Source organism: Rhodoferax sp. PAMC 29310 (genome assembly GCF_017948265.1).
GTDB lineage: Bacteria > Pseudomonadota > Gammaproteobacteria > Burkholderiales > Burkholderiaceae_C > Rhodoferax.
This window is the reverse complement of sequence record NZ_CP072852.1, coordinates 2,121,778-2,178,808: the sequence shown is the minus strand read 5'-3', so window position 1 is coordinate 2,178,808 and position 57,031 is coordinate 2,121,778. Positions and strand designations below refer to the sequence as shown.

Genomic DNA, 57,031 nt, shown 5'->3' with positions numbered 1-57,031 from the left:
ATAGGCCCCACGGTGACGCCGTGCCCACTGGTGACCTTAAGCACATTGAACAAAATGTTGGCCGCGTCCAGGTTGGGGCAGATCAGGATGTTGGCTTCACCGTGCAGCTTGGTGTCCATGAGGGCAGCGTGGCGCATGTCTTCCGACAAGGCGGCGTCGCCATGCAACTCGCCGTCGCATTCCACGTCAGGCGCCATTTTGCAGAACAGCTCGTGCGCCAGGCGCATCTTGACCGCTGATTTGCGCTTGGAGGTGCCATACATGGAGTGAGACAGGAAGGCGACCTTGGGTGGCAGACCAAAACTGCGCACCTCGTCGGCCGCCATCATCGCGATATTGGCCAGTTGCTCGGCGTCCGGGTCTTCGTTGACGAAGGTGTCGGCAATGAAGAGCGTGCGCTTTTCCAGCATCAAGGCGTTCAGGGTGGCCAGTCCAGTCGCGCCGGCCTTGACGCCAATGATGTCGCGAATATGGTCCAGGTGCGTGTCATAGCGACCGACCAGGCCACACAACAAGGCATCGGCATCACCGAGCTTGACCATCAACGCGGCAATGGTGGTGTTGGAGCGGCGTACCGCCACCTTGGCAGCTTCCACCGAGACACCCCGGCGACCCATGAGCTGGTGGTAAGTCTCCCAGTACTGCCGGAAACGTGAGTCGTCTTCCGGGTTGACACAATCCACGTCGTGGCCGAGCTTGATGCGCAGGCCTGCCTTTGCCAGTCGCGCCTCGATGACCGCTGGGCGTCCAATCAGAATCGGGTGCGCCAGCCCTTCATCTACGGCCACTTGGGCGGCGCGCAACACGCGCTCATCTTCCCCGTTGGAGAAGGCCACACGTTTGCTTTCCTTGGCAATGGCCTTGGCCGCTGTGAAAACCGGGCGCATGAACATGCCGGTTTGGTACACAAAGCGGGACAGTTGCTGGCGGTAAGCCTCAAAGTCCTTGATTGGGCGCTCGGCCACGCCGGACTCTTCGGCGGCCTTGGCCACCGCAGGCGCAATGCGCAAAATCAGGCGCGAATCAAACGGGGTGGGGATCAGGTAGTCGGGCCCAAACACCAGCTCCTTGCCGGCATAGGCGGTGGCCACTTCTTCGCTGATGTCGGCCTTGGCCAGGTCGGCAATCTGGCGCACGCAGGCCAGCTTCATTTCCTCGGTAATCTTGGTGGCGCCGCAATCCAGCGCACCCCGGAAGATATAGGGGAAACACAGCACGTTGTTGACCTGGTTCGGGTAGTCCGAACGCCCGGTGGCAATGATGCAGTCCGGCCGCACCGCCTTGGCCAATTCGGGGCGAATTTCCGGTTCCGGGTTGGCCAGCGCCAAAATGATGGGCGCCTTGGCCATGGTCATGACCATGGCTTCTGTTAATACGCCGGGGGCTGAGCAGCCCAGAAAGACGTCGGCCTGATTGACTACGTCTGCCAGGGTGCGCAGCTCGGTTTTCTGGGCAAAGCGCGCTTTGGATTCGTCAAAACCACCGGGGCGGCCTTCGTAAATCACACCTTTGGAATCGCAGACATAAATGTTCTTGGTGAGAACGCCCAGGCCCACCATCACGTCCAGGCAAGCCAGTGCGGCGGCGCCTGCACCAGAGACCGCAATTTTGACTTCTTCAATGCGCTTGCCCACCAGCTCCAGGCCATTTAACAGGGCAGCGCTTGAGATGATGGCCGTGCCGTGCTGGTCGTCATGAAACACGGGAATGTTCATACGCTCGCGCAGCTTCTTCTCAATGTAAAAGCACTCGGGCGCCTTGATGTCTTCCAGGTTGACGCCGCCCAGCGTGGGCTCCATGGCGGCAATGATGTCAACCAGCTTGTCGGGGTCGCGCTCGGCCAACTCAATGTCAAACACGTCAATGCCGGCAAACTTCTTGAACAGGCAGCCTTTGCCTTCCATGACTGGTTTGGCCGCCAGCGGTCCAATGTCGCCCAAGCCGAGAACGGCGGTGCCGTTGGTGATCACACCAACCAGGTTGCCACGCGAGGTGTACTCGGCAGCCAATGAGGGGTCGGCTTCAATGTCAAGGCAGGGGTAGGCCACGCCGGGCGAGTAAGCCAGTGACAGGTCGCGCTGGTTGGAGAGGGGCTTGGTGGGGGTGACAGAGATCTTGCCGCGGGTGGGGGAGCGGTGGTATTCGCGGGCTGCATCGCGCAGAGCGCTTTCGGCTGGTGATAGTTCTTTTTCCATGAATGTCTCCATATTTTTTTAAAAGAATAGAAAGAGATTACCCGATGACGCGCCCCTTCCTATGGCTGTCATTATGCGCAGTGTGGGTCACGTTGGCGACCAGGCCGTCGCGCAAACGAAATTCAATTTGGGTGAGTTCAGCCCCTGGCCAGGTCGGGCGGCGGGGCAGCGTGAGCAGCCCGCTCAAAGGTCAGTACTGGCCTTCGGTCAAGGTGTCGAGCTGGAATTGCCCGCTCTTGTGCCACAGCCAGGTGTCGGTGTAGGTCACATGGCCCATGCGAGCGGGAATCGGGTAAGGCGCGGCTTGGCGGACGGTGCGCTCAATCTCGGCCATGACCTCGGGCGCATGACTGGGCGCGCGCATCCAGCGGGTGGCGGTGACCCGGCCCCGACCATCCACATCCACCTGCAACACACCAATGGCGTACAGCAGCGGCGGCATCTTGCCTTTGAAAATCCGGTTGGTGTTCTGGCCGTAAAGGTGGTCAGCGGCGTCCCGCCGGTAGTCGCGCGGATTGGCGGCGCCGGACGTCCGGCCGCCGGTGGTTTCATACAGAGGCGATGGTGCCGTGGCTGGGACGGCCATCGGCGCATCCGGCAAGCGCTGCGGTGCAGAAGGGCCAGGTCCAGCAGGAGGTGAGGCACAGCCGCCCAGGTAAGCCACCAACAGGCCGGTGGCGGTTGTCCGAAGCAAGGCGTGGCGCGATGATGTGATGTTCATGAGTCAGGGCTGGATCGATGGTTCGAGTGGGGAATTGGCTGGCGCCAAAACCGAGGTGCATACTGTGCCCGAAAAATACCACGCCCTGCGGGGTTCATCACGAAAGAAAGTAGTGCTTTGTGACTGCATTTGATGATTTAGCAAAACGATTGACCGAGGAAGACGCTCTGCTGGTGTCGGTGCTGGCCTCGCGGGGTTCAGTTCCCCGAAAAAAAGGCGCCTGGATGGCGGTGTTCCAGCGGGGCATGGTCGGCACCATTGGCGGCGGGCACCTCGAGTTTCAGGCGCTGGCCGAAGCCCGCAAGCGACTGGCCGGCGCCCCGGGCGAGGCTGTGATTCGTTATGCCCTGGGGCCGTCGCTGGGCCAGTGCTGTGGTGGTGACGTGCAGTTGCAGTTTGAACGGGTCAGCGCGCCCGATCTGGCAAGCCTCAAGCACCGGCTGGATTTACCCGGCGCCCCGGTGGCCCTGTTTGGCGGGGGCCATGTGGGCCACGCGCTGGTCAGGGTGTTCGGCCAATTGCCGGTGGCCGTGCATTGGATTGACAGCCGCGACGAGGTCTTTCCTGAGCAGGTACCCGCCAACGTGGTGTGTGAGCATTCTGATCCGGTACAGAGTGCCACCGCGTCGCTAGCGCCGGGGTCTCAGGTGCTCATCATGAGTTTTAGCCACGCCGAAGACCTCGAAGTGGTGGCGGCTTGTCTACTGCGCCAACGAGAGCGGGGTGATTTGCCCTACATCGGTTTGATTGGCAGCCGCACCAAGTGGGCCGCGTTTCGGCACCGGTTGGCAGAGCGAGGGTTCTCGGAATCGGAGCTGGCGCATGTCACCTGCCCTATTGGTGTGCCCGGCATCGCCGGCAAAGCACCCGAGGTCATCGCCGTGGCGGTGGCGGCACAGATCTTGCAAAACCTGCCCGTGCAGCCCGGTGATTGATGCTGATCAATCGAAACTGAATACACTTTGACCCGACGTCGCAGCGGAGCGGGGCTTGCCTGGCAAGTCCATGTTCGCGACGCTTTGCTTGCTTACAGCGCCCGCAGTGGTGAGCAAGCTGATGAACTCTGGCGCCCCAAGCGGGTGCCTACAAGGCTGATATTGATGGAAAGCTACTACCTCGACTGGGCCAACCTGCTGCTGCGCTGGGTGCATGTCATCACCGCCATTGCCTGGATTGGCTCTTCTTTTTACTTCGTCTTTTTGGACAGCAGCCTCACCCCGCCGGTGGATGATGACTTGAAGAGGCAGGGCGTCAGCGGCGAACTGTGGGCCGTGCACGGCGGCGGGTTCTACCACCCGGTCAAGTTCAACGTCTCGCCGCCCAAGCTCCCCTCGCACCTGCACTGGTTTTACTGGGAAAGTTACAGCACCTGGCTGTCCGGCTTCGCTCTGTTCACCGTGTCCTACCTCTGGAGTGCCAGCACCTATTTGATCGACAAGTCACGCATGGACTGGGCGCCCGCCACTGCCATCGCCGTGGCTTTGTCCTTTTTGGTGGTGTTCTGGGTGCTGTACGACGTGATTTGCCGCGTCTTTGGCCAGCGCAAGAACGGCGACGCCATCGTCGGTGGTCTGGTGTTTCTGCTGGTGTGTCTGGCGTCCTGGCTGGCTTGCCAATGGTTTGCGGGCCGGGCAGCCTTTTTGCTGGTGGGTGCCATGCTGGCCACCAGCATGAGCGCCAGCGTGTTTTTCTGGATCATTCCGGGGCAGAAAAAAGTGGTGGCCGCCATCAAGGCAGGCCAGCCGGTGGACCCCATTCACGGCAAGCGCGGCAAGCAGCGCAGCGTGCACAACACCTACTTCACTCTGCCCGTGCTGTTCGCCATGCTCAGCGGTCATTACAGCTTTACCTACAGTCACCCGCAAAACTGGCTGGTGCTGATTTTGATGATGTTTGCAGGCGCCTCGATTCGCCAGTTTTTTGTCATGCGCCATGGCTACAAGCTGGGTCGCAATGGCAACCCGCTGCCCTACGCCCTGGTCGGTGTGTTGACCATCGTCGCCGTTATCGTCTGGCTCAAGCCTGAAGCGCCTGTCAATACCGTGGTAAATGCTACTGATTCAGTAGCTGCTCCTGCAGTGAATTCAGGGGGCACAGCTCAAAATGACTATCAAAAGGTACAGGCAGTGTTGGCCCAGCGCTGTTACCAGTGCCATGGCGAGCAGTTGCAAATGAAGAATGTTCGCTTGGACACCCCGCAGGGCGTCAGCACCCACGCCCAAAACATTTACCAGCAGGTTGTTGTCACCCGCCAAATGCCAATGAACAACGCCACGGGCATCACAGACGCCGAGCGCCAACTGATCAAGCAGTGGTTTGAGGCCGGCGCCAAGGTCGAATAACGCGGGGAAACGCTCTTGAGATCGCCGCCTGTTGGGGCGCCCAAAAGAAAGCCGCAGATGTATTTCATGCGGCTTTTTTCACTGAGGCTCTGGCTTAGGCTGGCTCGGCCGCCTTGTCCGCTTCGGTGACAAAGGCGTCCGCAAAGAACTCATGCTCTGGCAAGCCGCCTTGACCAAGGTAGTCGGCCTGGGCCGAATCCACCACGATGGGTGCGCCGCAGGCGTAAACCTGATAGCCGGAGAGGTCAGGCGTGTCTTCCAACACGGCTTGATGCACAAAACCGGTGCGTCCGGTCCAGCCGTCTTCAGGTAGAGCGTTGGACACCACGGGCACATAGGTGAGGTTGGGCAGCTCGGCCAGCAGGGATTTGACCCAAGCGTCCATGTACAAGTCGGCCGGGCGCCGTCCGCCCCAATACAGTGCAACCGGGCGGGTGATGCCTTTGTGTTGAATTTGCTCCAGCACGGCCTTGATCGGCGCAAACCCGGTTCCCGATGCCAGCAGCACAACGGGTTTGTCCGAGTCTTCACGCAAAAAGAAGCTGCCATAAGGGCCTTCAATGCGCAAAATCTCTTTCTCTTTCATGGCACCAAACACATGGTCGGTGAACTTGCCGCCCGGCATGTGCCGAATGTGCAGTTCAATTCCGCCGACCTGCGGCATCGTGTGGGGTGCGTTCGCCATGGAGTAGCTGCGGCGCGCGCCATCGCGCAAAATGAATTCCACGTACTGCCCGGCGTGGAAGGTAAACGTGTCATTGGCCGGCAGTTGCAGCTTGACCAGCATCACATCATCTGATTGCTTCTCCATCAGGCTCACACGGGTGGGCATTCTCTTGATCGGAAACGCCCCTTCAGCCGTTACCTGGCGGGACTCCAGCACCACATCACTTTGTGCCACGGCGCAGCAGGTCAGAATGAGGCCGTTTGCTTCTTCCTCTTGGCTCAAGGCCTTGCTTTGGTGCGGGCCGTGGGTCACGCTGCCTTCTATTTTTTTGCACTTGCAAGAGCCGCAAGCCCCATCCTTGCAGCCGTAAGGCAAGCCAATGCCTTGGCGAATGGCTGCTGCCAGCAGGGTTTCATCCGCTTGGCTGGAAAAGGCCCGTCCACTGGGTTGAATCGAGATCTGAAACCCCTGTGCTGCGCTGTCGGTGCTCGTCATGTTTTCTGTATCCTTGGGGCTTGTAACGCTTGGAAGCCCTCGATTTTGCCTTCAATTCAAAGCCCCCATCCCCATCTGTACGCCACGCGGCCCGGCGCACTGCCTGCCCGCTTTCGCCGGCAGCGCATTCTGATCGTCGGTTGTGGCGATGTGGGCCTGCGCGTGGCGGCTCGTCTGAAGGGGCGAGTGCAACTGCTCGCGCTGACCAGCAGTGCCGACCGCACCAACGCCCTGCGCGCAGCGGGCATCACCCCGTTGCTTGGTAATCTGGATGAATCAGCCACCCTGCGTCGGCTCGCCGGGCTTGCCCACCGTGTGGTGCATCTGGCGCCGCCTCCCAGCGAAGGCTGGGGCGACCCCCGCACCTTGGCGCTCACCCGCCTGCTTCGTCTGCGCAGCCTGCCCGTCGCCCTGGTGTATGGGTCCACCAGCGGTGTCTATGGCGATTGCCAGGGTGATTTTGCTATTGAAACAAGAGCTACTTGCGCAGATACACCAAGGGCCAAGCGACGAATTGATGCTGAAAACTCCGTGCGATTTTTCGGCCGGGCCAGCGGCGTGCGTAGCAGCATCTTGCGCATTCCCGGCATCTACGCCCGCGACCGCGTTGGCGGCACCCCGCATGCCCGCCTGCTCAAGGGCACGCCTGTGTTGCAGGCTGAGGATGACGTGTACACCAACCACATCCACGCCGCCGACCTAGCAAGGGCCTGCATCGCAGCGCTGTGGCGCGCCAAGCCTCAGCGCATCTACAACGTCAACGACGACACCTGTCTGAAAATGGGCGACTACTTTGATCTGGCTGCCGATAAATACGGTTTGCCCCGCCCCCCGCGCGTTCCCAGAAGCACGGCCTCGCAGCACTTGTCCTTGATGCTGCTAAGTTTCATGAGCGAGTCCCGCCGCATGGACAGCACCCGCATGAAGCGCGAACTGCGCTTGAAATTGGCTTACCCGACGGTGAACGAAGGGCTGTAAGCGCACAAGAAAAAAGCCGCATTGTTCTTCAACAATGCGGCTTTATCTTTGGTGTAAGTCTTGACTCGAGTAATCTAAGAAAACCTGCAGGAGTGCTAGGTAGTTTCCGTTTCAACTGAGTCAATACCTGTCAAGTCCCGCCTGTTCATAAACTCGCTTGGCAAACAAATCAGGTTTTCCTGCGCGCCATTTCTGCAAAGCTTGAATAGGTGTTTGGTGCTTCAAAGCCCGCTGCGGGATATGGTGGTTGTAGGTCTTTAAATAGAGCGTCAGAGTCGCCTCCAGCTCAGCCGCTGATGCGAAACGTGTTTGCTTAACCAAGTCGCTGATGCGCCCATTGAAGCGCTCCACCATGCCATTGGTTTGCGGATGGCGTGGGGGCGACAGGCGATGCACGATACCCATCTCGGCACAGCTGATGTCGAACGTATGCTTGCCCGTGGCTTGTTTGCTCTTGGCTGTAAAACGGTCGGTAAATTGACTTCCGTTGTCAGTCAGAATCTTTTGAATTCTCATGGGCGAGACTTTTCTCAACCGGCACAAAAAATCGGTACTGCTGACGTCAGTCTGGTCGTTGTAAATGTGGAAATAGACCCACCGTGTCGCTCGATCAATGGCCACAAAGAGGTAGCGCCTCTTCGTCTCATCAGGCATCTGCGGCAGGTACTTGATGTCAATGTGTATGAATCCAGGCTCGTAGTCCTTGAAGGTTTTCAGTGGCGCAGGCTCCCCCTCAACTTGTGGCAGCAGGCCTTTCAGATCGGAGACGCCATGGCGGCGCAAACAACGGTCCAAGCCTGAGCGTGAAACAGCGGCATTGATGAACTCGCGGGTGATCGCCAGCAGGTCGTCCAGGGGCAGTAGAACTGTGCGCCGAAGCTCGACAACAAGTTGCTCCTGCGCTGGACTGAGCGTCGTCTTCAACGTACGCGGGCGGTGGGAGCGATCCTCTGAATCTTCGCGCTCTTTCCACTTGCGAGCGGTGGCGGGCGTGATGTTGTATCGGTCGGCCAGCGCACTGGCACCAGCGGGCGAGGTCCTTATCTCAGCGCGTGTGCGAGGGGTGGTTCGGGCGCAGGGATGGACTTGACTCATGACGTCTTCTCTCCTTGTAAGGACGCAATCACGCCCCGCATCAACTGGCGAGCTTTGAATAAGGGCCAGCTGCGGACGGGAACATGATCACACGGGACGCGAAAAATACCATCAATTGGTTTGGTGTCTCCCTTTTAATGCAGTTTGAATGTGGAGTGTCTGACCTCCCGCTAGATGAGTGCCATTTGACGATTTAACCACTGGAGTGGATTATTGCTCCGCGTCGGAAGCCGTGCGGTGCTCAGGGTCGAACCCAATCAGATATTTTTGATTACATCGAGGGTTTTTAAAATCGATTCCGCAAGCACAGTCACCTAGATCAACTGAGCCCGCTGGCGTTCGAGCAGCTTCGAACTGGAAGCTTAAATTTGTCTACGAAAGCGAGTGACGACCACCACCAGTTCAGTGGTCATCGTCGCGATTAGGCCGATCACATACATTCGAGCTTGACGCCTGTGCGTTCGCGAGAGCTTCAACCAGTCATTCGCGGAGCTAGACCTCAAGCGAACGCTCGGCCCCCAAGACCAGTCACTCGACCGAGGCCCGCCAGACTAGATCGCGGGAACGACTGCACACGCCAAGGATGAAATAGTGCTCGCGACCCGGGTAGTAAATTCGCCCAGCCCAGCAGAACACAGGTTCAAATCATCGTCGCCAATTGTTCGCGCAACAATCGTTTCATTAGTTTGCCATTGGCATTGCGCGGCAGCGGCGTATCGCACCAGGTGATGGTCTCCGGAACCTTGTAATCGGCCAGACGGGTCGCAATGAAGGCACATAACGCTGCGTCGTTCTTGTCTGCCGATGGTCCATGGATGAAAGCATGGACGCGTTCGCCAAGAACCGGACAGGGACGACCGACGATCGCCGCCTCCACCATGCCGGGCCAGGCCATCAGCACATTCTCGACCTCGACCGAATAGATCTTGAAGCCGCCGCGATTGAGCATGTCCTTCTTGCGGTCGAAGATCCGTACATACCCCGCGCCGTCAATGGAGCCCAGGTCGCCCGAATGCCAGTAGCCGGCGGTAAACGAGGCGGCTGTGGCCTCAGGGTTGTTCCAGTAGCCGGGGACGATCATCGGCCCTGCGATCCACAACTCGCCGGTTTCTCCGGCCGGCAATTCGCGGCCGGCATCGTCCATCACCCGGATGTCGGCGGCTGGCAGGACGACGCCCACACTGTCGGCGTGATCGCGGGTCTGGCCGGCCGGCATCATCGTCGCCGGTGAGGTGGCCTCGGTCGAGCCATATGCATTGAGCAGCGTGAGCCGGGGCAGCCGCTCGGTCAGCGCATCGATGGTTGCCACCGGCATCGGCGCACCGCCGTAGCCTCCGATGCGCCAGGCGCTGAGATCGGCACTGGCGAAGCTCGGGTGCAGCAGGCACAGGTTGTAGATGGCCGGAACCATCAAAGTATGGGTAACACGTTCGGCTGCCAGCGTGGCGATGAAGGTTTCGGCCTTGAACGGTGGCGTGATGATGATTGCGCCACCGACCTTCAACATGGAGGCGATGGAGGCGAGCAAGCCGGTGACGTGGCTGGCCGGCACGGCGAGCGCGGAGCGGTCACTTGCCTGCAACCGCATGCAGGCCTCATAGTGCAGGCACGAATGCACGATGTTGAGATGGGTCAGCATCGCGCCTTTCGGATGGCCCGTCGTACCTGAGGTGTAGAGAATCACCGCCGTAGCGGTTTCGGCGACTTCGGCTGCGGGCAAGTCATCCCCGGCTTCTTCTGCACTGAGCAAATTCACCATCGAGATCTCGTCGGCCCCGTCGCCAATCACCAGACGCACCATCGCGGCGGACGCTGCAGCTGCGCTTGTGTGCAGCGCGCTCTGGCCCGGCTCGGGCAAACGCGCCTCCAGGGCGGCATCAACCACCACCGCTGCCGCGCCGCATTGGCCGATGATGTATTCAAGTCCCGGCCGCTGCTCGCGCGCCCCCACCGGTACGGCAATCGCCCCCAGTCTTTGCACGGTCAGCAGCGTGACGATGAATTCGGGCCGGTTGTCGATCAGCATCACGACCCGATCGCCGCGTTGCACGCCGAGCGCAGCGAGCCGCCCAGCCAGAAGCCGGGTCGCCCGCTCACATTGGGCGTAGCTCCAGCGCTGGCCGTCGTAAACGATGGCCTCGGCATCCGGCGCACGCGCGACCGAAGCCTCGAACATCGCGAACAGGCTAATCGGTCTCTCGACAAAACAGCGCACCAATCGGTCACCATACAGCGCCTCAAGGTGCATCGGTGGCACCGGATAGCCCAGCCAGTGGTTCATAGTATTTTCTTCAGACGCTGGCCGGCGCGACATTGGCGCCGCGTTCGATGACAAATTCGGCATCCACCAGACGACGCGAATGGTTGAGGTCGCTTTGCGCGATCAACACCGAGATTTCACTGCCTTTCATGCCGGCGATGACTTCGCCCAGGCGTTTCGAGAGTGCGGGTGCAACCCCTTCGAAAGGTTCGTCGAGCAACAGCAAACGCGTGCCAATCGCCATCGCGCGGGCCAGTGCAACCAGCTTCTGCTGTCCGCCAGAGAGCAACAGCGCACGCCGCTCCCGCATTTCGATGAGTTCGGGCAGGACGCGGTAGACCAGCGCCAGACGCTCTTCGATATTCAAGGTCTTGTTGACCCAGACCGGGACCAGGATGTTTTCCTCAACCGTCAGTTCGGGCACCAGGCCACGGTCTTCTGGCATGTATCCGATGCCCAGACCGGCCCGGCTGTGCGGCGGCAGCTGGCCGAGGTCCTGGCCGTTGAAGGTGATCGAGCCCTCGCTCGGTTTGAGCTGGCCCATCACCGTGCGCAACAGCGTCGTCTTGCCAGCGCCGTTGCGGCCAATCAGGCCCACCATGGTGCCGTCACCCACTTCCATCGACAGGCCGCGCAAAGCCACGACCGACTGGATGGCGACGTGGAGGCCTTCAATTTTCAGCATGAGAATCCTTCGGGGGGAGGCATCGCTTCTTCACTCCTGCAGCAGTTCGCCGGTCACGTAGCGGCGTACGTCATCGGCTTTCAGTGCGATGGACGGTATATCGTCGGCAATGATGCGCCCGGCATAAAAGGCCACCACGCGGCTGGCGTGGCGCTCGACGATGTCCATGTCGTGTTCGACGAACAGCACCGTGGTTTCTGCCTCGTGGCCGAGTGCGTCCATGATCGTCTGCATCATCGGAAACTTTTCTTCGGCAGAGACCCCGCTGGTCGGCTCGTCGAGCAGCAGCAGCTTGGGTCGGCCCGTCATGGCCATGGCGATATCGAGCAGCTTGCGCACGCCACCGGGCAATTCGGCGACACGGCGGTCGCGGTGTTCGCCGAGGCGGAAGCGTTCGAGCAGGGTTTCCGCCCGCGCAATGGCTTCCGGACGCCGCGCCGGCTGCCAGAAGCTGAGTTTGTCGTCGTGACAGGCGTTGGCAACCAGCATGTTGTCGAGCACGCTCAAATCGCCGTACAGCTGCGGAATCTGGAACGAACGCGCCACGCCCAGGCGGGTGATGATGCGGGGTGCCAGCGGGGTGATGTCGTGACCGGCGAGCGTGATGCGGCCGGTATCCGGCTTCAGGTAGCCGGTAATCATATTGACGAAGGTCGTCTTTCCGGCGCCGTTGCTGCCGATCAGGCTAACCCGTTCGCCGCTGGCGATGCGGATATTGATGTCCTCAGCGGCCACCACGGCGCCGAACCGCTTGTTGACACCGTGGGCTTCGAGAAGTGTGGTCATTTGCGTTTTCTTCCCATCCACAAGGAACCGATGCCACCCGGCAGAAAACGGATCACCAGCAGCAGGAAAATGCCCAGCACCAGCTGCCAAGTATTCGGGAAATAGGCGCTCGAAAAGGAACGCACCACTTCAAGCAACGTGCTGGCGATGAAGACCGCAGCCACGCTCTGCCAACCGGCGAGGATGGCGACGAAGACAAATTCACCCGAGGTGGTCCAGAAGCTGAAGTTCGGTTCGATGTGGCCTAGCGCCATCACCGCGAGTGCGCCACCAATGCCGCCGCAGAAGGCTGCGAGGATGAAATTGATGGTCATGGCCTGGCGCACCGAACCGCCGAGGTACTCGACCCGGAGTTCGTTCTCCTTGACGGCCAGCGTAACCAGTCCGCGTGTGCTGTCGAAGAAGATCCGCGCCAGCAGTGCCATCGTGGTAGCCAGAACTATCGCCAGTACATACAAGGTGTAGACGACGCGGCCATCGGCCAGTTCCTGGCCGAACAAGGTCGGCCGCCCGACATTGAAGCCGTCCGAGCCGCCGAGCATGTCGAGCTTCATCAGCAAACCGTAGGTCACCATCGACAAGGCCAGGGTCAGCATCGCGAAGAAGATGCCGCGGTAGCGCGACAACAGCGGCGCGAACGGCGAGGCAATCAGCGCTGCCGCCACGCCTCCGATCAAAGCCATGCCGAGTGCATCGGTAAAGCCCAGGTGGTTGTAGGCCAGCGCTGCAGCGTATCCCCCGGCGGCCAGCATCATGCCCTGGCCGAACGGAACAACCCCACCGCGCATCAGGCCGACGATGCCCAGGGAGACCAGGCCGTTGGCTGCAGACATGATCAGCAGGAAACTGAGCCAGCGCGGCATCAACAGGCCGGCCAGCGAGAGCACGACGCAGGTGACGGCGGCGATCAGGATAAGCCGTCCATGACCTGCCCCAGGCGCAGTCTTCGACGCAGGAAGAATGGCCGTCATGTCAGATCTTCCGGGCCTGAATGCGCTGGAACAAGCCCTCAGGCCGGAACATCAGCACCACCGCCATAACGACATATATCGAGAACAGTTCAGCCACTGGTGCGATGTGCACGGCCAGCGAACGCGCCAGGCCGACGAGCAGCGCACCGATGGCTGCACCTTGGATGCTGCCCAGCCCGCCGATGATCACGACCGCGAAGGAGACGATGACCACGCCAACCGACACGCCCGGCTGTACAGAGATCATCGGTGCGGTGAAGGCGCCGCCCAGAGCCGCGAGGAAAATGCCGATTGAAAACGACACCATGTAAACCCGCGAGACGTTGACGCCCATACTCGACGCCACCTCCGGACTGTGGATCACGGCCAGCACGATCTTGCCCTGGCGGGTGCGGTTCAGTCCCCACCAGACGGCGAGGCCGACGACCGCGGCAAGGCCGATCAACGCGAACTCGTAGCCGACGTAACTCTGCACGCCGACATCGACGTTGCCGAACAGCGAATAGGGTTCGGACACGTAATAGGGATTGGCGCCCCAGACCAGCTTGGTCACGTCCTCCAGAATCAGGAACATGGCATAGGTCACCAGCACCAGCAGGACCTCATCGCGGCCATAGAAGAAGCGCAGCAGTCCACGCTCGATCAGTGGCGCGACGATGACGGCCACCGCAACAGCAGCCAGCAGCATCGCCAACAATGACCAGACGGGGGCCCAGTTCATGCTGGCGCTCCAGCCGACAAAGCTGGCCGCTGTATAGGCTCCGAGGGCGTAGAAACTGCCGTGCGCGATGTTCAGGATCTTCAGCACGCCGAACACCAGCGTGAGCCCGAGTGCGACGATGAACAGCCATGACGCGTAGGTCAGGCCGTCAATCAGGATGGTTGAGATGGCGGGCATGGTGTGCGGTCCGGGTGGGGCATGTCGAGAGTCAGACGCGCTTCGAGGCTCAGCTCAAATCGCGCCTGAAGGCGCTTACAGGGTCAAGGGCAGCCTTTGGCGCCAGGGAAACCTGCCTTGATCCAGTCCTCCGACTTCATGTCGGACGGCGGATTGACACATTCGGCCGGGAAACGGACGATGTCGTCGATCATCACCATTTTCTTGGCGGCGTCATATCGCGTCTTGCCGATCGCGGTTTCCTGGATGGCCTGATGGCCATCGGCCAGGGCCATGCTGATCTTGCCGGCCGGAGAGGCCCATTCCGAGCCCTTCAGCGCGGCGGCCAACTGCTCCGAATTCGGCTTTTTGCCGCCGTTGGCCGCAGTGGCTTTTTCGACCGCCAGCTTCAGGCCGAGCAATGCCTGCGCCATCCGGTACGGAGCCTGCACGGGATAGACGCCGTTGGCCTTGGAGTACAGATCCCACCACCAGTCATTGAGCGCCGATTTAGGCGACATCAGGCCATATGCGCCGCGGGCACCGAGAATGGTGCCGTCAGGCATCTTGTCGCCCAGGCCTGGCAGCACGTGATCACCGGCCGACAACAGGACTTGCGTGCGCTTGAACAATCCGCGCGGACCGGCTTGCAGAATGAAAGCTTGCAGGTCACCGCCCCAGAGGCTGGAGTGGGTCACGTCGGCCGTCTTGCTCATCAGCGACGAGATTTCAGTACCGTATTGTCCTGCGCCGAATTTCGGCAACTGGTCCTGGCCTGCCTTGGCGTCCGGGAACAGCTTTTCCATCGACAGTGCAAAGTCCTTCTTCGAATCCTGACCCCAGGCATAGTCCTGGTTGATCATGTTGAAGCTGTTGACCTTGATGTTCTTGGCTTTCAGATAACGGGCCAGCGCCACATTGTCCATGGTTGCGTGTGAGGCGGTGCGGAACACATAGTTGAATTTGCCGTCCTCGAAGACACGCGGGGTTCCGCAGTCATAGAGGATCAGAAAGCGCTTCATCTCCTCGGCCACCGGTGCAACCGCCAGGCAGTCACCGGAGCTGACATAACCGACCACGGCATCGACTTTCTCGCGGTCGTAGAGGTTGCGAAGCTCCTGCACCTGTTTGGTCGCACCACCCGCCTCGTCAATGTAGACGGCCTCCAGCTTCATGCCGCCGAAACCTGTCTTGTTGTAGGGTGCAGGCGCCTGCCCTTTGTTGAAAGCCTCCACCAGCGCCTTTGCACCGTTGACCGCCGGGATACCGAAACTTTCGGCCGCCTGACCGGACAAGAAGCTGACCACGCCGATCTTGAAGGTTTCTTGGGCATGCAAAGTACCCGCGGCAAACAATGCCACGCTGGCAGCTAGAACACGCAGGCCCATGCGCTGCGGCGGGAATGTCGTCTGTCCGAAATGTCTTGCCATTATCGCGTCTCCAGTTGTGCGCCCTTGTCGGGCAGGGTGGGTCTTTCGACCCTATTGCAACTTGACGAGGGTCGCGCTCATGTCGAGCCCGGCCAGCGCGAAGTCGCGTTGAAAATCGAATGTGTGTTTTTGGGGCCATTGCGCGGCGATCTCGCTATGGCAGCACTGCAAAGTCTTCGATAGGTTCCGATGTAAAGCGGCTTCGCCTTCAAAGCCCCGTGAAATGAAAACGAACAAGCGCCTGCTTTTGCGCCGTTGCAGCGAGCGTTCTTGTCCGACCTGGCTGGCGGATTCGCGAGTGGCGAAGCGCATGACATCGAAGCGCTCGAAGAAGTCGTTTTCAGTGTGCCGCGCAGCATCAGGCGGTATTTCTCCCTCGGCGATCACCCACTCGATGATCACAGGTTGGAAAGTACCCGTAGGCGTCACATATTCCACCAGAGCCTCCTTCACCAAAAAGAATGAATGACCGAATGGAAGTCATTCTTGTCGTTCAAACCGATCGCATGCATAGGGCAAACCCTTGAGGGTGTCCGATTGGCGACTGACTGGCGGGCCTGTAGGGCATTCCGGGATGCGCCATTCAGCCGTTTCGAGGTCAATCTCGATCCATTCTGCTTTGCGAAGTTCGCCGGAGCGCACAAACAGCAGTGGGGGGCAGTTTGAGCGCCGCCACGGTGTAAGGGTGGCCGTTGTAATCGAAGATGGAGCGCATCAATTCACCGGCCTGTTTGGGCTCGGTGATGGCTGAAAAATGGGTGGGGGTTGCTGTCGTCAATGCTCCTTTGAGGTCTTGTGTCACGTCGCGTTCTGCACTGCCCGTTGCTACGGCATCCAATGCCCCCGACCTTCCATGACGCGCAAAGCGCCCAGCACGTCACGCGGTCCGATTTTGGAAATGGGCATGGCTCCGATAAACGGGAAGACATCTTTTTCGAGCCATGTTTTTCGTTTGAGTTGGGTGCCTGCATTGCGTTCTGCAGCGGTCTTCTCCATCCACTCCAGGGCAACTGATTCAAAAGTGTTTGCCACTACTGCAGCGTTGGCCACTTTTGCTTCCTGCTTGGCAACATTCGGGTCAAGGCCTTCTGCCAGGAGTTCGCGCGCCTTGTCTCGCCGTTGTCTGGCCTTTTCTAGCGAAACTGCCGGGAATACGCCCAGCGCCAGCGTTTTACGCTTTTCACAAAAGCGGTAATCCATACGCCAATACTTGCCGCTGGCCTTGACCAACAGGTACATGCCGCCGCCGTCAGTGTGCTTGTCACCCGCAGGGGCTCCAGAGTGCTTGGTGCTGTTCTTTATATAGGTGGCGTTGAGTGCCATATTGCCCCCGTCTGACGGTATCTCGGTTGGCGGTATTTCGACATACCGTCAAATATGCCGTCTCTAAGACGGTATGCCTGCTATCCCGTGAGATCGCTTGAGACAAGAAAAAACCCGCTCTCCAATGACGGAGGCGGGTTTTAAGAGCTTCTGATACTTTATGAAAGCATTAGATGGTGCCGGGGCCGCACACGCAGACCGGTCGCTAACCCGCATGAATGCTAGTCCTTGGTCGTATGATGGCGAAATATGCCCCCATTTGTGCCCCCAGACTGCGAAGGATACCTCCATGCCATTGACTGACGCGCAACTGCGCAACCTGACCGAACCCGGCAAACACTCGGACGGCTTCGGGCTTTATTTGGAACTGACCAAGGCCGGGGGCCGGTACTGGCGTATGAAGTACCGCTATGGCGGCAAAGAAAAACGACTTGCCTTCGGGGTCTATCCCGGCGTGAGCCTGAAGGATGCCCGCGAATTGGCGACCAAGGCCCGGCAATCTCTGAAAGATGGCAGCGACCCCGGCGAACTTCGCAGGGTCGACAAAGCGAAAACCGCTTTCGAGACCGTCAACACCTTTGAGGCGGTGGCCCGCGACTGGATGAAGCACCAGGCCGCACGCTGGGATACTGAAACGGCGGGGCGTATCCGTGCCACGCTGGAAAACGACATTTTCAAAACACTGGGTTCGAGGCCGCTTGCAGCCATCAAACCCGGCGAAATCATGGCAGCGGTGAAAAAGATCGAAGCCCGGGGGGCGGCTGACCAAGCCGGGCGGGTGTTACAGCGGGTCAAGGCGGTTTATCGGTGGGCTGTGATTCATGAACGGATCGAGGCAAATCCCATGCTTGACCTAGTGCCGTCTGAGGTGCTGAAGCCACGCACTGTGCAGCACCGGGCCGCGATGACTGATAAGGAGTTGCCCGAATTCCTTCCCAAGCTGGCCGCATACGAAGGCGACCCCACGACCGTTCACGGGTTGCGCTTCATGATTCTTACCGCAACCCGACCAGGTGAAACACGCGGGGCACTGTGGACAGAATTCGACCTTGATGCGGCGCTGTGGGTCATACCTGCGGAGCGCATGAAGATGCGCACTGAACACCGGGTTCCACTGTCAGCACAAGCGGTGGAGATTTTGCAATTCATGAAACCGCTGAGCGGCGATTGTGCTTTGGTGTTCCCTAGCCCCGTCTATCGAAGCAAGCCTCTGAGCGAGAACACCTTCAATTCAGCCCTGGCACGCATGGGCTACAAATACACGGCGACCGCCCACGGGTTCCGGGCGTTGTTCTCCACGGTGGCCAATGAATGCGGCTGGAATCCTGATGTGATCGAAAGGCAACTCGCCCACAAAGAAGCGAACGAAATCCGGGCCGCCTATCACCGATCCACGTACCTGAAGGATCGTGAACGCTTGATGCAGTGGTGGGCTGATTACCTAGACGGGAGAAAGGCCGGAAACGTGATCAAGATGCCCCAGCGGGCCGCCTGATCGTCAACCCAGCCCCGGCAAACCGCCCCACGGCAACGAAGGGCGGTTTTTTTGCGCCCATTTGTTTAGGTGTTGAAGCCTGAACCCGGTTGCTACTGCCTGAAAACACTGGGCACTGAGGGCAAACCGCAAGAACCTAGCAACGATGCGGGTTTGCGGTCGATTGGGAGTGATGACAAAGTGAGGGCAATCTGAGAACAAAGTGAGAGCACTTTCATATGATGAAAATGAAATCTCTCTTTTCTCATTCAGCTACTCCTTGTCCGCCATTCATACCCGGCCTTCTTTGCGCTTTGTTGGCAGACCATGCACCTATCTGGAATTCGGCGCGAGAGGGGTTCTCTTGGGTACAACCCCCCCCGGCGAAAAAACGGAGCTTTGAAAATGACTGCGCCTACTTTAAACCGGGTTTTCCTGCACTGTTGGCCCAACCTTCGTAATACGAGAGTTTGACATTTCTTATTGGACGGGTGTCAACGGCCGATGGGCAGCAAAGTGGGCGGAAGCGGTCATAGGGTCTACGACTGCCAATGTCTCCTCCCGACCTTGGATTCAACCGGTCGACGCAACACCTTAAATTCTGCGTGAGCAGAAGGAGTGTTGCAGATGAAACAAAGACCCAGGATTTACTACTCTGAGAGCCAGAAGGCTCTGATGTGGGAGCGTTGGAAGAAGGGTGAATCCCTTCAACAAATCGCCCAGTTATTTGATCGAAACCACTCATCTGTCAGTGGCGTCCTGGCGGAAACTGGTGGCATACGTCCGCCGCAGCGTTGTCGTTCCCCAATTGCGCTAACCCTATCTGAACGCGAAGAGATATCACGCGCCTTGGCAGCGGGACAGTCGATCCGGTCAATTGCTTGCCAGCTTGGATGCGCTCCATCCACCATCAGTCGCGAGATCCAGCGCAACGGTGGTCAAGGCTGCTACCGTGCGACCCAGGCCGAGCAGGCGGCTTGGGATCGGGCGTGTCGCCCCAAGACTTGCAAACTGGTGGAGAAGCGAAGGCTGGCCAACATCGTGGCACGCAAGCTCCAATACCAGTGGGCACCCCAGCAAATCGCAGGATGGCTCAAGCATACTTACCCGTGCGACAAGGACTACCACGTGCCACACGAAACCATTTACCGCAGCCTATTCATTCAAGCCCGTGGTGCATTGAAGAAAGAGCTACTGCAACATCTGAGACGCACGAGAGTCATGCGCCGTTCGCGTCACCACACGCAAAAGACAGGCAACCACGGCAAGATCACCAACACCGTATCGATCAGTGAGCGCCCAGCCTCAGTGGAAGACCGTGCCGTACCAGGCCATTGGGAAGGCGACTTGCTTTTTGGGAGTCTCAATAATCAGATTGCGACACTGGTGGAGCGCCAGACGCGTTACGTCATGCTGGTGAAGGTGGCACGCAGTGATACCGAGACGGTCATCAATGCACTCATCAAAAACGCACGCAAGCGGCCTCAGGAGCTCTACAAGTCGCTAACCTGGGATCGGGGTCATGAAATGGCCGACCACAAGCGTTTTACATTGGCCACCGATATCAGTGTTTACTTCTGTGATCCCCATAGTCCTTGGCAGCGTGGGAGCAATGAAAATACAAACGGACTGTTACGGCAGTATTTCCCCAAGGGGATTGATATCTCGCATTACTCACAGGCACAGCTCAATGCCATTGCGAGAAAGCTCAATGAACGTCCAAGGAAAACTCTAGACTACGAAACGCCTGCTGAACGATTCAGCCAACTTGTTGCGTCGACCGGTTGAATCCAAGGCCAGGTCCAGACGTTGGCGGTTGTCTGCTTTCGAGACGTCCACTAAGTCGCGCCAGCCCATTCAACGAGATCAGTTCACCGTACAACACCGCAGTCCACCCACGGTTCTTCGCGAAGCCTTGGCGCCGTTGCGATGATTTTCACGGACTGAGGTTGTCCTGATTGGCATTAGACCGCATGCCGGACTCGCAAAATTCTGATGGATGTCTGTTGCCCAGCAGAGACAATATGGCATGACCCAACCAGAAAACCCCCCGGCGGCCAGGCCTGACCCATTCTTCAGCATTCCTGTCGACAGAACATGGAACGCGTGTATTGGGCCGCAGGGGGACGAAGAGAACTACGTCGATGGATTCATCGACGCGGCACTCGCGCTAGCGAATCTAATCCTTGAGAAGGAAATGTTTGTTGCCAGGGATACGCTTGTTCTTCCGATCCTTTACAACGCGCGCCATGGGGTCGAGCTTTCGTTGAAATTCGCGATGACTCGACTGCTGGCGGCTGGAATTCTTAAAGTGAGCCACGCTGTCAACCATGACATCGCGTCGCACTGGCAGCACCTTCAACAGGCGAGCATTGGCGATGAGGCGATTCGGAGACACCTAAGTGAACTGCAGCCTTACATCATGAGCCTGGCGTCGATTGACGACGATGGCCAGCAACTGCGATTTGCCACAGATGTCGAAGGGAATCCGAGCCTAGAAGACAAGCCTTTAGCCAATATCCAAGTCATTCGAAATAGCTTGGTCGTTCTTCAAAAAGTGCTTAGAGACTTGAAAAATCATTTGCTGAGACTATGCGCCGAAAACACGTTGGGATCGCATACAGATGAGTGTTCTCGGATGGACCTAATGAGCATCGCAAGGATGCTTCCACCACGGACGGAGTGGAGTTCAGCCTCCTTCACAACGGCTAAACAGTCTGTTCAGGAACGATACAAACTGAGCGGAAAGAAGTTCTGCACCGCTCTTGATGCGATCCAGGCTAATCGGGAGATGAGCGCGCAGCTAGGCGTAGAGACAATACTGACGCACCTCACAGATGCAAGCGCTCGCATGCTCATAGACCAGTGGTCAACGGTTCACCCCGTCCGCCCAAGAGCAGACGAAAAACTTGGCGTGGACTATTTTGGAAAACGAGATTGGGAAGACACTCGCTTGTACTTCGAACGAAAGACCGCTGCACGCAATGTGATCCTGCAGACGCTATCGCCGGAAGAAATCGCCGACGCAGATACCATCTATTACTTGGGGCGTGACGGCAATCTTCCGGAGCAATATGACGGCCTTTTGGCCCAGGAAAAAAATAACCATGCGGAGGCCGATGGCCTGCGTCTGAGCGTGGATAATCTACTCTCAAAAACCAACCTACTGAAGTCCCTTGTAAGAGGACTTCGCAGGCTGGGTAAGACGACTCTTGCGTCCACTCTTGAGTCAATGCGTCCCGACATGCTTTAGGTCGTATGGCCGGCCTAGTTCTTGGCTGGGATCTATGCGTGTTCCAACTTCCGTCCTCAGGACAAGCGAGTGACCATGGCCAAATCAGTTCCCATCAGTTTGCCCAACGGCCGAAGCTGGTCCAAGAAGGGCAACGCCGTTGACCATTTCAAGACGATGCTCGCGCGCTATGCCGACGGGGACCGAGTGCGAGACGCTTCAGACAATGCCGACCTGGAAGCGTTACTCGCGGTCTATGACTCTGTCATTCCTGCAGGGCAACCAACCAAGATCGGCCCAGGAGTTTCGCACTTCGAGAAGCGTATGGATCGTGACCACCCAGGTCACACGTCATGCTTCTTTGTCGTTCGAACTGACGGGTCTAGCATTGACTTCAGCACCCGGCGCGCGCTGGATGTCGCAGGCGCTCAACCTCGCTGAAGCAGTATTTTTCCTCTCGTCGATCCGGCGAGCCTGTTTGCGACGAGGCACAAGCTCTCAGTCAGTCTCGGGAAGCCTACGAGAGGCGCTGAATGACTTTGCCTTCCCATCGGATGAGCTTGAAGTCGAGGCCGGCAGTCGCTTCGAGGAACACCGACTCATTCTCGTCAAACGAGGCTGCAACGATTGACTGCAAGCCCGTTGCGCCGCTCAGTAACTGCAGCAACGCGTGTTGGCTGCTGGAGCGCATTGAGTGTTGACCGGGTTCATCCATGAGGAGGAACCCGGGGTGATGTCCTTCAAACCCTCGCATCGTCGACGTCTGGTAAAGCGCGAGCAGGTAGCTCCAAATTAGGCGCACGAAGTCGCTGGCGCTCGAGTCCGCTGTAAGGCTGGTTTGGACCTTGGACCTGATTTCCCGCAGCTCAAGTTCAGAGAGGATGGGGGTCAGCGTGTCTAGGCTAATGCGGATGTCCGCAATCTCAGCACTCTCGTAGCCGAACGAGCTCGCATTGCCGCGAAAGTTCTTCTCAAAGAGAGTAATTCTGGAACGGTCTTCCGGACTGTATGCATCCTTGGGAAGACCTCTTCGAGCGGCTTGGTTGGTTGCGAGCCGTTTGGCGACCTCACCAAGAGCTTCAAGTAGGGTCCCAGCCTGGGTTTCGAATGCCTGGAGATTTGACAGTTCCAGCTCAATCTGAATTTGGCGACGCACGATGGCTCGTGATTCTGTCGCGCCAGTGCTCACATCGCCGCGCAACGAGGTGCGATAGTCATGCTTGGCCGCGAGGCGACCGGCTACGTCCATCACTGCAATCTCTGATTGACGAATCTCTTCCTGCGCGCCGTTAATTTGACGCTGTAGCATGCGACGTTGGCTTTCGAGGTACTCAACGTTGGTGCTCAGGTCCATCTGAGGGCCAGAAACGATGCCGAACAACAGCGTATCGTCGACGGACTGATGGCACGTCGGGCAATGGTCAGACGCTACCTCCACTTCCATCTGCGCGCCAAGGACTCGTAGCTTGAGCGCGGTCTTGTTGCGATCCAAGTCCTCGTTGGCTTCCGCGAGCAGATTACGCAACTCGACCAACGACGCTCTCTGCAGCGTGAGGTTGGTGGTAGCCCGCTCATGCAAGACACTCAGTAGTTGAAGCTCCGCAGTCGCGGACTCGAGCTCTTGGAGGGCTTCTGCGCCGGATGCCTTGCCATATGCTGCAGCCTTCGCGCCGAGTTCTGCATGCTCCAACCATATTTGACTGACGTGCTCAATAAGTGATGTTTGCGACTTACCGTTCGACTTCACGAACAGGACCGTCACTGCATCAAGCAAAGCGGTCGGAGTCCCAGACAGGCCTTCGATGACAAGGCCATTGGTTGTAGCGGCTTGCCGCAGGGTGTCGTACGCTCGACGCCAATCCGAGTCGATTGCCATGGATTCCGCATCCAGCTCTGAGCGCTTGGCCTGACGCTCAAACACGCTGAGCCCGAGTAAGAACTCGGTGACTCGAATTCGCGCATCACGTATCCCAAAGAACGGGATGTTGGCGATGTAGTCGGTCCACCCCCGCTTCTGCTCTACCGCCAGCGCCGCAAAGACTGTCTGCAGATAAAGCTTGGCCACCCCGCCGGACGTCGTAGCAACCTGTGGAAGATGGTAGCCCATGAAATTCTCAAGGAACTGATGGAACCCTTCCTGCTTCTGCGCACTTCCTGAGTCGAAGAGGTACGTCGGCTTTGGGGTGCCAAGCGCAGTCCCTGCCGTCAAGTGAGCGACATCGAAGACTTCGACAAGCTTTGGGTTTCGGACGGTGTCGCGGATCGCCCGCCTCAGCGTGATGCTTTCACCAGCAGAATTCTCGAGCTCGATGAACACCTCGGACGCAACAACCTCGACGCGCACGTCGCCTTGGAGGAAGTAGTCTTTGACGGCATACGGCAAGGCCTTTTCGCCTCTGCCGCCAACGAGTTCTTCCATACCCAGGCCGTACATGAGGCAGTTGAATAGAGTGCTCTTGCCGCTGGAATTGTTAGCGCGAATGACTGTCAATCCACGACTGAATACAAATTGGAAACCGAAGTCTCCGGTTTCGGTAGCTAGCCGTAGCTTAATGGCCAATATGTTCATGCCGATTCCCATCCCCTCGCAACTGTTTCAACCATGTTCTCAGTGATGTCCTTGCCAATTTCCTTCAGGAACGTTCGCTCAGTGGAGAACGCGCCAGGATCCTTCAGCACCTCAATGATGAGGGACAGGCCCTTTTCGGTGATTTGGTAGCCGGTGGATGTCGTCTGAAGAAGCTCTTCAGCTATGGCAAAGCGAATTGCAATGGCAACGGCCGGGTCGAAGCCCCATGCGGTAATGTGCAGCACCTTCGCCTTTGCTGCACCTACCAACTTCTGAATTCGGTCGGCGCGCTTTAGCGCCCAGTTGAACAGATGCAACCGCGGCAGCGTGGACTTGCCGCCTCGTGACGATAGATGGAGGACAAGGATGAGTTGGCAAATCTTGTACAGCGGACGATGCTCGACCAGAACCGGCGAGGGGCGGCGTTCAAAACGAAGGTGACCCCGTTCTGCGATGAGCTCAGCCATAGTCGAGCTCACACACGGCAATCCATCTCGCGACCATGAGCCGAGCAATATGGGCAGCTTCGGTCTCGTCAATGTGCGGCGCGAGTTCCTTCGTAATACGCGCGGCCAGGCCTTCTCGAATCTTTTCAGTGAGCTGCTGAGGCGCACCCTCCCACGTCTCACAGGTCTCTACGACGTGGGCTTCAAATCCATTAATAAGCCTTACCAGGCGCGAGTGAACAGTTGGTGCCTGCTCGTTGATGCGCCGGAAGTGCGCATCATGTTCAAGGAACTCTCGCAACGTGCGCTGGTGCAGTCCGGCAACCTTCTCGGCGAGCTTCATCGTATCAACGCGACCTTTAAGCCTTGCCTTTGTCTTCCGTAAGACGTTTTCTTCGTACACCTCTGGGTCACTGCCAAGCGGAGGCAGGGCCGTCGAAAGCCCCCCAAAGTCCATGGCTTGGCCCAAGGCTAGTTGAAGGTCTTGGATTTCCTCGGCGTAGTGGTCGCCATCGTGCACGAGCACCTCGAAGTCTGGCGCCAGGATCGAGAGACCCCACTGTCTTACCTCTGCCTCCTTCGTTCGTGCATGCGTAAGGAGGTCATTTTTCGCGACGGTCGGCGTCACGAAGTACCACCGACGTAACCTCGTCGAACCCAGGAAGCCTCTCAACGCTGTTTCGTAGGTTTTTAGCTTTTTTAGGTCACGCGTTATCTTGTCGCGCTGCTTGTCGTGGAGGTCCTTGACCGGATGGAGTTTGTCCGGGCAGTAACACTGAAAACCACAGCCTGTGGTTGTTGTGAATCCTTCAAGGCCGAAGTCGCCGGGTGTAGCAACGATGTGCTGGTATCCGTCGACCGCAAACTTCTTCTTAAATACCTGCTGGCAGAGACGCTCCCAGCTGTCGCCATCGAAAGGGCCATAGGGAGTGTTGTACACGGTGGCGTCGAAGTCCGTGATTACCGTGCAGTCAGAAGCGAGGAAGCCCAGACCACCAGATCCTTGCGAACCGGTGATTTTGTCTTTCGGCTAGTGCTGTGATAGGCGTGCAGTCCAAAGCGCATGCGTTGCTCCCGTTTTGTCACCGCTCCAGGTGCTGCACCTTTGAACCTTGCGGTGTTTGCTATTTAAAGACTCATGTATAGTAACTTGTCAAAGCGAGGCGCCAACCGGGTATTGGGTGATGATCGAAATGTTCCGAAGGAGAGGCATACGGAACACTTCACGAAAATGAAGCACCATTCGGTATGCACTTCTGTTTCGAGGGCACACGCATTCAGCAAGTTCTAAATGCTAAGCGAACACTGGCTCGTTCACAACGTCGGGCATGCACGGTCAACTGACCACGCTGCCGGCATTTACACCGACGCATTGGATCGGATGCTTCCGGCGAAGTAATGAGGTTCTTTCTCCAAAATCCAAAGCAATGCGCTGTATCCGCTTCCGGGTGGGCAGCTTGAGCTTGTCAAAGCGGATTTGGGTCGGGTGCGGCTTGGGGCCAGGTACGGATATTTTTTGACACGCAACTTCCGCTGCAATTCAGCTGTCCGTCCACTGGGTAGACGTCGGCCAGCCAATGTCGGCTTCGGGGCATAGAATTCGTACCGCTCAAATTCGGCTTTGGGCACAGACCGGCCGTTTGGTCGGTGTCTATGAGCACCCGCTTTGGGCCTTTTGGAGTCGGTCAATTTTCTCGGAAGCCGCCCGTCAAGACTGAAAATCAGGTAGGCCTGTTGTTGAAGGGTTTGGACGGGTTCATCGCCCTAAACGACACGGCTCGCTTGATGGATGGCCTCATCCGTGCTGTTGAAAAGCCTGTTTTCCGGCGAACTCAATTGTTTCCAGTCCAGCCGCCAATCACAATTGGAATTGTGGGTGAACAAAGACTTACTGTGATGAGTTAAAACCTCTGGAAACCCGCATGACCATTGGGTTTCCAGCTTTCATTGGGCCAACAGCGTAGTAAAACTCTATAAACCAATGGTTCTTGAATGCCGATGCCCCACTAAAAGATATTGCCGGGATGCTCACAACGCTCGATGATCGAGGGGCTATTCCCAATGAAATGAGGAACGCCATTCAGAAACATGCTGACAGCGGACTGGAGACATTGCCCGCCAATATTGCCGCGGTATCGGGGGCAAGGGCTACGGCGCTTTTCGGGGACATGGGTTTAGAGTGCGGTGACGCAGCGAAGGCAGCTTGGAGCATTTCTACACTGTCTGACCAAATGGCCGTTATGTATTCCCTATCGCTTCAATTTGCACCGAGATCGACTGTTTTTGCCACGCCTACCCCGCGCCTGATCCGGAAGGGGAAAAAGCGGGAGTCCTTCACCCGCCTGGCGTTGGCTCCGAATGAAGGTAGCACCTGAAGGTCTGCGAATGCAAAACACAAAGACGAACTTACCGCTGCTCCCCGACGGATACATACTAGTCAAGGCCGGTGGTCGGCCTAAAAAAGAAGCGCGGGATGCGGCGGTTTTTCTTGCTAGGTTCTGGCGAATGAACTCGCGCGGCGAGTCCGCAACCAAGGCCGAACAGTGGATTGTTGACACATGGGAACAAGCCGGTAAAGATGCCAGCAGAGGAATCAGCGAAACGGCGCATGTCCGCGCTGCAATCATGCGATCCCGCGAACGTGGACTTAGTCAAAGTCTTTTATCGATTTCCTCTCCCTCTGGGCTTTGCACTGCTGTGGAATGTAAAAAGCATGGCGACACCCCAGTTCTCAAAGACGGCGCGAGGTCCTGGCACTGGGTGTCTGGTATGACGGAGGCATTGCAGGGCGAAGTAAAGAACGTAGAGGTAACGGTGCATCAAGAAATCATGCATCCGTCGCCTATTGCGGTGGCAGTCAATCTCTTGGCGAGGCGCACAAGTTAGCGTGTACTCACGGCAAGAAACCGTTTCTTGCCTAGATGACGGGAGTCAGTCGATAAATCATCGGTTCTTTACCTAAGGAACCCATGAACATCCAAACAAATCCAACGGCATCCAATCCGGAACGGTTGCTAAGACTCCCTGAAGTTGAATCTCGCGTGGGGCTACGCAAGTCCAGCATTTACGAGATGCTGGGGCGCAACCCGCCTGCATTTCCCCGCCCTTTGAAGTTGTCCCGCCGGGCCGTGTGCTGGCCGGCTTCCGAGATTGACGCTTGGATTCAAGTGCGCATCAAGGCAGGAGCACAAAAATGACCCCCGGCCCACAATTCATCAAAGATCAAGCCTTAAAGGCCGCAGTTCAACGGCTGCGACTGGCTGCCGCCTTCACTAAGGTAAACATCAAAAAACCCTTGTTTCAAAAGCGCATGGGTAAGGGTGAAAGCGCGGTTGTGGTGCGGTTCGAATGGCCTGGCCGCTTGAGTGTTTATGACGCGATGACCGGCGAAGAGTTGGCAGCGTCTGAGCTGGGAAGTCCTGACGTTTTGCATGCTGAGTTTGTTCCCTACGTGCCCGCGTTGCAAGACAAAGAGCCCGGCCGCTACTCAACAGGGGCCCGCTGACTGTGGCCATACAAACTACTATCATCCCCGAGCTGATCCGCTCTGCCCTGCAATACGTGCCCGCCAACGTTGCCCGCGATGATTGGGCGCGGGTGGGAATGGCGATTAAGTCAGAGTTTGCAGACTCTACTGGCTTTGATTTGTTCGATGAATGGAGCCAAACGGCCGAGGGCTACGACCCCAAGGCCACGCGCTCGACCTGGCACAGCATCAAGCCGGGGGGCGGTGTTGGCATTGGCACGCTATTACACCTTGCCAAAGAAAACGGCTACAGGCTGCCCAAGTCACCCCAAGTGCCCAACGTACCAGACCCCGAAATAAGCGCTCGCTTGGCACGTGAGCGGGCAGAACGCGACCAGGCCGCCCAAGTCCAACAAAAGGCCGCCCAAGACCGCGCAGCGAGTGAGGCCGCGTTACTGTGGCAGCAGGCAGGCGAAACTGGCACCAGTGCCTATTTGACCCGCAAGGGAATTCAACCCCACGGCGTGCGCTTTGCGACTGATGATTGCGTGTTGGTTCCCCTTTGCGACGCAAGCGGTGAACTGTGGAACCTGCAACGCATTGCCCCCAGCAAGCCGGCCAACGGCGGCACCGATAAACTGTTTTTGAAGAACGGCCGCAAGTCCGGCCTTTGCCATTGGTTGGGGCTGGTGCCCGGCCTAGTTGCTACCAGTGACACCAGTCCCGCGCCTGCGGTGCTGCTGGTTGCGGAAGGCTACGCTACGGCCGCAAGTGTGTTTGAGGCCACGGGCCGCCCGGTGGCAGTTGCGTTTGATGCGGGAAATCTGGCCCATGTGGTCAAAGCCATACACCAGGCGCACCCGGCCGCGTTGATCGTCATTGCTGGCGATGATGACCAAGCCACACACGCCAAGACAGGTCATAACCCGGGCCGCGACAAAGCCACTGCGGCCGCCCGTGCAGTGGGTGGCGTGGCTGTCTTTCCTGAGGGTTTGCCCGCTGGGGCGAGTGACTTCAACGACCTGCACCAGGCGAGCGGGTTAGAGTTGGTGCGGTGCCTTGTAGAGGCCGCCATTGATGCACACCAAGCGAGCAAAGTGGCAGCCCACGCGGCGCAAACCGATAAGGCCAAGAAGCCCAGCCCAAGCAAGCGGCGCAAGGCCAGCGGGCCCGAAAGCGCCGACCCTGTCCGCATTTATGACCCGTTCACAGTGGATGAATCAGGCGTGTGGTTCACTGGGGCGGATCAAGATGGCAAAGCCAAGCCGCCTGACTGGATTTGCAGCCCTTTGAATGTTGAAGCGCACACCCGCGACCAAGACGGCAGCGGCTGGGGGTATTACGTGGCCTTTGCTGACCTGTTGAAGGTTGAAAAGCGTTGGGCCATGCCCGCCCGAATGCTTTCTGCTGACGGTGGCGAGTACCGTGCGGCGCTGCTGAATATGGGCCTTCGCATATCGACTACGCCCCGTGCTCGAAACCTTTTGACCCAGTACATACAGACCCGGGCCCCCGAAGAATTTGCCAGTTGCACCGACCGTATTGGCTGGCACGGGGTGGCCTTTGTGCTGCCTCGTGAAACCATTGGGGATGATGCCGAACGCATTGTTTTTCAAAGTGATAACGCGGTTGAAAACACGTTCAAAACCAAAGGCACCGCTGAGCAATGGCGCGACCGTGTGGGGGCCTTGTGTGTCGGTAATTCCCGCATGGTGTTCGCTGTGGCGTGTGCGTTTGCCGGACCATTGTTGCGGCCTATGGGCATGGAGTCGGGCGGGTTCCACTACCGGGGCGATTCATCCAGCGGCAAGACCACGGCCCTAAAGTTGGCGGCAAGCGTGAACGGTGGCGCGAGCTACCTGCAACGCTGGCGAGCGACTGATAACGCGCTGGAAGCCATTGCAGCCCAGCACAGCGACTGCCTACTGATCTTGGATGAGCTGGCACAGATTGACCCCAAGACGGCTGGGGAGTGTGCCTACATGTTGGCCAACGAACAGGGCAAAGCCCGCGCAACACGTACCGGCACCCCACGCACCCGGCAAGCCTGGCGACTACTGTTTTTGAGTGCTGGTGAATTGGGCCTGGCTGACCACATGGCAGAAGGGCAGAAGCGCACCCGCACCGGGCAGGAAGTCAGAATGGCAGACATTCCGGCCGATGCTGGAGCCGGGCTGGGGGCTTTTGAAAATCTGCACGGCTACGCGGGCGGTGCTGCGTTTGCGAAACACATTACCGGAGCAGCTCAAGCGGTTTACGGTGCCCCCGGCCGTGCCTGGCTTGAATGGTTGACCACTCACGCGGGCAGTATCAAGGCCACCATTCGCACCAGCTCTAACGCTTTGACTGCGCATTTGATTCCCAAAGATTCAAGCGGGCAAGTCGAACGGGTGGGCGCACGCTTTGCGCTGGTGGGTGCTGCGGGTGAAATGGCCACGGCGGCGGGCCTGACCGGCTGGCCGGTGGGCGAGAGCGAGCGGGCGGCCGCAGCTTGTTTCAATGCCTGGCTAGCTGCGCGTGGTGGCAACGGGAATGGCGAAGTCGTGGCCATGCTGCGGGCTGTCCGGCGCTTTCTTGAAACGCATGGTGAAGGCCGTTTTTCAATGTGGCACCGCAGTGCCGACGATCATGCGCCCAAGACGTTGCAACGGGCTGGCATGCGGCGCATGTTGAATGCGGAGGGGGAGCCCATCAAAACCGATGCCTCACACCAGCGTGAGTATGGTGAGCGAATGCCCGCCACGTTGGGTGAAAACGTGAGCTTTGAATATTTTATATTGGCTGAAACCTTCAGAGCTGAAGTTTGCCAAGGCTTTGACTACCAGGCGGTTTGCCGTGTTTTGTTGGATCACGGGTGCCTAGCCCCTGACGGCGGCCGCCCGTTCGACTGTAGGCCGCGTTTGCCTGGCGTGGGGCCTGCGACGTGCTACCGGATCACACCTGAGATTTTCAATCTTGAGCTGTGACCGCCTGGCATGGCTGCCCATGATGCGCCTCGTGTTTGCCCTGATGCATGGCAAGGGTGATCCTGTGCCGGGCCGCCGGTGGGCGGTGGGCGCAAGGGCATCACCCGCGCTGAATATCCCGGTATTCATGGCACCAATTGCCAAAATCAAGCCCCGCCCGACTTTCCCGGACTACCCCGGAAAGATTTGCCCTCACTTGTCGCAGTGCTCGTGCAGGCACTGAAGGCAAGCAAACCCTTTGTTTATGCGGTTGTCGCAGTGCCCTCACTTGTCGCAGTCAAAAAAACATCACCGCGATACAACAAGCGCGGCCGGCACCACGGAAACCGCCGGGCATGTAGCTTCAATGGGATCAAACACGACGCCCCTACCCCCTCCGTCATGGGTCCTTCCCTAGGTAATCCGTGCACGGGTCAAAAAGATCGCGAATGCAAACTGTTGCATGGTGTTGCTAAGGCGGTTGTATTGTGCTTATTCGCCTTGACGCCCCCCAAGGGTGAAGGGGCTGGCTGCACCAGGCGCAAGGCCTCGACCGTGGCCAGCCCGCGTGCCGGATCGTTGCCCGTGGTGGTGGTGCCTGGCCCGGACCGGGTGCGGCTTGTGTGCTGCCTATCGCTCTGATTTTCCAAGGTACTCCCTGGCGGCTTCACTTGCGGGTGAATTCTGCGTTGAGCGCTGGCTAGTTTCCGTGCGTTGCTAAGGGGGTGATATTCCTTGGCGTCTTACTCAGCTATGGGTTGAATCACCACAATTAATAGCGTGTGCCCCCATTTTCCGAATTCGTGCCCCCAAAAGTGCCCCCGCCTATCGCTGGAACGTGGCAAACTCCCCCGCACGCTAGCGCACGACAAGAATCAGCTTTTCATAGGGAAAAAGAAAAAGACCGCACGTCTTTGGAACTGTGCGGTCTTGTCTATGGTGCCCGGGGCCGGACTCGAACCGGCACGCCTTGCGGCGGGGGATTTTGAGTCCCCTGAGTCTACCAATTTCACCACCCGGGCAGTTATTAGGGCAGACCGAAATTATGGCACAGTATGGGCTATGAAATACCCCACTATTGAAGATTCCATCGGAAAAACACCGCTCGTTAGGTTGCAACGCATCGGTGCAGACGACAACAAGGCCCGAGGAAACGTCATTTTGGGCAAGTTGGAGGGCAACAACCCTGCCGGTTCGGTGAAAGACCGCCCGGCGCTGTCCATGATCAAGCGCGCGGAAGAGCGCGGCGACATCAAACCCGGCGACACTTTGATTGAGGCGACCTCCGGCAACACCGGCATTGCCCTGGCCATGGCGGCTGCCATCAAGGGCTACCGCATGATTTTGATCATGCCGGAGGATTTGTCCATTGAGCGGGCTCAGACTATGAAGGCCTTTGGGGCGGAGTTGATTCTGACACCCAAAAGCGGCGGCATTGAGTATTCGCGTGATCTGGCAGAGCAGATGCAGCGCGACGGCAAGGGCCGCGTGCTCGATCAGTTTTCCAACGCCGACAACCCGCGCATTCACTACGAAACAACTGGCCCCGAAATCTGGAAAGCCACCAAGGGAAAGATCACCCATTTTGTGAGCGCCATGGGCACCACCGGCACCATCACTGGGGTGTCCCGGTATTTGAAGGAAATGAACCCGGCCATCAAGATCGTGGGTGTGCAACCGCATGAGGGCTCGCGTATTCCGGGCATTCGCAAGTGGCCACAGGAGTACCTGCCCAAGATTTACAACCCCGAGACCGTAGACGAGTTGCTGTACGTCAGCCAGGAAACGGCCGAGGAGATGTGTCGGCGTTTGGCCCGGGAAGAGGGTATTTTTGCGGGTATTTCAGCCGCTGGCGCCTGTGCTGTGGCACAAGAAATTGCTGCCCGCGAGCGCAATGCCACCATTGTGTTCATCGTCTGCGACCGGGGTGACCGTTACTTGTCGACCGGGGTGTTTCCGGCTTGACCCTTTTCGGCTTAGGCGGTCTAAGCCGCCCAACTCACTAGAATTGCGCCCATACAACAAGGACTACAGATGCAAATCGACAAAGAAGTGGATACCCGGGGCCTGAACTGTCCGCTGCCTATTCTGAAAGCGAAGAAGGCGCTGGCGGAGATGCAAAGCGGTCAGACGCTGAAGGTGGTTTCAAGCGACTCCGGTTCGTTGCGTGATTTTCAGGCGTTTGCCAAGCAAACGGGCAATGAATTGCTTGAGCAGGAAACCGTCGGCGATGAGTTTATTCATGTGATGCGTCGGCGCTGAGCCCCAACCACTTTGGTGTAAAAAAACCGACTTTGAGTCGGTTTTTTTACGGGTCAACGCGCGGTTCAAGCGCGCTGCGGATTAGCCAAGGCGAGCCAATTGCTCTTTGATCTTGGTGATAGTGGACGCAAAGTCGGCCATGCGCTTGCGCTCCAAGTCGATCACGGCGGCAGGGGCACGGGCCACAAAGGCTTCGTTGCTGAGCTTGCCTTCGGTTTTGACGACTTCTCCTTCGAGGCGTGCCAACTCTTTGCCCAAGCGCAGCTTCTCCGCGCCCACATCCACTTCCATGTAGAGGCAAACCCGTGCGGTGCCGACCACGGCCACGGGGGCTGATTCAGCGGCGGTTGCCCAAGCGGCTTCGTCGTCGAACACGCGCACTTCGTTCAATTTGGCCAGCGCTTGCAGAATCGGGGCGGTCTCTTTCAGGAACGCAGCTTCTTCCGGCTGCCCGGCCACCACAAACAAGGGCAAACGGGTGGATGGCGACACATTCATCTCGCCGCGCAAGGTGCGGCAAACGTCCACCAGGTGCTTGAGCTTGGCCACATGGGCAATGGCGTCCTCGTCAATGCGCTCAGGCTGGCTGACGGGGTAGTCGGCAATGGCCACGGACTCACCCGCCCGACCGGCCACTGGTGCCACAATTTGCCATAACTCTTCCGTGATGAACGGAATCAGGGGGTGGGCCATTCGCAGAATGGTTTCCAGTGTGCGAATCAGGGTGCGGCGGGTGGCGCGCTTTTGGGCGTCGTTGCCGGTCTGAATTTGCACTTTGGCAATTTCGAGGTACCAGTCACAAAACTCGTTCCAGACAAAGTCATAGATCGTGTTGGCCACGTTGTCCAGGCGGTAGTCTTCAAACCCTTTGGCAACGTCAGCCTCTGTTTTTTGCAGCAATGACACGATCCAGCGGTCTGCCTGACTGAATTCCAGGTAGCTGGGCGTCTCAGCGCCCACGGCACACTCTTCGGCTGTGTGTTCGTTCAGTCCGCAGTCCTGGCCTTCGCAGTTCATCAGCACAAAGCGGCTGGCATTCCAGAGCTTGTTGCAGAAGTTGCGATAGCCTTCGCAGCGCTTGGAGTCGAAATTGATGCTGCGTCCCAATGAGGCCAGCGAGGCGAAGGTGAATCGCAGCGCATCGGCGCCAAAGGCGGGAATGCCGACGGGGAACTCTTTTTCGGTGTTCTTGCGCACTTGTGGCGCGGTTTCGGGCTTGCGCAGGCCTTCAGAGCGTTTGGCCAGCAACTCGGGCAGGGCAATGCCGTCGATCAAGTCCACCGGGTCAAGCACATTGCCTTCAGACTTACTCATCTTTTTGCCCTGCGCGTCGCGCACCAAACCGTGGATGTAAACGTGTTTGAACGGCACTTGTCCCGTGAAGTGGGTGGTCATCATGATCATCCGGGCGACCCAGAAGAAGATGATGTCGTAGCCCGTCACCAGCACGGAGGAGGGCAGGTAGAGGTCAAAATCTTCGGTCTTTTCAGGCCAACCCATGGTGCTGAAGGGCACCAGTGCGGACGAATACCATGTGTCCAGCACGTCTTCGTCGCGCGTCAGCGTTTTGCCGGGGGCCTGGGCTTGCGCTTCGGCCTCGTTGCGGGCGACATAGACTTTGCCGTCTTCGTCGTACCAGGCCGGAATCTGGTGGCCCCACCACAGTTGGCGGGAAATGCACCAGTCCTGGATGTTGTTCATCCACTGGTTGTAGGTGTTGACCCAGTTCTCCGGCACAAACTTGACCGCGCCAGACTCCACGGCGTCCACGGCTTTTTGGGCGATGGATTTGCCAGTGGGGTCTTTCTCACTGACCTTGCTCATGGCGACAAACCACTGGTCCGTCAGCATCGGCTCAATGACCTGGCCGGTGCGGGCGCAGCGCGGCACCATGAGTTTGTGTTTCTTGACCTCGACCAGCAGACCCAGCGCTTCCAGGTCAGCCACGATCTTCTTGCGGGCCACAAAACGGTCCAGCCCTTGGTAAACCTCAGGGGCCTGGTCGTTGATCTTGGCGTCCAGCGTCAGCACGCAGATCATGGCTAGCTTGTGGCGCTGTCCGACGGCATAGTCGTTTTGGTCGTGGGCGGGGGTGACCTTGACCACGCCGGTGCCAAAGGCTTTGTCAACGTAGTCGTCAGCAATGATGGGAATGGCGCGGTCGCACAGCGGCAGGTTGACGTGTTTGCCAATCAGGTGCTGGTAGCGTTCGTCTTCGGGATGAACCATCACCGCCACGTCGCCCAGCATGGTCTCAGGTCGGGTGGTGGCCACCGTCAGGCCCAGCACGGTTTCGCCAGCGACAGTTTGTGCGCCGTCGGTGAACGGGTACGAGATGTGCCACATCGAGCCGTCTTCTTCTTCGCTTTCCACCTCTAGGTCGCTCACCGCGCTTTGCAACACGGGGTCCCAGTTCACCAAGCGCTTGCCGCGGTAAATCAGGCCTTGCTCAAACAGCTGAACAAAGGTCTCAGTCACCGTTTTGGAGAGCTTGTCGTCCATGGTGAAGTATTCGCGGCTCCAGTCCACGCTGTCGCCCATGCGGCGCATCTGGGTGGTGATGGTGTCGCCAGACTTTTCTTTCCACTCCCAGACTTTGGAGACGAAATTCTTGCGGCCCAAGTCATGGCGGCTGATCTTTTGCGCCTGCAACTGGCGTTCCACCACGATTTGGGTGGCAATGCCGGCGTGGTCGGTGCCGGGAATCCAGGCGGTATTGGCACCCCGCATGCGGTGGTATCGGGTCAGCGAGTCCATGATCGTCTGGTTGAACGCATGCCCCATGTGAAGCGTGCCGGTGACATTGGGCGGCGGCAACTGGATGGCAAACGCCTCTGCGCCCGGCTTGGCGGCCTTGGTGCCGCGGTAACCCGCCTGGCCATATTCCCGACGTTCCCACTCCGGCCCCCACTGGGCCTCGATGGCGGCAGGCTCAAAGGATTTGGACAGGCTGTTCAGGCCAGGTTGTTGCAGTTCGTCGTTCATGGTGTCTTTGGCTGGCTCGTCACTTCAAACGCGCTGGGCAAGAGAAGGCGAGAACGGCTGCTGTGCAAAGCAAGCGCCGATAGTTAATCGAAGGCTGAGAATCAGGCATTTTATTCGACACCTGCTGCATTGGCAGGCCGTCTGAATGCCGGACGGTCTTTGATAGCTGCGTTTTATGGGCTGTATTGAGAGAGCCAACTGGACGAGCGCGCCATTAAGGGCTAGTCTGTTGGAGTCTTGGGCGACTGAACTTGCCCAAGCAGGCGAATTTGTTCCACCAACAGGAGATTTTTATGCCAGCTCTCAAAGGTTCCAAAACGGAAGACAACCTAAAGGCCGCGTTCGCGGGCGAGTCTCAGGCCAACCGTCGATATTTGTATTTCGCAAACAAGGCCGACGTTGAAGGCCAGCCCGATGTGGCGGCCCTGTTCCGCTCCACCGCAGAAGGGGAGACCGGCCACGCGCACGGGCACCTGGAGTGGCTGGAGCAATGCGGCGATCCGGCCACCGGCTTGCCCTTTGGCGCCACCCGCGACAACCTGGCGTCGGCAGTGGCAGGTGAAACCCATGAGTACACCGACATGTACCCCGGCATGGCCAAAACGGCCCGTGACGAAGGCCATGATGAAGTCGCGGACTGGTTCGAAACCCTGGCCAAGGCCGAGCGTTCCCACGCCAATCGCTACGCCAAAGCGTTGACTGAACTGGTGGACTAAGGCGGCGCCGAGAGGCGCCGGGCTTGGTCCGGTTCATCCGTGTTGGGCGTTGCGTGCAGCGCCCAATGCAGAGGATTCAAAAAACAGAAACATCACTCTTGAGGAGGCTCGCCATGGCAACTGAAGGCAACTTGTCCGCTCCGACCCGCCACCCCATCGACTGGCAAGGACCCGACTATTACAACGAAGAGGTGGTCCTGCATGAGATGGAGCGGATTTTTGACATTTGCCATGGTTGCCGGCGCTGTGTGAGTCTGTGTGGGTCGTTCCCCACCTTGTTTGACCTGGTGGATGAGAGCACCACCATGGAGGTCGACGGGGTCGACAAGAAAGACTACTGGAAAGTGGTGGACCAGTGTTACCTGTGTGACCTGTGCTACATGACCAAGTGCCCTTATGTGCCGCCCCACGAGTTCAATCTGGACTTTCCCCACACCATGCTGCGAGCCAAGGCCATCAAGTTCAAAAAAGGCGAGGTTGGCTTTGGCGAAAAGCTTTTGGCATCCACTGATTTGCACGGCTCATTGGCTGGCATACCGGTGGTGGTGCAAACTGTGAATGCGGTGAACAAGACGGCATTGGCCCGTAGCGCGATGGAGTCCACGCTGGGGGTGGACAAAGATGCCTGGCTGCCCGCCTTGGCCACCCGCAAGTTCCGCCACAAAACGCCGGCGGCCAAAGCCACGGTGATCACCGACGGCGCCAAGACGCCGGGCAAGGTGGTGATTTTTGCCACCTGCTATATCAACTACAACGAGCCCGGCATTGGGCTGGATTTGCTCAAAATTCTGGACCACAACGACGTGCCCTATGTGATTGTGGAGAAAGAGAAATGCTGCGGCATGCCCAAACTGGAGCTGGGCGATTTGGAGTCAGTCAACGCCAGCAAGCAAGCCAACATTCCGGTGCTGGCGGCTTACGCCAAAGACGGATTTGCGATTTTGGCCGCCGTGCCCAGCTGCGCGCTGATGTTCAAGCAGGAAATTCCGTTGATGTTTCCGGACGAGGCCGACGTGCAGTTGGTCAAGAAAGCCATGTGGGACCCGTTTGAGTACCTGATGCAGCGCAAGCGCGACGGTTTGCTGAAAACCGAGTTTTCTACCCCGCTGGGTAATATCAGCTACCAGATTCCTTGCCACGGCCGGGTGCAAAACATCGGCAAGAAGACCGAGGAGATGCTCAAAATGATTCCCGGCACCACCGTCAATACCCATGAGCGTTGCTCGGGCCATGCGGGCACGTTTGGGGTGAAAAAGGCGACGCACCAGCAGGCCCTGAAGATTGGCAAACCTTTGTTCAAGGCCATGGCCAATATGAAGGATGGCAGCAAGCCGGACTACATCAGCTCTGACTGCCCTCTGGGCGGCCACCATATTGCCCAGGGCTTTGACATCAACGGCCTGGGTGCGCCTGAGTTGCAGCACCCCTTGAGTCTGGTCGCCAAGGCCTACGGTTTGAAATAAACCCGGTCCAGCCACCGCAGAAAAAATATTGGAGTTCACATGCAGATCACCGGAAATATCACCCCTGAGAGCCTCATGACACTGGAGGCCTACAGCAAGTGGCGCAAGGAGAACAAGGCCCAGGTCATGGCGCACCGCAAACAGCGCAGCGTGCGCCTGGGGGAGTACATCAACCTGCAGTTTGAGTCTGAGACCACCATTCGCTACCAGATTCAGGAGATGTTGCGCATTGAAAAGGTGTTTGAAGAAGAGGGCATCCTGCAAGAGATTGATGCCTACGCACCGCTGGTACCGGAGGGCAGCAACTGGAAAGCCACCATGATGATCGAGTACCCGGATGAAAACGAGCGCCGCAGGGAACTGGCGCGCCTGATCGGGGTGGAAGACCATTTGTTTGTGGAAGTGGAGGGGCAGGCCCGGGTGTACGCCATTGCCGATGAGGACATGGACCGCGAAAACGACGAGAAAACCTCGGCGGTGCACTTTGTGCGTTTTGAGCTGACGCCAGCCATGTGTGCAGCGGTGAAAGCAGGCGCGGCGGTCAAGTTGAGCTGTGATCACACCCATTACCCGGCGCACACCTTGATCGGTGCGGAGGCCATGGCCTCGCTGGCAGGTGACCTCACCTGAGTTCTCCATCGCATTCACGATAATCAAGGCTTCTTCAGGAAGCCTTTTTGCTTCATCCCACTTCTTTAAAGTACCTTGAACCTCCATGCTGTTCCTTTTGTCCCCTGCGAAAGCGCTTGATTTTGAAACCCCGGCGGGAGCCGTTCCCCACACGCAGCCGTTGTTTGTGAAGCAATCGGCCGAACTGATTGAGGTGCTCAAACAAAAATCGCCGCTGCAGATCTCAGAGCTGATGCACCTCAGTGACGCCTTGTCTGGCCTGAATGCGGCCCGCTACCAGGCCTGGACGCCCAAATTCACAGCCAAAAACGCCAAGCAGGCTGTGCTGGCCTTCAATGGGGATGTCTATGGCGGTCTGGACGCCAAAACGTTGACGGGCGACGACCTGGCCTGGGCGCAAGACCATGTGTGTATCTTGAGCGGCCTCTACGGCGTGCTGCGTCCGCTGGACTACATGCAGCCCTACCGCTTGGAGATGGGCACCCGCCTGGAAACAACGCATGGCAAAAACCTCTATCAATACTGGGGTCCGCAACTCGCGACCTATTTGAATGAGCGCTTGCAGCGCGACATCTCTCCCGTGGTCGTGAATCTGGCCAGTCAGGAGTACTTCAAGGCCGTGGACACCAAGGCGCTCAAAGCGCGGGTGGTGGAGTGCGTGTTTCAGGAATACCGGGCCGGGCAGTACAAAATCATCAGCTTCATGGCCAAGCGCGCGCGTGGGCTCATGGCTCGCTACGCCGCCACCCACCGCGTGCTGACGCCTCAGGGACTGACCGGGTTCAATCTGGAAGGCTATGCTTTTGACGCCGAGGCCTCCCAGCCGGAGCGGCTCGTGTTTCGCCGTCGACAGGTTGACTAAGTAAATTTATAAAAAAAGTGGCTGTAGCCCTTTATTAACATGCGGGAGTAGCTATGAAAGTAAGAGCAAACAACATCGATATTGAAGTGGAAGACACCGGCCCTGGCGCGCCAGGTGAGTCTCGCCCCACGGTGTTGCTGATCATGGGCTTGGGCATGCAACTGGTGGCCTGGCCGCCGGAGCTGGTGCAGGCCTTGGTGGATGCGGGTTACCGCGTGGTGTGCCACGACAACCGCGATGTGGGCCTGAGCCACCGGTTCGAAGCCCATGGTAAGCCGAAGATGATTTGGCAAAGCCTGCGCTACAAGTTGGGTTTGACGCCGCAGTCGTCGTACAGCCTGACTGACATGGCGTCTGATTCGCTTGGCGTGCTGGACGCGCTGGGCATTGACAAGGCGCATGTGGTGGGCGCCAGCATGGGCGGCATGATTGCGCAGCGCGTGGCCCTGACCGCCCCGGCGCGTGTGCTCAGCCTGACCAGCATCATGAGCACCAGCGGCGCCAAACATTTGCCCAACCCCAAGCGCGAGGTGGTGCAGGCCCTGCTCAAGCGCCCGGCCAACCATCGGCCAGAGGCGGTGCTGGAGCACTATGTGAAGTTGTTCAAACTCATTGGCAGCCCCGGTTTTGTGACGCCAGACGCCGAGTTGCGGGCCCGCATTCAAAAAGGCTCACAACGCGGCTATTACCCGGTGGGCACCATGCGCCAGATGCTGGCCATCATGGCGGACATCACGCGTGCCGCGCAGTTGTCGCGCATTCGCGTGCCCACCCTGGTCATTCACGGCAAAGCCGACCCGTTGGTCCCCTACGCCTGTGGTGAAGACACCGCCCGGCGCATTCCAGGCGCCACCTTGTTTGGCATCGAAGGCATGGGCCACGACCTGCCGCCAGGCGTGGTTGAACGGCTGTTGCCGCCCCTGCTGAGTCATCTCAAGGCCGCCACGCCTTCTACTCCGTCCTCCGACACCTGACCACCAACCGCTCGCATGAACCTGCCTGAACATTCTCAACTTGGCAAAACCTCTGCCTATGTGGACCAGTACGACGCTTCTCTGCTGTTCCCGATTCCCCGCGCCGGCAAACGCGCTGAAATTGGCTTGGGCGCCAGCCTGCCGTTTTTGGGCGCAGACCTGTGGACGGCGTTTGAGTTGAGCTGGCTCAACCCGCGCGGCAAGCCGCAGGTGGCGCTGGCGCATTTCACGTTTCCGTGTGAGACGCCCCACATCATTGAGAGCAAGTCCTTCAAGCTCTACCTCAACAGCTTCAACAACACAGCGTTCCCGGATGCCGCCGCTGTCTTGGCCTGCCTGCGGTCAGACGTGAACGAGGCCGCCTGGCGCGGCGCGGTGGTGCAGTCCTCGGTAGGCGTCAGACTAGTGCCCATGGAAAACTTTGACCGCGAACCCGTGCATGAGCTGGACGGCTTGAGCCTGGACAGACTGGACGTCGATTGCACCCGCTACACCCCCGCGCCAGATTTGCTGCGCGTGGCGCAGGACGACGAAGCCCCGGTGGCGGAGGTGCTGACCAGCAATCTGCTTAAAAGCAACTGCCTGGTCACCGGCCAGCCAGACTGGGGCAGCGTGCAGATCAGCTACAGCGGCGCGCAAATTGACCATGAAGGCCTGTTGCAGTATTTGGTGAGCTTTCGCAACCACAACGAGTTCCATGAGCAGTGTGTGGAGCGTATTTTTTGTGACATCTGGGCCCGTTGCAAGCCGCAACGCCTGGCGGTGTATGCCCGCTACACCCGCCGCGGTGGGCTGGACATCAACCCGTTTCGCGCCAGTTATCCACAGGCCATGCCGCCCAATATTCGCACGGCACGGCAATAAACGTGTATGCGGGAGGCGCTATTTAAAAAATAACGCCTCCCGCATGTTGCATAAGGGCTACAGGTCTTTTTTGCTTGCAACTTGGTGCAAAGCGTCGGCAGCCACAGGCCGTCCAAAGTAATAGCCTTGGTAGGCTTGACAGCCAATGCCCGCCAGAAAATTGCGCTGCTCCAGTGTCTCTACCCCTTCAGCAATGACTTGCAGGCCCAGACTACGCCCCAGCGCCAGAATGGTGCGGGCAATGGCGGCGTCGCTGGCGTCGGTCAGCACATTGCGCACAAAGCTCTGGTCAATCTTGATCTGGTCCAGCGGCAGAAGTTTCAGATAGGCCAGTGACGGATAGCCGGTGCCAAAGTCGTCCAGCGACAGGCTGACGCCCTGTGATTTCAAATCACGCATCTTGGCGACCACATCGTCCACATCGCTGGCCAGCATGCTTTCGGTCAGCTCCAACTTCAACAGCCGGGGATTGGCACCTGTTTTTTGCAGTGCCGAGGTCACAGTCTGCACATAGTCCGGCAGGGCGAACTGCAATGCACTCACGTTCACGGACACCGTCCAGTGCGCGGAGTCCTCGGCATTGGCCCACTTGACGAGTTGAGCGCAAGCGGTTTCCAGCACCCATTGGCCCAAGGGCTGAATCAGCCCGGTTTCCTCGGCCAAGGGAATGAAGTGGGCCGGTGAGACCATGCCTTTGCTCGGATGATTCCAGCGCACCAGCGCTTCGGCGCCCGTGGTGGCCCCGGTGTGGTTGACCTGAATCTGGTAGTGCAGGGCGAAGGCCTGTGTGGCCAAGGCGTCGCGCATGTCTTTTTCCAGCGCGTCGCGAGCCGCCACGGCAGCCTGCATGGCGGGGTCGTAAAAGCGGGCATTGTTGCGCCCGGCGGCCTTGGCCTGGTACATGGCGAGGTCGGCCTTCTTCAGCAACTCGTCCATGGCATCCAGCTCGCCTCTGAACACCACAATGCCAATGCTGCTCGTGCTCTCGTGGTCATGTCCATTCAGGTTGAAGGCACTCTGAAACGAATGCAAGACCTTGTTGGCCACGATCTCGGCCTGGTTAGCGGCCTCGGTTCCATTCCCACTCAGGTTCTCCAGCAGCACCACAAATTCGTCGCCCCCCAGGCGGGCCAGGCTGTTTCCCACACGGGCGCAGCCTTGAATGCGGCAGGCCACCTGTTGCAGCAACAGGTCACCAATGTCGTGTCCCTGGGTGTCGTTGAGTTGCTTGAAATGATCCAGGTCCAGAAACATCAGCGCCCCGTGGTGGCCGGACCGGTTGGAGGTGTGCATGGCCTGGCGCAGGCGGTCCATCAGCAAACGCCGATCGGGTAATCCCGTCAGTGAGTCGTAAAAGGCCAGGCGACGAATCTCCTCAATGTCTTGACGGTGCTGAGTGATGTCCCGCGCAATGCCAATAAATGTGGTGTATTCGGGGGTGACGATTTCTGATAGCTGCAAACTCATGGGGAACAGCGTGCCGTCTTTGCGAACGCCTTCAATTTCCGTGAGTTTCCCCATGATGTGCGTCTGTCCGGTGGACAGGTAGCGCTTCAAGTAACCGTCATGTTGACTGCGGTGCGGCTCTGGTGTGAGCATGGAGACGTTGCGCCCGAGAACTTCTTCGGGCATGTAGCCAAACAGCGCACACGCCGCCTTGTTGATGGACTCGATTTGACCTTGGCTGCTGATGGTGATGACGCCGTCCATCAGGTTGTTCAAGATGGTTTGCGTGTGCTGCGCGGACTTGTTCAGCGCCTGCTGGGTTGCCGCGGCAAGCCGCTCTGATTGCCGTCGAGCACTCACGTCTCGCATCACCGCCTGAACGGCGGGGGCGCCGTCGTACATGATTTGCGTGCCCTGAATTTGAATGTCGATAACCGTGCCATCCAGTTGAAGAAACCGGGTGTCGGCCAACGGGGCAGACCCGCCCAACTGGGTGAGGCTCTGGATTCTTTGGATGACCCGATCGCGGTCTTCTGGGTGCACCCGATCCAAAGCGGCTGTGCCTACCAGTTGCTGCGCTGAGGTTGCGCCAAACAACGTTGCAGCAGCAGGATTGACATAAAGGATGATGCCGTCGCGATGCACCACAATGGCCTCGGGCATCCATTCCACTAAGTTCCTGAAGCGGGTTTCGCTGTCTTTCAGGGCGAGTTCTGCCAGCTTACGTTCGGTGATTTCCTGTGAAGCTCCTTCAATTTTGATGGCCTCGCCATCTTCAAAAACCGCTCTGCCCTGAGTACGAAGCCAGATGGTTCGCCCCTGTGACACACGCGGTAGCTCAAGATTGAAAGGTTCGCCGGTTGAGATCGCGGTCTGGATCGCCTGGGTGAGAACGGGGCGAATGTCTTCTGAATAGGCATTCAATCCGTCCTCAAGCGTCGGCGAAGCACCCAACTCCGCTTGGTTCAGACGAATGGTTTGGTTGGAAAGTTTCAGCTTTTGCGTGCGCAAATCCAACTCCCAGCCGCCGACCTTGGCCAGTTCACCAGTGCGCTCCAGCAACTTCGTGGTTTCCGCCAGGGCCTCGTTCACGCGGTAGGCCTCGGTGACATCGCTGAACACCAGCACCACGCCAATGATGTCGCCGTTGGCATCGTGCATGGGGGCGGCACTGTCAAAAATTTGGTACTCCTGCCCGTCACGGGCCTGCAAGGCCGTGTGGTTGGCCAGGCCCACCACCTTGCCTGTACTCATGACCAACTGAACGGGGTTGACGGCTGGCGCCCGGGTTTTTGCATTGATGATGCGAAACACGTCCGTCAGCGGTTTTCCCAGCGCCTCAGACAAAGGACACGCCGTCAAGCGTTCTGCCGTCGGGTTCATGCGGGTGATGTTGCCGTTGTGATCGGTGGCAATGACCGCATCGCCGATCGATTGCAGCGTGATGCTCAGGTTTTCTTCACTCAAACGAAGGTCCTGCAGCGCTTGCTCGTGTCCCGTGACGTCGTGGGCCAAAACCAGCCGAGCGGGCCGGCCTGCATAATTCAGCGAGTGGGCTGTGATATCGACCTGGATCAGACTGCCGTCTTTGCGTCGATGGCGCCAAAGCGACGCTGGGCTGCGGTTTTTCTTGTCGGTATTGACATCGTCCATCAGTCTTTCAATGTCTTCTGAGGGCCGGATGTCCTTGATCGTCATGCCAAGAAACTCCTCCCGGCTGTATCCGTAGTGGACAATGGCGGCATCGTTGACAACCAAAAAGTCTAGCGTTGCCAGGTCATAGACCCACATCGGTTGCGGGTTGCTGTCGAACAGTTGCCGATAACGTGCCTCGCTGTCCTGAAGCGCTTGCTCCGCCCGCTAGCGCGGCGGGATGTCTTGGAAGTAGAGGGTCAATCCATCGGGCGAGGGGTACAAATGGTTTTCGAACCAGCGGTCTTCCGGTGCGAAGTAGGTGGCCATTTCATGGGGCTTCTGCTCTGTCATCGCCTGCAGGCACGCCTGGTGAAATTCCAGCCCGACGAGTTGTGGGTATTCGTCCCAAAACTGTTTGCCAATGAACCAACTCGGCTCATGACCCAGAATTTTGGCGGCTTCGGGGTTGACAAATGTGCAACGCCAGTCCGGGTCGAACGACATAAAAGCATTGGTGACCCGCTCCAATGCCTGCAGCCTTGCTTCCTGGGCCTCCTTACGCGCGGTGATGTCCGTGCGAGCGCCCAGCAAACGCAGAGCCTTGCCTTGGCCGTCGTGTGCCAAGGCGCGTCCGCTGACCTCCATCCAGCGATAGCTGCCATTGGCATGCCGAATGCGGGCCTCGTAGTGAAATTCATTGAACTCACCGGCGATCACCGCCTTGAGCGTTGTATCCACGTGGGTTCGGTCGTCAGGGTGAACCCGCTCCAACCAAGCGTCCAAGTCGGCATAGCGACTGTCAATGACATCGCCCAGCAAGGCGAAATAGGTCGGTGTGGCGGACCACTTGTTACGCGACAAGTCCCAGTCCCAAATGCCAATGGCTGCGGCCTCAGTGGCCAAGGCCAGGCGCTGAGCCGTTTGTTCAGTGAGGACCCGCGCGCGTTCACGTTGGCGCCAGGCTCGGTCCAACAGGATCGATAGCGCGAGGATAGTAAGGGACGCGGCCAGCCAGATCAGCGCCGCAACCGTCGCCAAATTGCGCCAGGGCGCCAAAGCAAAGTTGCTGGCCTGGCCGACGACGACCACAAAGTCAGGGTATTGTTTCAACGTTCGGTAGGAAAAAAGACGCACCACACCGTCGACCCCGCTGGCGTCCACATAGTCGCCGCTCGGGCTGCGGGGCACCATTTCTTTGAAAACGGGGCGCTCGCCAAGGTCCTTTCCCATCACCTCGTCAACGTGTGGCGCACGCATCATCAAAACACCCGCTCGGGTGGCCAATGCGATCGACCCACCCTGCCCCAAGTCCATGGTGCCCCATATTTCATTGAAGTACGGCGGCTCAACGGCTGCCACAATGATTCCGTCAAAGCTGCCATCGGGCTTGTAAAGCGGCCTGGACGCGGCGAGCAACCAGTTCCCGGTGAAGCGGCTACGCACGGGGGTACCCAGGAGAAAGCCGGTGGTGGGCTCGTTTATGTAAACCTGGAAATAGGGGCGGTCTTCCAGGCTGATGCCAATATTGCCCTCGTCAGCGTCGTAAAGAATGTGGCCCTGAGCGTCCATCACCCACATGGCCCGCACAAAAGGCACCGAGTTGCCATGTTCACGCAGAACCGCGCGCGCGGTCGCCTCGTTCAACTGGCCTCCAGTCTTGAGGTCCGACAGACCGCGGCTGGCTAGCTGAAGCCGCTGGTCAACGGTTTGAATCGTGCGTGTGGTCTGTTCTTCAATCACCCGGGCGAATGATGCGGTGAGGCGTTTGCCAGACTGAAGCGCTTGATCTCTCTGGGTGTGCAATGCCAAGGCCAGAAGGGCGCCAGAGACCAGCAACAGTGCCAATCCCCCCCCACAGCCGTGGCCAGCGCAGCGCCGACAGCCGATTTTCCAGGGATTTGGAGTGGGGAAAGGCGCTTGGTGTCAGCGGCTGAACTGGGATCATGGTGGCAAGTGGTTCCAGTGGAGAAGCAGAGATCAAACTGTACTGTAGTTCGCCCGTTCATATGAAATTTGCGGGAAAGGATGTCTGGCTTCAACGTCCATTGTGAATGAAGCGGTCAAAAAAGCTCTCCGTTCACTGCTTCAAAATTGATAGCGTTCTGCGCATGATCGGTTGGGGCTAGAGGCATATTTCGTTCAATTGGATGACGATCTTCAGCTTTGACCAATGCGCTCACCCGAATACCCAGCAAGCGAAGGCGTTTGTCCAGCGCCACGCGTTTGAGACACTGCCCCGCTGTATGGCGGATCAATGCAGCATTGGCGGTGTAGGTGTCCAGCGTCTGGTCGCGGGTGACGATCTGAAAATCGTCAAAACGCAACTTGACACCGATAGTCTTTCCCACATAGCCTTTGCGCTGCAGGTCGTCGGCGACGTTCTCGCACAAACGTGTGAACAAGGCACCCAACTCCGCTTTGTCGCGCACGGCATGCAAGTCCCGCTCAAAAGTGGTTTCGCGGCTCATGGAGACGGGCTCGCTCTCGGTGACCACCGGCCGGTCATCCTGTCCTCTCGCTGCTTCAAATAACCAGGCGCCCGTCTTGGGCCCAAAGTGCTGGCTCAGCCAGAGCTGGTTCTGACAGGCCAATTCACCAATGGTGCGCACACCCAGGGCCTGGAGCTTTTCATCCATCTTGGGGCCGATGCCGTTGATCTTTCGACACGCCAGGGGCCAGATCAGGGTTTCAAGCTCGTTGGCGTGCACGATGGAGATGCCGCGCGGCTTGTTGAACTCGCTGGCCATTTTGGCCAGCAGTTTGTTGGGCGCCACGCCCACCGAGCTAGTAAGCCCGGTTTGGTCAAAAATGGCTTTTTGAATCAGTCGGGCCAGCACCCGCCCACCTTCTCGCTGGCCGCCGGGCACGTGGGTGAAGTCAATGTAGACCTCGTCCACGCCCCGGTTCTCCATCAGCGGTGCAATGTCCAGAATGATGGTTTTGAAAGCGCGGGAGTACTTGCGGTACTCCTCAAAGTCCACCGGCAGCAAAATGGCTTGTGGGCAAAGTTTCGCAGCTTTCATGAGCCCCATGGCCGATCCCACCCCAAATTGGCGCGCCGCGTAGGTGGCGGTGGTGATAACGCCACGCCCGGTGTAGTCCTTGAGTCGGGGAAAGTCCTCCACCGGGATGCGAGCCAGCGGCACATCACCCAGTGTTTCGCGAATCACGTCTTCCGACTGGCGACGGCTGCCGCCAATCACCACGGGCAGGTCTTTCAACTGCGGATAGCGCAACAGCTCGACAGAGGCATAAAACGCGTCCATGTCCAGGTGGGCAATGCGGCGCACGCCACCGGCTGGCACGTCGGGCAGCGGCGATTCAAGCGGCAGTGACATGGCAATCTAGGTTCATGGGTCTAGGATAACGGGGCTGTGCTGACTTCGGTTAAGGCCAAACGGTGCCAAAAAGGGTATGCTGCACTGCAACACGTAGCTCTGCATTGGAATCCGTATGGACAAGCATTTTCTCTCGCCACTCTTCTCGCCAGAATCCATCGTCGTGCTGGCAGGCAATATGGACGACCCTGAGGGGCAGACCCCACAGGCCCGCGCCTTGCACAACGCGCTGGTGGCGCAGCGCTACACCGGCACGCTGACTTTTCTGGACATCAACTTCAGCGGCACGCTGGCCGACCTGGCCGGCGCGCAAGCGGATCTCGCCATCATTGCGCTGCCGCCCCAAGAGGTCGCCTCGGCCCTGGAAATTGCCGGGCGCATCAAATGCCGGGCAGCCCTGGTGATTTCCAGCGGTATCGATGCCGAGCATGCGGCTGAGCTGCATCGCATTGCCAAGCGCGACGGCATCCATTTACTGGGTCCCAATTGCCTGGGCTTTCAGCGCCCGGCCTTGAACCTGAACGCCAGCGTGGCAGGTGCACTGTGCACCAAAGGGCCGTTGGCGCTGGTGTCCCAGTCAGGGGCTTTGACGTCCTCGATCCTGGACTGGGCCCAGGGAAATGGCGTGGGATTTTCGACCGTGGTGTCTTTGGGCCCGAACACAGCGGTTGATTTGGCGCAGGTGCTTGACTTCCTGGCCAGTGACCCGCAAACCCACAGCATCGTCATTTACATGGAGGGCATCAGCCACGCCCGCCGCTTCATGAGCGCGTTGCGCGCGGCGGCCAACGCCAAGCCGGTGGTGGTGTTGAAAGCCGGTCGTAAGTCTGCTGGCAACCGGGCCGCGTTGACGCATTCCGGCACCATTGTGGGCAGTGACGACGTGTTTGACGCCGCTTTGCGCCGGGCCGGCGCGGTGCGGGTGCGCTCGTTTGTGGCGCTGTTCTCTGCCGCCAAGTGCCTGGCTTCGCGCTATCGCCCGGTGGGGCGCCGCCTCGCCATCGTCACCAACGGCGGTGGGCCGGGCGTGTTAGCGGCCGATTGGGTGAGTGAAATCAACCTTCAACTGGCCTGCCTGACGCCTGAGCAGGCAGAACAATTGGCGCCCACATTGCCGCCGCTGGCGTCCTTGTGCGATTTGATTGATGTGTCTGAAGACGCAGGGCCCGAACACTTCAAGGCGGCTGTGGAGTTGGCGGGCAAAGCCCCGCAGGTGGACGGGGTGTTGGCCATTTATTCGCCCAAAATTGGCACGGATAGCGCTGGCATCGCCAGTGCGCTGGCCGAGGCCAACAAGAAGATCTCCAAACCGTTGCTGACCTGCCTGATGGGAGACGCCACCGTGGCGGAATCACGCGCTATTTTGAACGCGGCCGCCATCCCCACGTTTCGCACGCCAGAGGCCGCTGTGGGCGCGTTTGGCAACATTGCCTCGTTCTACCAAAACCAGCAACTGCTTCAGCAAACGCCGCCCCCCTTGTCAAATCTGGCCAAGCCTGACGTGGAAGGTGCCCGCATTCTGATTGAAAGCGTGTTGGCCGAGCGGCGCAAGGTGCTGACTGAGATGGAGTCCAAGGCCTTGCTGGCCGCGTTTCACATTCCCGTGACCCGAACCATTTTGGCGCGCAGCGTGAATGAGGCGATCATGATCGCCACACAACTCGGCTTTCCGGTGGCGCTCAAAATTGACTCACCCGACATCACCCACAAGTCGGATGTGCAGGGGGTGGCGCTCAATGTGCTCAACGCCGTTGGGGTGCGCGACACCTATACCGAGATGATTCAGACGGTGACCCGCTTGATGCCGCAGGCACGCATCAACGGAGTCACGATTCAAAACATGTCAACCCAGAAACGGGGGCGAGAGATTTACGTGGGGCTGGTCACCGACGACCCGTTTGGCCCGGTGATTGCCTTTGGCGCGGGTGGCACCATGATCGAGATGATGAACGACCGGGCCATGGCCTTGCCACCGTTGAACCAGTTTCTGGCGCGAAGCCTGATTCAGCGCGCCCGCGTGGCTGACATTCTGGGTGAGTGGCGGGGCGCGCCACCGGTCCATATGGATGCGCTGGAGCAGGTTTTGCTGCGCGTCTCCGAGATGGTGTGTGAGTTGCCGCAACTGCGCGAGATGGATATCAACCCCATCATCGTGGACGACAGCGGCGCGGTGGCGGTGGACGCCCGCATTGTGGTGGAAAACGCTCCCCCTTCAGCGCGCAACTACAACCATTTGGCGATTCTTCCCTATCCGTCCCAGCACGAACAAGTGTGGCCGCTGCGCGGCGGCGGCGAGTACACGGTGCGCCCGATCCATCCCGAAGACGCCCACATGTTGCAAGACTTTGTGCGCAAACTCTCGCCGGAGAGCCGCTACTTCCGCTTTGTGTCGAGCATGCAAGAGCTGCCCGCCACGATGTTGTCGCGCTTCACGCTGATTGACTATGACCGCGAAATGGCGCTGGTGGCGGTGTACCGTGAGCGGCGCGTCGGTGCGGACGGCAGCACCACCGAGATGGCCCGCATTGTGGGCGTGTCGCGCTACATCACCAACCCCGACCGCACCAGCTGTGAATTCTCGCTGGTGGTCTCAGACGACTTCAAGGGCAAGGGGCTTGGTTCACGGCTGATGCTGTCCATCATGGACTTCGCCCGTGAGAAAGGGCTGGAGGAAATTGAAGGACTGGTGCTGGCCAACAACCCCACCATGCTCAAGCTCATGAAGAGCCTGGGCTTTGCGGTGAAGCCGTTCTCGGAAGACGCCGACTTCAAGCTGGTGAGCCAGACGCTTTAGCCCACCCAGGCCGGGCCGCCCCTCAGGTGGGGTAGGTGCCGGGCAGCAAAATGCTCTTGTCCACGGTGTTGATGTTGGTGTGGCCACAAAACGCCATGGTCAACTCCAGCTCTTTGTGGATGATTTCCAGTGCCTTGGTAACGCCTTCTTCGCCCATCGCGCCCAAACCATAGAGAAAAGCGCGACCGATGTAAGTGCCCTGCGCGCCCAAGGCGCGGGCTTTGAGCACGTCTTGCCCGGAGCGAATGCCGCCGTCCATGTGCACCTCAATGCCCTTGCCCACAGCGTCGATGATGGCCGGAAGCGCTTGAATGGACGACTGCGCACCATCCAGTTGGCGTCCGCCGTGGTTGGAGACAATCAGCGCATCAGCGCCAGACTCGACTGCCAGACGGGCGTCCTCCACATCCTGAATGCCTTTCAGAATGAGCTTGCCGCCCCAGCGTTTTGCGATCCACTCCACGTCGCCCCAGTTCAGCGCTGGGTCAAACTGCTTGGCGGTCCACTCGCTGAGTGAACCCATGTTTTCGACGCCCTTCACATGGCCGACGATGTTGCCGAAGCCATGGCGTTTGGTTCCCAGCATGCCCAAGCCCCAACGCACCTTGGTCATGAGGTTGATGATGTTGGTGACGGTGAGCTTGGGTGGGGCGCTGAGGCCGTTTTTAAGGTCTTTGTGGCGCTGACCCAAAATTTGAAGATCCAGGGTCAACACCAGCGCCGAACAGTTGGCAGCCTTGGCCCGGTCAATCAGGCGTTCGATGAAGTCGCGGTCTTTCATGACATACAACTGGAACCAGAAGGGGTGGTTGCCTGTTTCCTTGGCCACATCCTCAATCGAGCAGATGCTCATGGTGGACAGCGTGAAAGGAACACCAAACTTCTTGGCCGCCTGCGCGCCCTTGATTTCGCCGTCGGCATGTTGCATGCCGGTCAGACCGGTCGGGGCAATCGCCACAGGCATGGCGACTTTTTGGCCGATCATGGTGGTGGCGGTGCTGCGGTTTTCCATGTTGACCGCAACACGCTGGCGCAGTTTGATGCTTTGAAAGTCGTCGGAGTTGGCGCGGTAGGTGCTCTCAGTCCAAGACCCGGAGTCCGCATAGTCGTAAAACATGCGGGGAACCCGCTTTTGCGCAAGAACGCGTAAATCTTCAACGGTGGTGATGACGGGCATGCAGGCTCCTTTAATGTGCCTGCATGTTACGGGCAGTCCGCCGATTTCAATTTGAAATTCGGCGGTGTGAGATTGAAAAAATTTGTGGATCGACCCTGAGCAGAGAGCTTCTAACGGTGCAAGACAATCGTCAGCAGCGCAGATGCGTCCGTAAGAGCGAGCAGGCCGTGGTCCACGCCACCAGCCAAAAACATCAACTGGTTGGCGCTGAGCGTTTGAACGTCACCATCGGTGGTGACCTCGATGCTGCCTTCCAGACACTGCAAGGTAATTTCGCCGGGGACGCTGTGTGAAGGAAATGTTTTTCCTGCTGCCAGAACCAGTCGAATGACCTCCAATTCTTCGCTTTTGAACAACGCCACAGAGCGTTCGCCGCTCACCGTTTTCCCATAGGGCATGAGGCTGATGGGTTCGCCCGAGCTCAAGTGTGAAATAGCCATGCTTGCTTCTCCTTGTGTGTTGCGGTCAGGCTTCATTCTGCGTCTAAAGCCGGTGGCGTGGGCCAATTTGTGTAAATTATGAGGGGTGCCGACCTGTCGGTGGTGGCCACCAAGTGCCAGCGCGGTGATCATGTGGCGCCGCAAACCACTCCACAGACAGCATTGCGTTGGCGTCTAAAGGGCGCATCGGAGCGCGCTCTTAGTAGTAGGCGTCGTGTGAATTTGGGTTCAAGCGGGACAGGCCCACCTCCCTCGCACCAGGGGCCTGCTGCTCACACTCCCACTGAGCGCCGCGTTAAAGAGGTGGTTTTTATTGCTAACCCCTAAGTTGAGGCAAGGTAGATAGCTATGTTTTTGATAGTAAATATCTGGCCATGGGAACAAACGCCATGCCGTCGCGCTCAGTCACGGAGCCAGTCGCCGTGAATCCAAAACTCCGATAAGCGTCTTGCCCGGTCAGTGTGGAATTGACTGTGAACGCGTCAGGGTTGCCGGCTGCCAAGGCTGCCGCGTGCACATGCCGCCATAGTGCCCGTCCGACGCCGCGCCCTTGCCAGTCTGGCGCTACAAACAAGTGATACAAGTGGGCGTTGTCGCGCAGACCGGCCACAGCAATCACCTCTTCCTGTGCGCAGGCCACCCAATGGCAAAAGCGCTCGGCCGCGATGAACTCAGCAATCCCGCCAGGCTCAATACTTTGAAGCACCAAATCGGCCCCTTCACCTTGTGCATGAGACAGAAAGTGGATGGAAAGTCCCTTGATCAGGTCGCCAATGGCATCTGCGTCTTCTGTCAATGCCAGGCGAATGTCGATGTGGGAAATCATGAATGTAGGCGGACTGCACATCGCGAAGACAGCAGGGTATTAAAGAAATACAATAGGAATCATTATCATTCAAGTATTCCCCAAGGGATGCTTCAAAATTTAGGATTTGGAAATGAAACGACTTCTCCCATTGCTTCTCTTGTCATTCGGCGCGGTCAGCAGCTTTGCGGCCGTGGACGAGTTCACGCTGACCCTCAAAGACCATGCGTTTGACCAGAAGGAAATCACGATACCGGCCGGGAAAAAAGTCAAGTTATTGGTCGTGAACAAAGATGCCTCCCCGGCTGAGTTTGAAAGCAAGCCGCTGAACCGCGAAAAATTAATTCCTGGCAACGCGACCGCCGTGATCAATATTGGCCCCCTGAAACCAGGCCGCTACCCGTTTGTCGAGGAATACCACGAGAAAGAAGCTGGCGCGCAAGGCACCATCATCGTCAAATAACTCATTGTTGAGGACTTTCCATGTTTGCCGCTGCCCTTATCGTTTTTCGTGAGTCGCTTGAAGCTTCACTGATCATCAGCATCATGCTGGCTGCCACCCGTGGCATGCCGGGGCGAGGGCGATGGATTGTGGGCGGCGTGTTGGCCGGCCTAACTGGCGCGGCGCTGGTGGCCTCCAGCATGGAAGTTATTTCGAACATGGCCAGCGGCATGGGGCAAGAGCTGTTCAGCGTGGGCGTTCTGACAATCGCGGTCGGTATGCTTGCCTGGCACAACATCTGGATGTCGGTTCACGGACGCGAGATGGCGGCCCAGGCGCAAAACGCGGCGCGGGCCGTCAAAGACGGGACGCGCGCGCAATCGGTCATTTTTATCGTGGTGGCCTTGGCCGTGTTGCGCGAAGGCTCTGAAACGGTTTTGTTTCTTTATAGCTTGGCTACGAGCGGCGCCGATGGATTGCGCACCACCGTGTCCGGCGGTCTGACAGGCTTGGCGGGCGGCGCCTTGGTGGGCGGTTTACTTTACGCCGGTCTGCTGCGGGTTCCGCTGCGTTGGTTTTTCTCTGTGACCGGGGTTTTTGTGCTGTTGCTGGCGGCCAGCATGGCGTCGCAGGTGGCTCGCCTGCTGATTCAGGCTGATTTTTTGCCCAGTTTGGGCGCGCCACTGTGGGACACCTCCGCTATCCTGTCCCAGTCAACCCCGGTGGGTACCGTGTTGCACGGACTGATTGGCTATGACGCCCAACCGGCCGGCATGCAAATTGTGTTCTATGTCGTCGTGCTGATTGCGATATCAGTCGGCATGCGGCTGGCCAGACCCAAGACGCCGACTCGGCTGACCTGAATGGCGAATCTCTGCTGAAGTTGCCATGCTGGACAATCAACGTTTCGCAAAAGCCACCCAGTGGCTGCGGCCCTATACGCGCTGGGCCACGCGCTTCTCGCTCAATTCACCTGAGTGGTTACCCGCTTGGGTACGCCATGCACCGCTCAAGTTGTCGGCGCTGATATTACGCGGCTACCACCGCTTTCTGCGCTGACCTTGTTGATTGCGATCAGGCCGTTGCAGCGGCGTTATCGGTGACCGTGTCGGAGGCGGGTACGAGTTCGGCCAAGGCGTACATCGGGTGCTGGTGGGTGAGCAACAGGAACAAGGCGAACACCGGGCCTGGCATGTTGCGCGAGTCAGTCGCGCTTTCCAATGCTTGCCAGGTTCGCGACTGCAAACCGCCCCGGCTGCCAGGCTGCACTGGGTAGCCCATCAACTCAGCCGCCTCGACCTGGCTCAGACCCACCGCCTGTCGGGCTGATTTAAGTGTCAGCCCTTCGGGGCTGGGGAGTTGCATGCGGGTGATTGGGGTCATCGTCGGGTGCTTCAGTCAAAAATGGGTTGAGAGGGCAGTCGATGGTCGTGATTCAAGTAATCTGGAAAACAGTGCGAATCTTTTTCGCGCCTGATTTCTCCTCGTAGACCGCCCATTGCTTGATGCCCTTGACCAAAACCGCGTTGCTGATGTCTTTCACCGGCGACTTGGCCTTGAGCTTGGCCGTGACCCAGTCTTGTACGTGTGGGTAAAACGCGCCTTGCTGACCGGTAGGAATCAGCATCTCTTTTTCTCCGACCTTGCCGGCGGGGGTCACGATGAGTTCAGTGGCAGGCATGGTCAGTGGTTCTCTTTGTTGGGGGGCAGATGCAAATGGTGCGCGACGATTATCGATGTTTGCGAAACTCGGAGGCGGTCACCCGCGCGTCAAACAACACCGCTGATCAGCCCCGCCAGGCATGGACTGTTAGGTAGCTCAATATCAAAAATGCCCCCACGTTCAGCGCAACCGTTCCCCAGAAAGCGGCTCGGAAGGGCGCCTTGGTGGACTTGTGGCGCAAAAGCTGTTGTGCCAGCAAGGCGCCGGGCCAACCGCACAGCAGGCCAAGCAGGTGAAGGATGCTTTCCGGCGTGCGCCAGGCGCCGGATTGTGCGGCCGATTTATCAATCGCGTAGGTGATGAAGCAAATCACGCTCATGGTGACATATGCGACACCAACGGCCAGGGGCACATGCCAGAACAGGGCGCTGGCCATGTACACAAGCAGAAACGCCGGAATGGCAAACAAGGTGGCGCCACCCCATTGGGCCGTTGATGGGCGGCGTGGCGAACGAATGGGACGGGCCGCGCGCGCAAATTGCACGTTTTTGGCGCGTTTTTTTCCATCCCGGTTCACTTCAAGTTCAAACGTCACCGACTGGTTCAGGGCTGGGCGGGTGGCACGGGCAGGCAGGGCGGTGATGTGCAAGAAGATTTCTTGCCCGCCCTGGCAGGGCTCAATAAAGCCAAAGGCGCGGTCGTCATTCCAGGATTTGACTGTGCCTTCGAATCTCATAAGGTGTTCCGGAGTTGTTCTGATTGAAAAGAGGAGACTGTCCACATCATGAATGCGGACCATGCTATCAAAGATGCAGCGCTAGACGGCACAGAAAAACTCACCGACCTTTTGTGGGAGATCCCATCCTTGCGGCGAGAAATCTGGGGCATTCGGGCAGGGGGTAAATCATCCTCGGCGCCGCTGGGAAAGCCCCGCTCAATGGCCACCCAGGTGCTGCTTAGGGCGCGTGCGGTGTCATCAAGGCCTCGCAAAGCGGCAATGCGCTTGCAAAGTCGAGGTTATCCACGGCGGACTGCAAAGGGCCCAGTTGTTGCCCCACCAAGCTGCCAAAACGATGTTGCACATTGGCCATGGCTCGGATGGCGGCCATGTCTGAGTTTTTCAAGTGCTGGGCCAATGCCTGCAGTGCCGCCTGCAAGGCGCTGGCTGCAGGTGGCTCACCGCCAAGCTCGACTGTCGATCCACCGGGTTTTGTCCCCAATTGCAGGGTGCTCAGCAATGCATCCAGTCCGGGAAGCGCGGCGTCAATGGCGGCGCCCACACGCTCTGCAGCGATTCTGAAGTCCGCCGGTGCAACGGCACTGGTCATCATTTTTTCACCAGTGGCGGCCTGTTCCGCCAGCAGGGAGACTCCCATGGTGGCGGCCAGCCCTTTCAAGGTGTGGAGCAGGCGGCCAGCCTCTTTGACTTGCTCTTGCTCGAGGTGGCCATCCAACTGAGCTGGCATGGCTCGCAAATCATCGACAAAAGTACGCAACAACTTTTGATACATCGACTGGTTACCACCCAGGCGATGCAAGGCCGCCTCAATATCTACCTTGGCAGCCTCAGCGGATTGC

Annotated in this window: 51 protein-coding genes, 1 tRNA gene and 1 pseudogene (2 of these 53 running past the window's edge); 24 read left to right on the top strand and 29 right to left on the bottom strand. The window is 58.5% G+C overall.

What is annotated here, in order from left to right:
- Together J8G15_RS09885 and J8G15_RS21535 are read right to left on the bottom strand one after the other, a co-directional pair.
- Positions 1 to 2,195, bottom strand: partial view of an NADP-dependent malic enzyme gene (locus J8G15_RS09885; RefSeq protein ID WP_210547300.1) — the 5' portion only. 121 nt of this gene lie to the left of the window's left edge; the window shows 2,195 of its 2,316 coding nt (coding positions 1–2,195); it begins with the start codon at positions 2,193 to 2,195; its stop codon lies beyond the left edge, outside the window.
- Positions 2,196 to 2,385: 190 nt separating this feature from the next.
- On the bottom strand, positions 2,386 to 2,916 hold the full coding sequence (locus J8G15_RS21535; RefSeq protein ID WP_240538509.1) for a hypothetical protein: 531 nt from the start codon (positions 2,914 to 2,916) through the stop codon (positions 2,386 to 2,388).
- Between the two features lie 119 nt (positions 2,917 to 3,035).
- Here J8G15_RS21535 and xdhC point away from each other — a divergent pair, with 119 nt between their 5' ends.
- Together xdhC and J8G15_RS09870 are read left to right on the top strand one after the other, a co-directional pair.
- A complete protein-coding gene (gene xdhC / locus J8G15_RS09875; protein WP_210547299.1) occupies positions 3,036 to 3,851 on the top strand; it encodes a xanthine dehydrogenase accessory protein XdhC in 816 nt (271 codons plus the stop codon).
- Positions 3,852 to 4,016: 165 nt separating this feature from the next.
- The gene (locus tag J8G15_RS09870) at positions 4,017 to 5,258 is read left to right on the top strand and encodes a urate hydroxylase PuuD (RefSeq protein ID WP_210547532.1); all 1,242 of its coding nucleotides are present in this window, start codon (positions 4,017 to 4,019) and stop codon (positions 5,256 to 5,258) included.
- A gap of 94 nt (positions 5,259 to 5,352) precedes the next feature.
- Here the strand turns inward: J8G15_RS09870 and J8G15_RS09865 are convergent, their stop codons facing one another.
- Complete coding sequence (locus J8G15_RS09865; RefSeq protein ID WP_210547298.1) at positions 5,353 to 6,420, bottom strand: CDP-6-deoxy-delta-3,4-glucoseen reductase; 1,068 nt, start codon at positions 6,418 to 6,420, stop codon at positions 5,353 to 5,355.
- 45 nt (positions 6,421 to 6,465) lie between these two features.
- On the opposite strand from J8G15_RS09865, the gene J8G15_RS09860 reads away from it, so the two are divergent.
- The gene (locus J8G15_RS09860) at positions 6,466 to 7,398 is read left to right on the top strand and encodes an NAD-dependent epimerase/dehydratase family protein (RefSeq protein ID WP_240538508.1); all 933 of its coding nucleotides are present in this window, start codon (positions 6,466 to 6,468) and stop codon (positions 7,396 to 7,398) included.
- Positions 7,399 to 7,518: 120 nt separating this feature from the next.
- Here J8G15_RS09860 and J8G15_RS09855 read toward each other — a convergent pair whose 3' ends face one another.
- The 10 genes from J8G15_RS09855 to J8G15_RS21525 all read right to left on the bottom strand — a co-directional run bounded on the left by J8G15_RS09855 (position 7,519) and on the right by J8G15_RS21525 (position 16,825).
- Complete coding sequence (locus J8G15_RS09855; protein WP_210547297.1) at positions 7,519 to 8,493, bottom strand: IS481 family transposase; 975 nt, start codon at positions 8,491 to 8,493, stop codon at positions 7,519 to 7,521.
- Positions 8,494 to 9,133: 640 nt separating this feature from the next.
- Complete coding sequence (locus J8G15_RS09850) at positions 9,134 to 10,774, bottom strand: class I adenylate-forming enzyme family protein (protein ID WP_210547296.1); 1,641 nt, start codon at positions 10,772 to 10,774, stop codon at positions 9,134 to 9,136.
- 10 nt (positions 10,775 to 10,784) lie between these two features.
- The gene (locus tag J8G15_RS09845; protein WP_210547295.1) at positions 10,785 to 11,438 is read right to left on the bottom strand and encodes an ABC transporter ATP-binding protein; all 654 of its coding nucleotides are present in this window, start codon (positions 11,436 to 11,438) and stop codon (positions 10,785 to 10,787) included.
- A 30-nt stretch (positions 11,439 to 11,468) separates the two neighbouring features.
- The gene (locus J8G15_RS09840; protein ID WP_210547294.1) at positions 11,469 to 12,224 is read right to left on the bottom strand and encodes an ABC transporter ATP-binding protein; all 756 of its coding nucleotides are present in this window, start codon (positions 12,222 to 12,224) and stop codon (positions 11,469 to 11,471) included.
- Positions 12,221 to 13,195 carry a branched-chain amino acid ABC transporter permease gene (locus J8G15_RS09835; protein WP_210547293.1) on the bottom strand — a complete coding sequence of 325 codons (975 nt, stop codon included), beginning with the start codon at positions 13,193 to 13,195 and terminating at the stop codon, positions 12,221 to 12,223. The genes J8G15_RS09840 and J8G15_RS09835 overlap by 4 nt, the downstream gene beginning before the upstream one ends.
- Position 13,196: 1 nt before the next feature.
- Positions 13,197 to 14,093, bottom strand: coding sequence for a branched-chain amino acid ABC transporter permease (locus J8G15_RS09830; protein WP_210547292.1), 897 nt, complete (start codon positions 14,091 to 14,093; stop codon positions 13,197 to 13,199).
- A gap of 83 nt (positions 14,094 to 14,176) precedes the next feature.
- Positions 14,177 to 15,502 (bottom strand): ABC transporter substrate-binding protein, encoded by a 1,326-nt coding sequence (locus tag J8G15_RS09825; protein WP_210547291.1) that lies wholly within the window; start codon positions 15,500 to 15,502, stop codon positions 14,177 to 14,179.
- Positions 15,503 to 15,553: 51 nt separating this feature from the next.
- The gene (locus J8G15_RS09820) at positions 15,554 to 15,940 is read right to left on the bottom strand and encodes a hypothetical protein (protein ID WP_210547290.1); all 387 of its coding nucleotides are present in this window, start codon (positions 15,938 to 15,940) and stop codon (positions 15,554 to 15,556) included.
- 160 nt (positions 15,941 to 16,100) lie between these two features.
- Positions 16,101 to 16,340 carry a hypothetical protein gene (locus J8G15_RS21530; protein ID WP_240538507.1) on the bottom strand — a complete coding sequence of 80 codons (240 nt, stop codon included), beginning with the start codon at positions 16,338 to 16,340 and terminating at the stop codon, positions 16,101 to 16,103.
- Positions 16,328 to 16,825, bottom strand: coding sequence for an integrase arm-type DNA-binding domain-containing protein (locus J8G15_RS21525; RefSeq protein ID WP_240538506.1), 498 nt, complete (start codon positions 16,823 to 16,825; stop codon positions 16,328 to 16,330). Before J8G15_RS21525 ends, J8G15_RS21530 begins: the two co-directional genes overlap by 13 nt.
- A 289-nt stretch (positions 16,826 to 17,114) precedes the next feature.
- On the opposite strand from J8G15_RS21525, the gene J8G15_RS09810 reads away from it, so the two are divergent.
- From J8G15_RS09810 to J8G15_RS09795, 4 genes are all read left to right on the top strand, one after another.
- Positions 17,115 to 18,320, top strand: a complete 1,206-nt coding sequence (locus tag J8G15_RS09810; protein ID WP_210547289.1) for an integrase arm-type DNA-binding domain-containing protein — start codon at positions 17,115 to 17,117, stop codon at positions 18,318 to 18,320.
- Positions 18,321 to 18,926: 606 nt separating this feature from the next.
- Positions 18,927 to 20,087: an IS30 family transposase gene (locus J8G15_RS09805; RefSeq protein ID WP_210547288.1), complete on the top strand. Its 1,161-nt coding sequence runs from the start codon at positions 18,927 to 18,929 to the stop codon at positions 20,085 to 20,087.
- 241 nt (positions 20,088 to 20,328) lie between these two features.
- Positions 20,329 to 21,552, top strand: a complete 1,224-nt coding sequence (locus J8G15_RS09800) for a DUF3775 domain-containing protein (RefSeq protein WP_210547287.1) — start codon at positions 20,329 to 20,331, stop codon at positions 21,550 to 21,552.
- A 75-nt stretch (positions 21,553 to 21,627) separates the two neighbouring features.
- Positions 21,628 to 21,972, top strand: a complete 345-nt coding sequence (locus J8G15_RS09795; RefSeq protein WP_210547286.1) for a DCL family protein — start codon at positions 21,628 to 21,630, stop codon at positions 21,970 to 21,972.
- Between the two features lie 76 nt (positions 21,973 to 22,048).
- Here J8G15_RS09795 and J8G15_RS09790 read toward each other — a convergent pair whose 3' ends face one another.
- From J8G15_RS09790 to J8G15_RS09780, 3 genes are read right to left on the bottom strand one after another with little or no spacing between them, the layout of a single operon-like run.
- On the bottom strand, positions 22,049 to 24,100 hold the full coding sequence (locus J8G15_RS09790; RefSeq protein ID WP_210547285.1) for an ATP-binding protein: 2,052 nt from the start codon (positions 24,098 to 24,100) through the stop codon (positions 22,049 to 22,051).
- Positions 24,097 to 24,567, bottom strand: coding sequence for a hypothetical protein (locus tag J8G15_RS09785; protein WP_210547284.1), 471 nt, complete (start codon positions 24,565 to 24,567; stop codon positions 24,097 to 24,099). Before J8G15_RS09785 ends, J8G15_RS09790 begins: the two co-directional genes overlap by 4 nt.
- Positions 24,560 to 25,486 (bottom strand): hypothetical protein, encoded by a 927-nt coding sequence (locus J8G15_RS09780; protein WP_210547283.1) that lies wholly within the window; start codon positions 25,484 to 25,486, stop codon positions 24,560 to 24,562. Before J8G15_RS09780 ends, J8G15_RS09785 begins: the two co-directional genes overlap by 8 nt.
- A 1,048-nt stretch (positions 25,487 to 26,534) precedes the next feature.
- Here J8G15_RS09780 and J8G15_RS09775 point away from each other — a divergent pair.
- The 5 genes from J8G15_RS09775 to J8G15_RS09755 all read left to right on the top strand — a co-directional run bounded on the left by J8G15_RS09775 (position 26,535) and on the right by J8G15_RS09755 (position 30,978).
- Positions 26,535 to 26,921 carry a hypothetical protein gene (locus tag J8G15_RS09775; protein WP_210547282.1) on the top strand — a complete coding sequence of 129 codons (387 nt, stop codon included), beginning with the start codon at positions 26,535 to 26,537 and terminating at the stop codon, positions 26,919 to 26,921.
- 10 nt (positions 26,922 to 26,931) lie between these two features.
- The gene (locus J8G15_RS09770; protein WP_210547281.1) at positions 26,932 to 27,432 is read left to right on the top strand and encodes a hypothetical protein; all 501 of its coding nucleotides are present in this window, start codon (positions 26,932 to 26,934) and stop codon (positions 27,430 to 27,432) included.
- Between the two features lie 83 nt (positions 27,433 to 27,515).
- Positions 27,516 to 27,743: an AlpA family transcriptional regulator gene (locus J8G15_RS09765; RefSeq protein WP_210547280.1), complete on the top strand. Its 228-nt coding sequence runs from the start codon at positions 27,516 to 27,518 to the stop codon at positions 27,741 to 27,743.
- Positions 27,740 to 28,051, top strand: coding sequence for a hypothetical protein (locus J8G15_RS09760; protein WP_210547279.1), 312 nt, complete (start codon positions 27,740 to 27,742; stop codon positions 28,049 to 28,051). Before J8G15_RS09765 ends, J8G15_RS09760 begins: the two co-directional genes overlap by 4 nt.
- Positions 28,052 to 28,053: 2 nt before the next feature.
- Complete coding sequence (locus tag J8G15_RS09755; protein ID WP_210547278.1) at positions 28,054 to 30,978, top strand: DUF927 domain-containing protein; 2,925 nt, start codon at positions 28,054 to 28,056, stop codon at positions 30,976 to 30,978.
- A gap of 916 nt (positions 30,979 to 31,894) precedes the next feature.
- Here the strand turns inward: J8G15_RS09755 and J8G15_RS09750 are convergent.
- Positions 31,895 to 31,979 (bottom strand) — tRNA-Leu (locus J8G15_RS09750).
- A gap of 40 nt (positions 31,980 to 32,019) precedes the next feature.
- On the opposite strand from J8G15_RS09750, the gene cysM reads away from it, so the two are divergent.
- Positions 32,020 to 32,922, top strand: a complete 903-nt coding sequence (cysM, locus tag J8G15_RS09745) for a cysteine synthase CysM (RefSeq protein ID WP_210547277.1) — start codon at positions 32,020 to 32,022, stop codon at positions 32,920 to 32,922.
- A gap of 69 nt (positions 32,923 to 32,991) precedes the next feature.
- A complete protein-coding gene (locus J8G15_RS09740) occupies positions 32,992 to 33,219 on the top strand; it encodes a sulfurtransferase TusA family protein (RefSeq protein ID WP_210547276.1) in 228 nt (75 codons plus the stop codon).
- 81 nt (positions 33,220 to 33,300) lie between these two features.
- Here J8G15_RS09740 and J8G15_RS09735 read toward each other — a convergent pair whose 3' ends face one another.
- A complete protein-coding gene (locus tag J8G15_RS09735; RefSeq protein ID WP_210547275.1) occupies positions 33,301 to 36,204 on the bottom strand; it encodes a valine--tRNA ligase in 2,904 nt (967 codons plus the stop codon).
- 293 nt (positions 36,205 to 36,497) lie between these two features.
- Here J8G15_RS09735 and J8G15_RS09730 point away from each other — a divergent pair, with 293 nt between their 5' ends.
- From J8G15_RS09730 to queF, 6 genes are all read left to right on the top strand, one after another.
- Positions 36,498 to 36,920, top strand: coding sequence for a rubrerythrin family protein (locus J8G15_RS09730; RefSeq protein WP_210547274.1), 423 nt, complete (start codon positions 36,498 to 36,500; stop codon positions 36,918 to 36,920).
- A 113-nt stretch (positions 36,921 to 37,033) separates the two neighbouring features.
- A complete protein-coding gene (locus tag J8G15_RS09725; protein WP_210547273.1) occupies positions 37,034 to 38,383 on the top strand; it encodes a (Fe-S)-binding protein in 1,350 nt (449 codons plus the stop codon).
- 39 nt (positions 38,384 to 38,422) lie between these two features.
- Complete coding sequence (locus J8G15_RS09720; protein WP_210547272.1) at positions 38,423 to 39,013, top strand: DUF3501 family protein; 591 nt, start codon at positions 38,423 to 38,425, stop codon at positions 39,011 to 39,013.
- An 85-nt stretch (positions 39,014 to 39,098) separates the two neighbouring features.
- Positions 39,099 to 39,875 carry a peroxide stress protein YaaA gene (yaaA, locus tag J8G15_RS09715; RefSeq protein WP_210547271.1) on the top strand — a complete coding sequence of 259 codons (777 nt, stop codon included), beginning with the start codon at positions 39,099 to 39,101 and terminating at the stop codon, positions 39,873 to 39,875.
- A gap of 53 nt (positions 39,876 to 39,928) precedes the next feature.
- The gene (locus tag J8G15_RS09710) at positions 39,929 to 40,849 is read left to right on the top strand and encodes an alpha/beta fold hydrolase (protein WP_210547270.1); all 921 of its coding nucleotides are present in this window, start codon (positions 39,929 to 39,931) and stop codon (positions 40,847 to 40,849) included.
- Between the two features lie 15 nt (positions 40,850 to 40,864).
- Positions 40,865 to 41,713: an NADPH-dependent 7-cyano-7-deazaguanine reductase QueF gene (gene queF / locus J8G15_RS09705; protein WP_210547269.1), complete on the top strand. Its 849-nt coding sequence runs from the start codon at positions 40,865 to 40,867 to the stop codon at positions 41,711 to 41,713.
- Positions 41,714 to 41,770: 57 nt separating this feature from the next.
- Here the strand turns inward: queF and J8G15_RS22110 are convergent, their stop codons facing one another.
- The 4 genes and pseudogenes from J8G15_RS22110 to dinB all read right to left on the bottom strand — a co-directional run bounded on the left by J8G15_RS22110 (position 41,771) and on the right by dinB (position 48,132).
- Complete coding sequence (locus tag J8G15_RS22110) at positions 41,771 to 44,320, bottom strand: EAL domain-containing protein (protein ID WP_370627544.1); 2,550 nt, start codon at positions 44,318 to 44,320, stop codon at positions 41,771 to 41,773.
- Positions 44,297 to 44,977: pseudogene (locus J8G15_RS22105) on the bottom strand (PAS domain-containing protein); the annotation flags it as partial. The pseudogene J8G15_RS22105 and the gene J8G15_RS22110, both read right to left, overlap by 24 nt.
- Before the next feature lie 42 nt (positions 44,978 to 45,019).
- Entirely contained in the window at positions 45,020 to 46,639 is a 1,620-nt protein-coding gene (locus tag J8G15_RS09695; protein ID WP_210547267.1) for a cache domain-containing protein, read from the bottom strand.
- Positions 46,640 to 46,854: 215 nt separating this feature from the next.
- A complete protein-coding gene (gene dinB / locus J8G15_RS09690) occupies positions 46,855 to 48,132 on the bottom strand; it encodes a DNA polymerase IV (RefSeq protein WP_210547266.1) in 1,278 nt (425 codons plus the stop codon).
- 115 nt (positions 48,133 to 48,247) lie between these two features.
- Between dinB and J8G15_RS09685 the strand changes: the two genes are divergently transcribed.
- Complete coding sequence (locus tag J8G15_RS09685; RefSeq protein WP_210547265.1) at positions 48,248 to 50,926, top strand: bifunctional acetate--CoA ligase family protein/GNAT family N-acetyltransferase; 2,679 nt, start codon at positions 48,248 to 48,250, stop codon at positions 50,924 to 50,926.
- Positions 50,927 to 50,948: 22 nt separating this feature from the next.
- On the opposite strand, the gene J8G15_RS09680 is transcribed toward J8G15_RS09685, so the two are convergent.
- The 3 genes from J8G15_RS09680 to J8G15_RS09670 all read right to left on the bottom strand — a co-directional run bounded on the left by J8G15_RS09680 (position 50,949) and on the right by J8G15_RS09670 (position 53,369).
- The gene (locus J8G15_RS09680) at positions 50,949 to 52,103 is read right to left on the bottom strand and encodes an alpha-hydroxy acid oxidase (RefSeq protein WP_210547264.1); all 1,155 of its coding nucleotides are present in this window, start codon (positions 52,101 to 52,103) and stop codon (positions 50,949 to 50,951) included.
- 110 nt (positions 52,104 to 52,213) lie between these two features.
- Entirely contained in the window at positions 52,214 to 52,543 is a 330-nt protein-coding gene (locus J8G15_RS09675) for a cupin domain-containing protein (RefSeq protein WP_210547263.1), read from the bottom strand.
- 346 nt (positions 52,544 to 52,889) lie between these two features.
- Positions 52,890 to 53,369: a GNAT family N-acetyltransferase gene (locus J8G15_RS09670; RefSeq protein ID WP_210547262.1), complete on the bottom strand. Its 480-nt coding sequence runs from the start codon at positions 53,367 to 53,369 to the stop codon at positions 52,890 to 52,892.
- 112 nt (positions 53,370 to 53,481) lie between these two features.
- Here J8G15_RS09670 and J8G15_RS09665 point away from each other — a divergent pair, with 112 nt between their 5' ends.
- The 3 genes from J8G15_RS09665 to J8G15_RS09655 are packed head-to-tail and all read left to right on the top strand — an operon-like array spanning position 53,482 to position 54,849.
- Entirely contained in the window at positions 53,482 to 53,811 is a 330-nt protein-coding gene (locus J8G15_RS09665) for a cupredoxin domain-containing protein (protein WP_210547261.1), read from the top strand.
- Between the two features lie 20 nt (positions 53,812 to 53,831).
- A complete protein-coding gene (locus tag J8G15_RS09660) occupies positions 53,832 to 54,653 on the top strand; it encodes an FTR1 family protein (RefSeq protein WP_210547260.1) in 822 nt (273 codons plus the stop codon).
- A gap of 25 nt (positions 54,654 to 54,678) precedes the next feature.
- Entirely contained in the window at positions 54,679 to 54,849 is a 171-nt protein-coding gene (locus J8G15_RS09655; RefSeq protein WP_210547259.1) for a hypothetical protein, read from the top strand.
- Between the two features lie 15 nt (positions 54,850 to 54,864).
- Here the strand turns inward: J8G15_RS09655 and J8G15_RS09650 are convergent, their stop codons facing one another.
- The 4 genes from J8G15_RS09650 to J8G15_RS09635 form a co-directional block, all read right to left on the bottom strand.
- Positions 54,865 to 55,173, bottom strand: coding sequence for an XRE family transcriptional regulator (locus tag J8G15_RS09650; protein ID WP_210547258.1), 309 nt, complete (start codon positions 55,171 to 55,173; stop codon positions 54,865 to 54,867).
- Positions 55,174 to 55,225: 52 nt separating this feature from the next.
- Positions 55,226 to 55,471: a hypothetical protein gene (locus tag J8G15_RS09645; RefSeq protein WP_210547257.1), complete on the bottom strand. Its 246-nt coding sequence runs from the start codon at positions 55,469 to 55,471 to the stop codon at positions 55,226 to 55,228.
- 106 nt (positions 55,472 to 55,577) lie between these two features.
- On the bottom strand, positions 55,578 to 56,189 hold the full coding sequence (locus J8G15_RS09640) for a DUF1294 domain-containing protein (protein WP_210547256.1): 612 nt from the start codon (positions 56,187 to 56,189) through the stop codon (positions 55,578 to 55,580).
- A gap of 220 nt (positions 56,190 to 56,409) precedes the next feature.
- Positions 56,410 to 57,031 carry the 3' portion of a CHASE domain-containing protein gene (locus J8G15_RS09635; protein WP_210547255.1) on the bottom strand. It continues 3,425 nt past the right edge of the window, so 622 of the gene's 4,047 nt are visible here — the last part of the coding sequence; its start codon lies beyond the right edge, outside the window — the gene reads right to left on this strand; the stop codon is at positions 56,410 to 56,412.

Excerpts from the sequence above, each read along its gene's own strand:
- J8G15_RS21535 (WP_240538509.1), bottom strand. The coding sequence starts at position 2,916 with ATGAACATCACATCATCGCGCCACGCCTTGCTTCGGACAACCGCCACC.
- J8G15_RS09870 (WP_210547532.1), top strand. The coding sequence starts at position 4,017 with ATGGAAAGCTACTACCTCGACTGGGCCAACCTGCTGCTGCGCTGGGTG.
- J8G15_RS09865 (WP_210547298.1), bottom strand. The coding sequence starts at position 6,420 with ATGACGAGCACCGACAGCGCAGCACAGGGGTTTCAGATCTCGATTCAA.
- J8G15_RS09855 (WP_210547297.1), bottom strand. The coding sequence starts at position 8,493 with ATGAGTCAAGTCCATCCCTGCGCCCGAACCACCCCTCGCACACGCGCT.
- J8G15_RS09850 (WP_210547296.1), bottom strand. The coding sequence starts at position 10,774 with ATGAACCACTGGCTGGGCTATCCGGTGCCACCGATGCACCTTGAGGCG.
- J8G15_RS09845 (WP_210547295.1), bottom strand. The coding sequence starts at position 11,438 with ATGCTGAAAATTGAAGGCCTCCACGTCGCCATCCAGTCGGTCGTGGCT.
- J8G15_RS09840 (WP_210547294.1), bottom strand. The coding sequence starts at position 12,224 with ATGACCACACTTCTCGAAGCCCACGGTGTCAACAAGCGGTTCGGCGCC.
- J8G15_RS09835 (WP_210547293.1), bottom strand. The coding sequence starts at position 13,195 with ATGACGGCCATTCTTCCTGCGTCGAAGACTGCGCCTGGGGCAGGTCAT.
- J8G15_RS09830 (WP_210547292.1), bottom strand. The coding sequence starts at position 14,093 with ATGCCCGCCATCTCAACCATCCTGATTGACGGCCTGACCTACGCGTCA.
- J8G15_RS09825 (WP_210547291.1), bottom strand. The coding sequence starts at position 15,502 with ATGGCAAGACATTTCGGACAGACGACATTCCCGCCGCAGCGCATGGGC.
- J8G15_RS21525 (WP_240538506.1), bottom strand. The coding sequence starts at position 16,825 with ATGGCACTCAACGCCACCTATATAAAGAACAGCACCAAGCACTCTGGA.
- J8G15_RS09810 (WP_210547289.1), top strand. The coding sequence starts at position 17,115 with ATGCCATTGACTGACGCGCAACTGCGCAACCTGACCGAACCCGGCAAA.
- J8G15_RS09805 (WP_210547288.1), top strand. The coding sequence starts at position 18,927 with ATGAAACAAAGACCCAGGATTTACTACTCTGAGAGCCAGAAGGCTCTG.
- J8G15_RS09800 (WP_210547287.1), top strand. The coding sequence starts at position 20,329 with ATGACCCAACCAGAAAACCCCCCGGCGGCCAGGCCTGACCCATTCTTC.
- J8G15_RS09795 (WP_210547286.1), top strand. The coding sequence starts at position 21,628 with ATGGCCAAATCAGTTCCCATCAGTTTGCCCAACGGCCGAAGCTGGTCC.
- J8G15_RS09790 (WP_210547285.1), bottom strand. The coding sequence starts at position 24,100 with ATGAACATATTGGCCATTAAGCTACGGCTAGCTACCGAAACCGGAGAC.
- J8G15_RS09785 (WP_210547284.1), bottom strand. The coding sequence starts at position 24,567 with ATGGCTGAGCTCATCGCAGAACGGGGTCACCTTCGTTTTGAACGCCGC.
- J8G15_RS09770 (WP_210547281.1), top strand. The coding sequence starts at position 26,932 with ATGCAAAACACAAAGACGAACTTACCGCTGCTCCCCGACGGATACATA.
- J8G15_RS09765 (WP_210547280.1), top strand. The coding sequence starts at position 27,516 with ATGAACATCCAAACAAATCCAACGGCATCCAATCCGGAACGGTTGCTA.
- J8G15_RS09760 (WP_210547279.1), top strand. The coding sequence starts at position 27,740 with ATGACCCCCGGCCCACAATTCATCAAAGATCAAGCCTTAAAGGCCGCA.
- cysM (WP_210547277.1), top strand. The coding sequence starts at position 32,020 with ATGAAATACCCCACTATTGAAGATTCCATCGGAAAAACACCGCTCGTT.
- J8G15_RS09740 (WP_210547276.1), top strand. The coding sequence starts at position 32,992 with ATGCAAATCGACAAAGAAGTGGATACCCGGGGCCTGAACTGTCCGCTG.
- J8G15_RS09735 (WP_210547275.1), bottom strand. The coding sequence starts at position 36,204 with ATGAACGACGAACTGCAACAACCTGGCCTGAACAGCCTGTCCAAATCC.
- J8G15_RS09730 (WP_210547274.1), top strand. The coding sequence starts at position 36,498 with ATGCCAGCTCTCAAAGGTTCCAAAACGGAAGACAACCTAAAGGCCGCG.
- J8G15_RS09725 (WP_210547273.1), top strand. The coding sequence starts at position 37,034 with ATGGCAACTGAAGGCAACTTGTCCGCTCCGACCCGCCACCCCATCGAC.
- J8G15_RS09720 (WP_210547272.1), top strand. The coding sequence starts at position 38,423 with ATGCAGATCACCGGAAATATCACCCCTGAGAGCCTCATGACACTGGAG.
- yaaA (WP_210547271.1), top strand. The coding sequence starts at position 39,099 with ATGCTGTTCCTTTTGTCCCCTGCGAAAGCGCTTGATTTTGAAACCCCG.
- J8G15_RS09710 (WP_210547270.1), top strand. The coding sequence starts at position 39,929 with ATGAAAGTAAGAGCAAACAACATCGATATTGAAGTGGAAGACACCGGC.
- queF (WP_210547269.1), top strand. The coding sequence starts at position 40,865 with ATGAACCTGCCTGAACATTCTCAACTTGGCAAAACCTCTGCCTATGTG.
- J8G15_RS22110 (WP_370627544.1), bottom strand. The coding sequence starts at position 44,320 with ATGCACGATGCCAACGGCGACATCATTGGCGTGGTGCTGGTGTTCAGC.
- dinB (WP_210547266.1), bottom strand. The coding sequence starts at position 48,132 with ATGTCACTGCCGCTTGAATCGCCGCTGCCCGACGTGCCAGCCGGTGGC.
- J8G15_RS09685 (WP_210547265.1), top strand. The coding sequence starts at position 48,248 with ATGGACAAGCATTTTCTCTCGCCACTCTTCTCGCCAGAATCCATCGTC.
- J8G15_RS09680 (WP_210547264.1), bottom strand. The coding sequence starts at position 52,103 with ATGCCCGTCATCACCACCGTTGAAGATTTACGCGTTCTTGCGCAAAAG.
- J8G15_RS09675 (WP_210547263.1), bottom strand. The coding sequence starts at position 52,543 with ATGGCTATTTCACACTTGAGCTCGGGCGAACCCATCAGCCTCATGCCC.
- J8G15_RS09670 (WP_210547262.1), bottom strand. The coding sequence starts at position 53,369 with ATGATTTCCCACATCGACATTCGCCTGGCATTGACAGAAGACGCAGAT.
- J8G15_RS09665 (WP_210547261.1), top strand. The coding sequence starts at position 53,482 with ATGAAACGACTTCTCCCATTGCTTCTCTTGTCATTCGGCGCGGTCAGC.
- J8G15_RS09660 (WP_210547260.1), top strand. The coding sequence starts at position 53,832 with ATGTTTGCCGCTGCCCTTATCGTTTTTCGTGAGTCGCTTGAAGCTTCA.
- J8G15_RS09655 (WP_210547259.1), top strand. The coding sequence starts at position 54,679 with ATGCTGGACAATCAACGTTTCGCAAAAGCCACCCAGTGGCTGCGGCCC.
- J8G15_RS09650 (WP_210547258.1), bottom strand. The coding sequence starts at position 55,173 with ATGACCCCAATCACCCGCATGCAACTCCCCAGCCCCGAAGGGCTGACA.
- J8G15_RS09645 (WP_210547257.1), bottom strand. The coding sequence starts at position 55,471 with ATGCCTGCCACTGAACTCATCGTGACCCCCGCCGGCAAGGTCGGAGAA.
- J8G15_RS09640 (WP_210547256.1), bottom strand. The coding sequence starts at position 56,189 with ATGAGATTCGAAGGCACAGTCAAATCCTGGAATGACGACCGCGCCTTT.